Source organism: Streptomyces sp. RGM 3693 (assembly GCF_050471125.1).
Lineage (GTDB): Bacteria > Actinomycetota > Actinomycetes > Streptomycetales > Streptomycetaceae > Streptomyces.
This window is the reverse complement of the sequence record NZ_JBMPPQ010000001.1, coordinates 2405122-2461617: the sequence shown is the minus strand read 5'-3', so window position 1 is coordinate 2461617 and position 56496 is coordinate 2405122. Positions and strand designations below refer to the sequence as shown.

General features: G+C 72.0%; 50 protein-coding genes and 1 pseudogene (1 of these 51 only partly in view). 30 read left to right on the top strand and 21 right to left on the bottom strand.

The annotated features are described in order from the left end of the window. Positions 1–879 carry the 3' portion of an ABC transporter ATP-binding protein gene (locus tag ACO0M4_RS10540; protein WP_430369579.1) on the top strand. 906 nt of this gene lie to the left of the window's left edge, so the window shows 879 of its 1785 coding nt (coding positions 907–1785); its start codon lies beyond the left edge, outside the window; the stop codon is at positions 877–879. Positions 880–974: 95 nt separating this feature from the next. Here the strand turns inward: ACO0M4_RS10540 and ACO0M4_RS10535 are convergent, their stop codons facing one another. Beyond that, positions 975–1766: a metal-dependent hydrolase gene (locus ACO0M4_RS10535; RefSeq protein ID WP_430369578.1), complete on the bottom strand. Its 792-nt coding sequence runs from the start codon at positions 1764–1766 to the stop codon at positions 975–977. Positions 1767–2037: 271 nt separating this feature from the next. Here ACO0M4_RS10535 and ACO0M4_RS10530 point away from each other — a divergent pair, with 271 nt between their 5' ends. The 3 genes from ACO0M4_RS10530 to ACO0M4_RS10520 all read left to right on the top strand — a co-directional run bounded on the left by ACO0M4_RS10530 (position 2038) and on the right by ACO0M4_RS10520 (position 5807). Continuing rightward, positions 2038–4551, top strand: coding sequence for a DEAD/DEAH box helicase (locus tag ACO0M4_RS10530; RefSeq protein ID WP_430369577.1), 2514 nt, complete (start codon positions 2038–2040; stop codon positions 4549–4551). Positions 4552–4603: 52 nt separating this feature from the next. Further along, positions 4604–5467, top strand: a complete 864-nt coding sequence (locus ACO0M4_RS10525) for an acyl-CoA thioesterase (RefSeq protein WP_430369576.1) — start codon at positions 4604–4606, stop codon at positions 5465–5467. Positions 5468–5561: 94 nt separating this feature from the next. Further along, positions 5562–5807: a hypothetical protein gene (locus ACO0M4_RS10520; RefSeq protein ID WP_430369574.1), complete on the top strand. Its 246-nt coding sequence runs from the start codon at positions 5562–5564 to the stop codon at positions 5805–5807. Between the two features lie 69 nt (positions 5808–5876). Here ACO0M4_RS10520 and ACO0M4_RS10515 read toward each other — a convergent pair whose 3' ends face one another. Both ACO0M4_RS10515 and ACO0M4_RS10510 read right to left on the bottom strand, forming a co-directional pair. Then, a complete protein-coding gene (locus tag ACO0M4_RS10515; RefSeq protein WP_430369573.1) occupies positions 5877–6767 on the bottom strand; it encodes a DUF6397 family protein in 891 nt (296 codons plus the stop codon). 82 nt (positions 6768–6849) lie between these two features. After that, positions 6850–7257, bottom strand: coding sequence for a roadblock/LC7 domain-containing protein (locus tag ACO0M4_RS10510; protein WP_430369571.1), 408 nt, complete (start codon positions 7255–7257; stop codon positions 6850–6852). Between the two features lie 165 nt (positions 7258–7422). Between ACO0M4_RS10510 and ACO0M4_RS10505 the strand changes: the two genes are divergently transcribed. Continuing rightward, positions 7423–7851: a PPOX class F420-dependent oxidoreductase gene (locus ACO0M4_RS10505; protein ID WP_430369570.1), complete on the top strand. Its 429-nt coding sequence runs from the start codon at positions 7423–7425 to the stop codon at positions 7849–7851. Positions 7852–7920: 69 nt separating this feature from the next. On the opposite strand, the gene ACO0M4_RS10500 is transcribed toward ACO0M4_RS10505, so the two are convergent. After that, positions 7921–8535, bottom strand: coding sequence for a GTP-binding protein (locus tag ACO0M4_RS10500; protein WP_430369569.1), 615 nt, complete (start codon positions 8533–8535; stop codon positions 7921–7923). A gap of 259 nt (positions 8536–8794) precedes the next feature. Between ACO0M4_RS10500 and ACO0M4_RS10495 the strand changes: the two genes are divergently transcribed. Continuing rightward, positions 8795–10291, top strand: a complete 1497-nt coding sequence (locus tag ACO0M4_RS10495; protein WP_430369568.1) for a purine-cytosine permease family protein — start codon at positions 8795–8797, stop codon at positions 10289–10291. Beyond that, entirely contained in the window at positions 10288–10899 is a 612-nt protein-coding gene (locus tag ACO0M4_RS10490) for a class I SAM-dependent methyltransferase (RefSeq protein ID WP_430369567.1), read from the top strand. Before ACO0M4_RS10495 ends, ACO0M4_RS10490 begins: the two co-directional genes overlap by 4 nt. A gap of 36 nt (positions 10900–10935) precedes the next feature. Here the strand turns inward: ACO0M4_RS10490 and ACO0M4_RS10485 are convergent, their stop codons facing one another. Beyond that, positions 10936–11853, bottom strand: a complete 918-nt coding sequence (locus tag ACO0M4_RS10485) for an oxygenase MpaB family protein (protein WP_430369566.1) — start codon at positions 11851–11853, stop codon at positions 10936–10938. 92 nt (positions 11854–11945) lie between these two features. On the opposite strand from ACO0M4_RS10485, the gene ACO0M4_RS10480 reads away from it, so the two are divergent. Further along, positions 11946–12269: a hypothetical protein gene (locus ACO0M4_RS10480; protein ID WP_430369565.1), complete on the top strand. Its 324-nt coding sequence runs from the start codon at positions 11946–11948 to the stop codon at positions 12267–12269. 132 nt (positions 12270–12401) lie between these two features. Beyond that, on the top strand, positions 12402–13199 hold the full coding sequence (locus ACO0M4_RS10475; RefSeq protein ID WP_430369564.1) for a hypothetical protein: 798 nt from the start codon (positions 12402–12404) through the stop codon (positions 13197–13199). A 58-nt stretch (positions 13200–13257) separates the two neighbouring features. Here ACO0M4_RS10475 and ACO0M4_RS10470 read toward each other — a convergent pair whose 3' ends face one another. Further along, positions 13258–13440 (bottom strand): hypothetical protein, encoded by a 183-nt coding sequence (locus ACO0M4_RS10470; protein WP_430369563.1) that lies wholly within the window; start codon positions 13438–13440, stop codon positions 13258–13260. A gap of 149 nt (positions 13441–13589) precedes the next feature. Between ACO0M4_RS10470 and ACO0M4_RS10465 the strand changes: the two genes are divergently transcribed. From ACO0M4_RS10465 to ACO0M4_RS10435, 7 genes are all read left to right on the top strand, one after another. Next, positions 13590–16706 carry an SNF2-related protein gene (locus ACO0M4_RS10465; RefSeq protein ID WP_430369562.1) on the top strand — a complete coding sequence of 1039 codons (3117 nt, stop codon included), beginning with the start codon at positions 13590–13592 and terminating at the stop codon, positions 16704–16706. 56 nt (positions 16707–16762) lie between these two features. Beyond that, entirely contained in the window at positions 16763–18112 is a 1350-nt protein-coding gene (locus tag ACO0M4_RS10460) for an SWF or SNF family helicase (protein WP_430369561.1), read from the top strand. 222 nt (positions 18113–18334) lie between these two features. Continuing rightward, positions 18335–19216, top strand: a complete 882-nt coding sequence (locus ACO0M4_RS10455) for a YceI family protein (protein ID WP_430369560.1) — start codon at positions 18335–18337, stop codon at positions 19214–19216. Positions 19217–19230: 14 nt separating this feature from the next. Further along, the gene (gene mmuM, locus ACO0M4_RS10450) at positions 19231–20166 is read left to right on the top strand and encodes a homocysteine S-methyltransferase (RefSeq protein WP_430369559.1); all 936 of its coding nucleotides are present in this window, start codon (positions 19231–19233) and stop codon (positions 20164–20166) included. Positions 20167–20431: 265 nt separating this feature from the next. Then, the gene (locus ACO0M4_RS10445) at positions 20432–21211 is read left to right on the top strand and encodes a basic amino acid ABC transporter substrate-binding protein (protein WP_430369558.1); all 780 of its coding nucleotides are present in this window, start codon (positions 20432–20434) and stop codon (positions 21209–21211) included. Next, complete coding sequence (locus tag ACO0M4_RS10440; RefSeq protein WP_430369556.1) at positions 21211–22002, top strand: amino acid ABC transporter permease; 792 nt, start codon at positions 21211–21213, stop codon at positions 22000–22002. The genes ACO0M4_RS10445 and ACO0M4_RS10440 overlap by 1 nt, the downstream gene beginning before the upstream one ends. A 55-nt stretch (positions 22003–22057) precedes the next feature. Continuing rightward, positions 22058–22897 (top strand): amino acid ABC transporter ATP-binding protein, encoded by an 840-nt coding sequence (locus ACO0M4_RS10435; protein ID WP_430369555.1) that lies wholly within the window; start codon positions 22058–22060, stop codon positions 22895–22897. Between the two features lie 66 nt (positions 22898–22963). Here the strand turns inward: ACO0M4_RS10435 and ACO0M4_RS10430 are convergent, their stop codons facing one another. Further along, entirely contained in the window at positions 22964–23824 is an 861-nt protein-coding gene (locus tag ACO0M4_RS10430; RefSeq protein WP_430369554.1) for a hypothetical protein, read from the bottom strand. 190 nt (positions 23825–24014) lie between these two features. Here ACO0M4_RS10430 and ACO0M4_RS10425 point away from each other — a divergent pair, with 190 nt between their 5' ends. From ACO0M4_RS10425 to ACO0M4_RS10400, 6 genes are all read left to right on the top strand, one after another. Beyond that, positions 24015–24983 carry an acetylxylan esterase gene (locus ACO0M4_RS10425; protein WP_430369553.1) on the top strand — a complete coding sequence of 323 codons (969 nt, stop codon included), beginning with the start codon at positions 24015–24017 and terminating at the stop codon, positions 24981–24983. A 153-nt stretch (positions 24984–25136) separates the two neighbouring features. Continuing rightward, on the top strand, positions 25137–26567 hold the full coding sequence (gene xylB, locus ACO0M4_RS10420; protein ID WP_430369551.1) for a xylulokinase: 1431 nt from the start codon (positions 25137–25139) through the stop codon (positions 26565–26567). 208 nt (positions 26568–26775) lie between these two features. Further along, the gene (locus tag ACO0M4_RS10415) at positions 26776–28188 is read left to right on the top strand and encodes a family 2B encapsulin nanocompartment shell protein (protein WP_430369550.1); all 1413 of its coding nucleotides are present in this window, start codon (positions 26776–26778) and stop codon (positions 28186–28188) included. 145 nt (positions 28189–28333) lie between these two features. Beyond that, positions 28334–29749, top strand: a complete 1416-nt coding sequence (locus ACO0M4_RS10410; protein WP_430369549.1) for a family 2B encapsulin nanocompartment shell protein — start codon at positions 28334–28336, stop codon at positions 29747–29749. Positions 29750–30015: 266 nt separating this feature from the next. Further along, positions 30016–30660, top strand: a complete 645-nt coding sequence (locus ACO0M4_RS10405; RefSeq protein ID WP_430369547.1) for an N-acetylmuramoyl-L-alanine amidase — start codon at positions 30016–30018, stop codon at positions 30658–30660. A gap of 170 nt (positions 30661–30830) precedes the next feature. Then, positions 30831–32111, top strand: a complete 1281-nt coding sequence (locus ACO0M4_RS10400) for a phosphodiester glycosidase family protein (RefSeq protein ID WP_430369545.1) — start codon at positions 30831–30833, stop codon at positions 32109–32111. An 83-nt stretch (positions 32112–32194) separates the two neighbouring features. Here the strand turns inward: ACO0M4_RS10400 and ACO0M4_RS10395 are convergent, their stop codons facing one another. Further along, entirely contained in the window at positions 32195–32389 is a 195-nt protein-coding gene (locus tag ACO0M4_RS10395) for a hypothetical protein (RefSeq protein ID WP_430369544.1), read from the bottom strand. Positions 32390–32726: 337 nt separating this feature from the next. Here ACO0M4_RS10395 and ACO0M4_RS10390 point away from each other — a divergent pair, with 337 nt between their 5' ends. Continuing rightward, a complete protein-coding gene (locus ACO0M4_RS10390) occupies positions 32727–33545 on the top strand; it encodes an Ig-like domain-containing protein (protein WP_430369543.1) in 819 nt (272 codons plus the stop codon). A 157-nt stretch (positions 33546–33702) separates the two neighbouring features. Next, positions 33703–37017: a bifunctional lysylphosphatidylglycerol synthetase/lysine--tRNA ligase LysX gene (gene lysX, locus ACO0M4_RS10385; protein ID WP_430369542.1), complete on the top strand. Its 3315-nt coding sequence runs from the start codon at positions 33703–33705 to the stop codon at positions 37015–37017. 116 nt (positions 37018–37133) lie between these two features. Here lysX and ACO0M4_RS10380 read toward each other — a convergent pair whose 3' ends face one another. From ACO0M4_RS10380 to ACO0M4_RS10360, 5 genes are read right to left on the bottom strand one after another with little or no spacing between them, the layout of a single operon-like run. Continuing rightward, positions 37134–38159, bottom strand: coding sequence for a 2-hydroxyacid dehydrogenase (locus ACO0M4_RS10380; protein WP_430369540.1), 1026 nt, complete (start codon positions 38157–38159; stop codon positions 37134–37136). Positions 38160–38215: 56 nt separating this feature from the next. Beyond that, entirely contained in the window at positions 38216–38842 is a 627-nt protein-coding gene (locus ACO0M4_RS10375) for a histidine phosphatase family protein (RefSeq protein WP_430369539.1), read from the bottom strand. Beyond that, positions 38839–40356, bottom strand: a complete 1518-nt coding sequence (locus ACO0M4_RS10370) for an FGGY-family carbohydrate kinase (protein ID WP_430369538.1) — start codon at positions 40354–40356, stop codon at positions 38839–38841. The genes ACO0M4_RS10375 and ACO0M4_RS10370 overlap by 4 nt, the downstream gene beginning before the upstream one ends. After that, positions 40349–41917, bottom strand: coding sequence for an FGGY family carbohydrate kinase (locus tag ACO0M4_RS10365; protein WP_430369536.1), 1569 nt, complete (start codon positions 41915–41917; stop codon positions 40349–40351). The genes ACO0M4_RS10370 and ACO0M4_RS10365 overlap by 8 nt, the downstream gene beginning before the upstream one ends. A gap of 13 nt (positions 41918–41930) precedes the next feature. After that, a complete protein-coding gene (locus ACO0M4_RS10360) occupies positions 41931–43238 on the bottom strand; it encodes an MFS transporter (protein WP_430369535.1) in 1308 nt (435 codons plus the stop codon). Positions 43239–43527: 289 nt separating this feature from the next. Between ACO0M4_RS10360 and ACO0M4_RS10355 the strand changes: the two genes are divergently transcribed. Continuing rightward, complete coding sequence (locus ACO0M4_RS10355; protein WP_430369534.1) at positions 43528–44322, top strand: DeoR/GlpR family DNA-binding transcription regulator; 795 nt, start codon at positions 43528–43530, stop codon at positions 44320–44322. Between the two features lie 131 nt (positions 44323–44453). Here ACO0M4_RS10355 and ACO0M4_RS10350 read toward each other — a convergent pair whose 3' ends face one another. From ACO0M4_RS10350 to ACO0M4_RS10325, 6 genes are all read right to left on the bottom strand, one after another. Next, positions 44454–44921: an acyl-CoA thioesterase gene (locus ACO0M4_RS10350; RefSeq protein ID WP_430369533.1), complete on the bottom strand. Its 468-nt coding sequence runs from the start codon at positions 44919–44921 to the stop codon at positions 44454–44456. A 106-nt stretch (positions 44922–45027) separates the two neighbouring features. Further along, positions 45028–45708, bottom strand: coding sequence for an ABC transporter ATP-binding protein (locus ACO0M4_RS10345; RefSeq protein ID WP_430369532.1), 681 nt, complete (start codon positions 45706–45708; stop codon positions 45028–45030). Further along, on the bottom strand, positions 45692–46828 hold the full coding sequence (locus ACO0M4_RS10340; RefSeq protein ID WP_430371330.1) for an ABC transporter ATP-binding protein: 1137 nt from the start codon (positions 46826–46828) through the stop codon (positions 45692–45694). Before ACO0M4_RS10340 ends, ACO0M4_RS10345 begins: the two co-directional genes overlap by 17 nt. Positions 46829–46911: 83 nt before the next feature. Further along, positions 46912–47790 carry an ABC transporter permease gene (locus ACO0M4_RS10335; RefSeq protein ID WP_430369531.1) on the bottom strand — a complete coding sequence of 293 codons (879 nt, stop codon included), beginning with the start codon at positions 47788–47790 and terminating at the stop codon, positions 46912–46914. Continuing rightward, positions 47783–48739, bottom strand: coding sequence for an ABC transporter permease (locus ACO0M4_RS10330; RefSeq protein ID WP_430371328.1), 957 nt, complete (start codon positions 48737–48739; stop codon positions 47783–47785). The genes ACO0M4_RS10335 and ACO0M4_RS10330 overlap by 8 nt, the downstream gene beginning before the upstream one ends. Before the next feature lie 38 nt (positions 48740–48777). Further along, positions 48778–50373 carry an ABC transporter substrate-binding protein gene (locus ACO0M4_RS10325; RefSeq protein WP_430369530.1) on the bottom strand — a complete coding sequence of 532 codons (1596 nt, stop codon included), beginning with the start codon at positions 50371–50373 and terminating at the stop codon, positions 48778–48780. 499 nt (positions 50374–50872) lie between these two features. Here ACO0M4_RS10325 and ACO0M4_RS10320 point away from each other — a divergent pair, with 499 nt between their 5' ends. Genes ACO0M4_RS10320 through ACO0M4_RS10310 form a run of 3 tightly spaced genes read left to right on the top strand, consistent with a single transcriptional unit; the run spans position 50873 to position 53293 of the window. Continuing rightward, the gene (locus ACO0M4_RS10320; protein ID WP_430369529.1) at positions 50873–51736 is read left to right on the top strand and encodes a TetR/AcrR family transcriptional regulator; all 864 of its coding nucleotides are present in this window, start codon (positions 50873–50875) and stop codon (positions 51734–51736) included. Beyond that, complete coding sequence (locus tag ACO0M4_RS10315; protein ID WP_430369527.1) at positions 51733–52419, top strand: VC0807 family protein; 687 nt, start codon at positions 51733–51735, stop codon at positions 52417–52419. The genes ACO0M4_RS10320 and ACO0M4_RS10315 overlap by 4 nt, the downstream gene beginning before the upstream one ends. Beyond that, the gene (locus ACO0M4_RS10310; protein ID WP_430369526.1) at positions 52412–53293 is read left to right on the top strand and encodes an alpha/beta fold hydrolase; all 882 of its coding nucleotides are present in this window, start codon (positions 52412–52414) and stop codon (positions 53291–53293) included. Before ACO0M4_RS10315 ends, ACO0M4_RS10310 begins: the two co-directional genes overlap by 8 nt. 132 nt (positions 53294–53425) lie before the next feature. On the opposite strand, the gene ACO0M4_RS10305 is transcribed toward ACO0M4_RS10310, so the two are convergent. Further along, positions 53426–54391 carry a helix-turn-helix transcriptional regulator gene (locus ACO0M4_RS10305; RefSeq protein ID WP_430369525.1) on the bottom strand — a complete coding sequence of 322 codons (966 nt, stop codon included), beginning with the start codon at positions 54389–54391 and terminating at the stop codon, positions 53426–53428. Positions 54392–54486: 95 nt separating this feature from the next. On the opposite strand from ACO0M4_RS10305, the gene ACO0M4_RS10300 reads away from it, so the two are divergent. Both ACO0M4_RS10300 and ACO0M4_RS10295 read left to right on the top strand, forming a co-directional pair. Then, positions 54487–54852 carry a VOC family protein gene (locus tag ACO0M4_RS10300; protein ID WP_030981285.1) on the top strand — a complete coding sequence of 122 codons (366 nt, stop codon included), beginning with the start codon at positions 54487–54489 and terminating at the stop codon, positions 54850–54852. 87 nt (positions 54853–54939) lie between these two features. Continuing rightward, positions 54940–55927: pseudogene (locus ACO0M4_RS10295) on the top strand (IS481 family transposase). Here ACO0M4_RS10295 and ACO0M4_RS10290 read toward each other — a convergent pair. Further along, entirely contained in the window at positions 55924–56421 is a 498-nt protein-coding gene (locus ACO0M4_RS10290) for a hypothetical protein (protein ID WP_430369524.1), read from the bottom strand. The pseudogene ACO0M4_RS10295 and the gene ACO0M4_RS10290 overlap by 4 nt on opposite strands. Positions 56422–56496 lie beyond the last annotated feature (75 nt).

The window sequence follows — 56496 nt, the reverse complement described above, 5'->3', positions numbered from 1 at the left end:
ACCGGTGCGCTGCTGGCGCAGATGCTCACCGAACCCGTCAACCTCGTCCTGCGCTGGTACGACGAGCTCCAGGTCGCCCAGGTGTCGATCGCCCGACTCGTCGGCGTCCGCGAAATCGAGCCCGAGGCCGGCGATGCGTCGGTGGTCCCCGGCGGCCGGGACGTACGGGCCGAGGACGTCAGCTTCGGCTACCGCGCCGGTGTCGACGTCCTGCGTGAGGTCTCACTGCGCGTCCGCCCGGGCAGCCGGGTGGCGCTCGTCGGCCCGTCCGGCGCCGGAAAGTCCACCCTGGGCCGACTGCTGGCCGGCATCTACGGACCGCGGTCCGGCTCGGTGTCGCTGGGCGGTGCCGAGCTCTCCGCGATGCCCGCCGAACGCGTCCGGGAGCATGTCGCCCTGGTCAACCAGGAACACCACGTCTTCGTCGGGACGCTGCGGGACAACCTGCTGCTGGCCCGCACGGACGCGGCCGACGCCGCACTCTGGGCGGCCCTGGGCGCGGTGGACGCGGACTCCTGGGCCCGGTCCCTGCCCGGTGGCCTGGACACCGAGGTCGGCTCCGGCGGTACGGCCCTGACACCGGCCCAGGCCCAGCAGATCGCGCTGGCCCGCCTGGTCCTCGCCGACCCGCACACGTTGGTGCTCGACGAGGCGACGTCGCTCCTGGACCCGCGCGCCGCACGTCACTTGGAGCGGTCGCTGGGCAAGGTCCTGGACGGGCGTACGGTCGTCGCCATCGCCCACCGGCTGCACACCGCCCACGACGCCGACGTCATCGCGGTCGTCGAGGACGGCCGGATCAGCGAACTGGGCAGCCACCGGGAACTGGTCACCGCCGGCGGTGCGTACGCGGCACTGTGGCGGTCGTGGCACGGCTGAGCCGCCGCAGACGCACGGTGGCGCCCCGCGGGTCCGCGGGGCGCCACACGAGAGCGGGCACGGACCGGGGCACCGGCCCGGTCCGGTCGAACGGATCAGATGTAGCCCAGCGCCCCCAGCGCGCCGATGCCGCCCAGCAGCATGAACGCCGGCATCAGCACCTTCAGCTCCACCCGGCTGCCGGCCCGGAAGCGCATCGGCTTGGGCGTGCCCAGCGGGTACCAGCGCTTCCGGCCGATCGGGATGGGCCACAGGATCGGGCAGCCCGAGACGGTCAGGGCGTCGCCGATGTCGTGCACCAGCGCACCCAGCATGATCGGCAGGCCGAGCCAGAGGTACTCCTGCCCCGGCTCGGTGAACAGCCAGCTCGCGCCGTTGCCCGGCTGATCCAATATCTGGGCCAGGATCCAGGCCGACGCGGCGCCGAGCAGCCACACCAGCACGTCGCTGGAGACCCGCGCCGCCCGCCACAGCAGCCCCTCGATGGCGAGCACCATGTGCACGAACAGGATGCCGAGCACCGCCCAGCGCCCGCCCTCCATCGCCAGCAGCGACATGCCGCCGCCGACCAGCACCGCCCACAGCCAGGTGTGGGTCAGCGTCCGGTGCCCGCCCGAGCGGTGCGAGTCGCCGCGCATCTTGGTCGCCTTGTAGGCGGCGTGCGAGAGGGTGTCGACCACCTCGCACAGCCACCGCGACAACGGACCGAAGGCGCGCGAGATGGTGGCTGCCTTGTGGTCGAGGTCCGGTGCGAGCGCCGCCCCCGCACAGATCAAAGCGCCGCTGACCAGCACCGGCCAGGGCATCGGATGGCCGGCGCCGTAGGCCGCCGCTCCCACCCCCAGCCAGGCCGCGGCTCCCGACAGCGAGTGCGCCGGTCCCATCATGGTTGTTCCCCACCCCTTGTTCTGCGCTTCTGACGCCCGATCGGCAACTCAGCGTAGCGTCAGATGATCTCCGAACGAGGAGCGGGTCGCAGGCCGGGACCCGAGGACGGGTCGGGTCGGACACACCCCGCACCCGGTCGTGCGCGGGGTGTACCGACACCGCCGCGCAGGGGTGCGGGGCTGACCCCATCGGCCCTCGTTGGTCTCCACTTGATCTCCATCCGGAGCACCGGTTCCCGGATCCGGCCCGAAGGCAGGCAGTATGGGGGGCGTGACCCTCATCGATCATCTGCCGAACAACGCCGACCCCGACGCCCTCTTCGAAGCCTTTTCGGGCTGGGCCGAACAGCAGGGCATCGCGCTCTACCCTGCCCAGGAGGAGGCGCTGATCGAAGTGGTCTCGGGGGCGAACGTCGTCCTGTCCACCCCCACCGGCTCCGGGAAGAGCCTGGTGGCGGCCGGCGCACACTTCACCGCGCTCGCCAATGACCAGGTCACCTTCTACACCGCGCCCATCAAGGCGCTGGTCTCGGAGAAGTTCTTCGACCTGTGCAAGCTGTTCGGCACCGAGAACGTCGGGATGCTCACCGGCGACGCGTCGGTCAACTCCGACGCCCCGGTGATCTGCTGCACCGCCGAGGTGCTCGCCTCCATCGCGCTGCGTGACGGCAAGCACGCCGACATCGGCCAGGTCGTGATGGACGAGTTCCACTTCTACGCCGAGCCGGACCGCGGCTGGGCCTGGCAGATCCCACTGCTGGAGCTGCCGCAGGCGCAGTTCGTCCTGATGTCGGCGACGCTCGGCGACATGTCGCGCTTCGAGGAGGACCTGGTCCGGCGCACCGGCCGGCCCACGGCAGTGGTCCGCTCCACGACCCGGCCCGTGCCGCTGTCGTACGAGTACCGCACCACGGCGATGACGGAGACGCTGACCGAGCTGCTGGAGACCCGCCAGTCGCCGGTCTACATCGTGCACTTCACCCAGGCCGCCGCCGTGGAGCGGGCCCAGGCGCTGATGAGCATCAACATGTGCACCCGCGCCGAGAAGGACGAGATCGCCAAGCTGATCGGGAACTTCCGGTTCACCACGAAGTTCGGGCGGAACCTCTCCCGGTACGTCCGGCACGGCATCGGGGTGCACCACGCGGGCATGCTGCCGAAGTACCGGCGGCTCGTGGAGAAGCTGGCGCAGGCGGGTCTGCTGAAGGTGATCTGCGGTACCGACACCCTCGGCGTGGGCGTCAACGTCCCCATTCGTACGGTGCTGTTCACCGCGCTGACGAAGTACGACGGGACGCGGGTGCGGACGCTGCGGGCGCGGGAGTTCCACCAGATCGCGGGCCGCGCCGGGCGGGCCGGCTTCGACACCGCCGGCTTCGTGGTCGCGCAGGCCCCCGAGCACGTCGTGGAGAACGAGAAGGCGCTGGCGAAGGCGGGCGACGATCCGAAGAAGCGCCGCAAGGTGGTCCGCAAGAAGGCGCCGGAGGGCTTCGTCAACTGGAACGAGAACACCTTCGAGAAGCTCATCGCCTCCGATCCCGAGCCGCTGACCTCCCGTTTCCGCGTCACGCACGCGATGCTGCTGTCGGTCATCGCCCGGCCGGGCAATGCCTTCGAGGCGATGCGGCGGCTGTTGGAGGACAACCACGAGCCGCGCCGGAACCAGCTGCGGCACATCCGGCGGGCGATCGCGATCTACCGCTCCCTCGTGGACGGCGGGATCGTCGAGCGGCTCCCGGAGCCGGACGCGGAGGGCCGGATCGTCCGGCTCACCGTGGACCTCCAGCAGGACTTCGCCCTGAACCAGCCGCTGTCCACTTTCGCGCTGGCCGCGTTCGACCTGCTCGACCCCGAGTCGCCGTCGTACGCGCTGGACATGGTGTCGGTGGTGGAGTCGACGCTGGACGACCCGCGACAGATCCTGGCCGCCCAGCAGAACAAGGCGCGCGGCGAGGCGGTCGCGCAGATGAAGGCCGACGGCGTCGAGTACGAGGAGCGCATGGAGCGCCTCATGGACGTCGAGTACCCCAAGCCGCTGGACGAGCTGCTGTCGCACGCCTACGGCCTCTACCGCAAGAGCCACCCGTGGGTCGGCGACCACCCGCTGTCGCCGAAGTCGGTCATCCGCGACATGTACGAACGCGCCATGACCTTCACGGAGTTCACCTCCTTCTACGAGCTGGCGCGCACCGAGGGCATCGTGCTGCGCTACCTGGCGAGCGCCTTCAAGGCGCTGGACCACACCGTGCCGGCCGACCTGAAGTCGGAGGACTTCCAGGACATCATCGCCTGGCTCGGCGAGATGGTCCGGCAGGTCGACTCCAGCCTGCTGGACGAGTGGGAGCAGCTGGCCAACCCGGAGGTGGAGACGGCGGACCAGGCGGCCGAGCGCGCCGATCAGGTGCGGCCGGTCACCGCCAACGCACGGGCCTTCCGGGTGCTGGTCCGCAATGCGATGTTCCGGCGGGTGGAACTGGCGGCGCTGGACAAGGTCGAGGAGCTCGGCGAGATGGACGCCGAGTCCGGCTGGGACGCCGACGCCTGGGGCGAGGCGATGGACGCCTACTGGGACGAGTACGACGAGCTGGGCACCGGCCCGGACGCCCGCGGCCCGAAGCTCCTCCAGATCGAGGAGGACGACGCGCACGGACTGTGGAAGGTGCGGCAGACTTTCGCCGACCCGAACGGCGACCACGACTGGGGCATCTCGGCCGAGGTGGACCTGGCCGCCTCCGACGAGGAGGGGCGCGCGGTGGTCCGGGTCACCGAGGTGGGGCAGCTGTGAGACGACGGCTTCGACCGAGGCCGTCGAAGGAGACGACGGAGGGCCACCGGTCATGACGAATCCTGCCGAGAAGCTGGTCGATCTGCTGGACCTGGAGCAGATCGAGGTGAACATCTTCCGCGGCCGCAGCCCGCAGGAGAGCCTCCAGCGGGTCTTCGGCGGGCAGGTCGCCGGGCAGGCGCTGGTGGCCGCCGGGCGGACCACGGACGGGGACCGCCCGGTCCACTCACTGCACGCGTACTTCCTCCGGCCGGGCCGGCCGGGGGTGCCGATCGTGTACCAGGTCGAGCGGGTCCGCGACGGGCGGTCCTTCACCACCCGTCGGGTCGTCGCCGTCCAGCAGGGACGCACGATCTTCAATCTGACCGCCTCCTTCCACAAGCCGGAACCCGGCTTCGAACACCAACTGCCGATGCGCCGGGCCGTTCCCGACCCGGAAGAGCTGCCGAACGTCGCGGAAGAGGTCCGCACACACCTGGGCGGTCTGCCCGAGGCGCTGGAGCGGATGGCCCGCCGGCAGCCGTTCGACATCCGGTACGTCGACCGGCTGCGCTGGACGCCGGACGAGATCGAGGGCGCGGAACCGCGCAGCGCGGTCTGGATGCGCGCCGTCGGACCGCTCGGCGACGACCCGCTGGTGCACACCTGCGCGTTGACCTACGCCAGCGATATGACGCTGCTGGACGCGGTCCGCATTCCGATCGAGCCCCTGTGGGGCCCGCGTGGCTTCGACATGGCCTCCCTCGATCATGCGATGTGGTTCCACCGCCCCTTCCGCGCGGACGAGTGGTTCCTCTACGACCAGGAGTCCCCGATCGCCACCGGCGGCCGGGGCCTGGCCCGCGGCCGCATCTACGACCGCGCCGGGCGCCTTCTGGTCTCCGTCGTGCAGGAGGGGCTCTTCCGCCCTGTCTGAGGACGGGCAAGACCATCCCGAGAAGGACTCCTCCGCAAGCTCGGCGACTGAGGGTGCGTGGGCGACGGCCGCCGCACCGCCCTACGCTCACCTCATGGACTTCACCCTCACCTCGGCGGAGGAGGCCGTCGTCCGCCATGTCGCCAGCCGCCTCCGGGCCGGCACACCTCCTACGGACGACGACGTGGCGGACGCACTGGGCGACGAGGTCTGCCCGCTGCTGCAGTCCCTGCTGGACAAGGGCTGGCTCGTCGTCGACGAGGAGCGGATCCTGACCCTCTCGACGATCGCCCGGGCCGTACTCTCGGACCGCGGGGACACCGGGGAAGCTCAGTGGTGACCGCGGTCGGCACCCACCGTCGCGCCCACCTCGCCCCCGACCGCCCCGGCCCGCTGCGTGTGGCCGGGACTACGCGTGCACGGAGAGACTTCTGGGCCGCGGCGTCCAGGAGGGGCCGTTTCGCAGGCCCGCGGGTTGGCCAGCTCGGGCCGCGGCCGGTGGGCGGACCCGGCCGGGGTCTTCACGGCGGGCGGATTCCAGGGCGCGGGAGAGATTGACGCGGTACCAGAGGACCTCGTCGAACTCCTCGGCCGTCAGGGCCCGTTCAAAGGACTCCCGGGCCGCGGGGGTCGCCGTGATCACGGAAGCGAGGGTGGGTCGGAGGCGGCGCAGCAGGGCGCGCTCCAACGGGTCCTCGGCCACCGAGGCCACTTCTTCCGGTGGGAGAACGGCGGCGATCACGGCGGCCGACTCCCACGGATCGTCGGTCCGGCCCATCAGCTGGGCGACCCGGCGGCTGCGCCACTGGCGACCCCGCCAGTCCTGCCCACTGGTGAGCATCACCCGCATCGCAGCGGGGGTGTTGCCCTGCAACAGCTCCGGCTCGCGGTCGGCGAACTCGGTGATCTCCGAGGCGAGATAGAGCCAGACCACCGCGCCGAAGCGGTTCACGTAAAAGCGGACGGGGCCCACGCAGCCGGCCCGGGTGAGCCGCAGGGCCCGGCCGGGGCCGACGCCCATGAGGGCGGCGGCCTCATTCGTGGTGACCGTGCGGAGCCGGGCGCGGAGCCCCTCGGGGAAGTCCGGCTCGGCCTGGAGCCGGGCGATCTCCTCCGCTGGTACCCGGCGCCGGGCGGGCGGCCCGGCGCTGCCCGGCCGACCGGCGGGCCCGGCCGGGACCGTCCGTACTTCTCCGAGCTGGGTGGCGAGTTCGCACTCGCCGGTCCGCAGCTCCAGTTCCTGCGCGGCTCGCGCCGTCGAGAGCGTCTGCCGCCCGTCGCACATCACTGTCGTCGTCATGGTGCTTCCCCCTGCGACTCGGTCGTCGATCACTGATGGTTACGACCATGCCGCGGGCGGTGACAGTGCGTCAACGCTCGCCTCAGACCTGTGGATAACTCTCCGGCCGGCGGACCGCGACGCCCAGGTGTTCCCCGACGCGGTTGACCAACAACGTCATCTCGTAAGCGATCTGGCCCATGTCGGAGTCGGCACCGGCCAGCACGCACAGGCAGCTGCCGTCCCCGGCCGCCGTCACGAACAACACCCCGTCGTCGAACTCGACCATGGTCTGACGCACCCGCCCGACCCGGAAGTGGAGCCCCGACCCCTTCGCGAGGCTGTGCAGTCCGGAGGCGACCGCCGCGAGATGTTCGGCGTCCTCCCGCTCCAGCCCCTGGCTCGCGCCGGTGACCAGTCCGTCGTTGGACAGCACCAAGGCGTGCCGTACCTGCTCCACCCGCTTGGTCAGGTCGTCCAGCAGCCAGTCGAGTCCGCTGCTCAGTGCCATGCCCTTTCCTCCCCGTATCCCCGTCCGCAGGTGTGCCCGGACGGTAGTTCGCAGCCCGTCGGCGAGCCGCCGTGCCAGCCTGTCCCACCTCCGCCGTCTCGGCAAGCGGCTCCGCACCCCGGCGAGCCATACCTCCGGTGTGTGCCGGCGGCGAGGATGGGCGACATGGCACACACAATGACGAAGGACGAGTGGTCGGCGTTCCTTTCCGACGGCACCCGAACCGGAAAATTGTCGACCGTGCGGGCCGACGGCAGCCCGCACATCGCCCCGGTGTGGTTCCTAATGGACGGCGACGAGCTGGTGTTCAACACCGGCAGGGACACGGTCAAGGGCCGCAATCTGGCCCGCGACGGCAGGGTGGCACTGTGCGTCGACGACGAGCGGCCGCCGTTCTCGTTCGTGGTCGTACAGGGCACGGCGCAACTCAGCGAGGAGCTGTCGGACGTCCGGCACTGGGCTACCAGGATCTCGGCCCGCTACATGGGCGAGGACCGTGCGGAGGAGTACGGCGCCCGCAACGGCGTGCCCGGCGAGCTGCTGGTGCGGGTCCGCATCGACAAGGCGGTCGCGGTCGCCGCGCTCGCGGACTGAGGGGCGGGCGGCGCGGCCCCTTCGGCGTTCCGTGCCGAAGGACGTCGGGCGCCCGCCCCCACGGGCCGGTCAGCCCACCGAGTCCAGCTGCCGGGTGGAGTGCCTCCGCCCGGCGTGCTCGACCAGCCGGACCAGCACCTGCTTGCCCGAGTCGCGGTCCCGGGCGTCACAGAGCACTACGGGCGTGCCGCGGTCCAGGTCCAGGGCGCGGGAGACCTCGTCGGCCCCGTAGGACCCGGCCCCCGGGAAGCAGTTGACCGCCACCACGAACGGGAGGGCGCGGCGCTCGAAGTAGTCGATGGCCGGAAAGCAGTCCGGCAGCCGTCGGGTGTCGGCCAGCACCACGGCGCCCAGTGCGCCCTCCGAGAGGTCGTCCCACAGGAACCAGAAGCGGTCCTGGCCCGGGGTGCCGAAGAGGTACAGGGAGAGTCCCGACCGGATGGTGATGCGGCCGAAGTCCATCGCCACCGTGGTGGTGGTCTTCTCCGCCACCTTCCCGGTGTCGTCGACCGCATGGCCCACCTCACTGAGCCGCTCCTCGGTGCGCAGCGGGCGGATCTCGCTGACCGCGCCCACCAGGGTCGTCTTGCCCACCCCGAAACCACCCGAGACTAAGATCTTCAGGGCCACATCGGGGGCAGGGCCGGGGACTCGGTCCTCCGGGGTCCCTTGTACGGCGTTCATGGGCCGTCTCCTCCAGGGTGCGAGGTCCCGCGTGGCGCGGGTGTGCGGATCCAGGGCACAACGATGGGGCCGGCGGCGGCACCGGGTGCCGTCCGGAAATCCATGGCGAGGACCGTACCGTCCGCTGATCGGGATTTCCTCGAATTGGGAAAAGCCGCCACGGCATCGGGACATGAGGTGCTTTCCGGCCACGTCCGGCCGCCGATTCTGTCCCCTGGGGGCTTCCCCGAGTGCGCCGGCCATGGGGGATCATGTGCGCATGACGCAGCAGCAGGCAGCGCAGTCACCGGAGCGGCGCACCGCGTCCGCTGCGGCGTCCCCCTCGGCCACGGCCGTGGAGCGCAACGGCATCGATCCGGTGCCGGACGTCGAGCGGCACGGCACGCCCCGCTCCCTGTTCTGGCCGTGGGCCGGCTCCGGGCTGTCACTGCTGTGCCTCGCCTACGGGATCTACGTCATGGGTCTCGGCCTCAATGCCTGGCAGGCGGTGGTCACCGGGACGATCGGCTACGTGTTGTCGTTCGTGCTGGTCGGCCTGGTGTCGGTGGCCGGGGCGCGGACCGGGGCACCCACGATGGCCATCGGGCGGGCCGCGTTCGGGCGGCAGGGCAACAAGCTGCCCACCGTGTTCAGTTACGTCTCCAACGTCGGCTGGGAGACCGTGCTGGTCGCGCTCTCCTCCCTGGGCGGCGCCGCGATCCTGGCGCGCGTCGCGCCGGCGGCCTTCGCCCGGGCCGACGGGCGGACGCCGACCACCGGGGCGCAGGCCCTGTGCTTCGCGGTGACCGCCGTGTCGGTGGTGGTCGTGGGCGTCTACGGGCACGCGCTGATCATGAAGGTGCAGAAGTACCTGACCGCCGCCATCACGGTGATGACCGCGGCCTACCTGGTGTTGGTGGCCGGCCAGATCCATCCCTCCGCCCTCGTGGCAGGCCGGCCGGGCGGTCTGGGGACGGCCATCGCGGGCGTGGTGTTCGCGATGACCCTCCTGGGGCTGGGGTGGGTCAACTGCGCGGCGGACTACAGTCGTTACCTGCCCCGCAACAGCAGCGGCCGGGCGATCACCGGTTGGACGACGCTGGGCGGGGTGCTGGCCCCCGTGGTGCTGCTGGTCTTCGGGGTGCTGCTGAACGCCGGCGACCCGAAGTTGGCCGCCATGGCCGCCGCCGACCCCGTGGGCGCGCTGGCGGCGGCGCTGCCGACCTGGTTCCTGGTGCCGTATCTGCTCACCGCCATCGGGGGGTTCGCCGCCGGGGCGATCATGGACATCTACAGCTCGGGGATGGCGCTGCTGGCCCTCGGCATGCCCGTCCGCCGGCACCTCGCGGTGCTGGTCGACGGGGTGCTGATGGCCGTCGGCGGCTGGTACGTGCTGTTCGTCTCGCCCAGTTTCTTCGCCACGTTCCAGGCGTTCCTGTCGGTCGTCGGAGTGGCGATGGCCGGGTGGACCGCGGTCTTCCTGGTGGCGCGGTGGCGCGACCGCCGTTCCGGTGCCGGGCCGTCCGTGGTGCCCGCCGTCAGGTGGCCCGCGGTCCTCTCGCTCACCGTGGCCACCGCCGTCGGGCTCGGCCTGATCACATCCGCCGACCCCAACCTCGCCCGGGTCGTGGGCTTCCTGCTCACCGACGCCGCCGCGCACGGCACGCTGGGCACCATGAACCTCGGGGTGGTGGCCGCCCTGCTCGTCGCGGGCGTCCTGTATGCCGTCACCGCCTCGCTCGACCGCCGTCCCACCACACCTGAAGGAGACCGATGAGCGGCCCCCAGACCAGCCGTCCGCACGAGGTCCGCGCGTTCTTCGGCGCCCGCGCCGCCGGCTGGGACGCCAAGTTCCCCGACGACGGGCCCGCCTACGCCGCCGGCGTGGCCGCGCTGGGCCTGCGGGAGGGCCAGTGGGTACTGGACGCCGGCTGCGGCACCGGCCGTGCCCTCCCGGCCCTCAGAACGGCCGTGGGAGCGCGCGGGACGGTGCTGGGTGCCGACCTCACCCCGGAGATGCTGGCGGCCGCCGTACGGGCCGGACGCGACGCCTGCGCGGGCCTGCTGCTCGCCGACGTGACCCGGCTCCCGCTCCCGTCCGCCGCGCTGGACGCCGTGTTCGCCGCCGGGCTCGTTTCCCACTTGGCCGACTCCGCGGCCGGGCTGGCCGAACTCGCCAGGGTGGTGCGCCCCGGCGGCCGGCTCGCGCTCTTCCACCCCGTGGGGCGGGCGGCCCTCGCCGCGCGCAAGGGGCATCCGCTCACCCCTGGCGACCTCCGGGCCGAACCCAACCTGCGTCCCCTCCTGGCCGGCAGCGGCTGGGAGCTCATCCGGTACGTCGACGAGGACACCCGCTACCTGGCGCTGGCGGTCCGCCAGGGGTGAGGCGCCCTCGGCGTCCCCCCGGCGGACCGCCCCGCGTCAAGAGGCCGCCGGGTCCTCCTGGGGCGGAGCGTCGCTGCCCACCGCCTGCACGGGGCAGCTGCCCAGTCGCCGGGACGTGGGGAAGGTCCCGAGCTCGGCGACCTGGTAGCCGCCGGGGTAGCCCTTGATCTCCGGGTTCTGCCGGGCGTAGTGGGGAGCACGGCGCGGCGGGAGCAGCCGCACGGCCTTGGCGCGCAGCTTCAGGGCGGTGTGCACCGCCGTCCGCACGGCGGGCCGGGGCCGGTCGTAGCGGAAGGCGTCCAGCAGTGCGTCGTCCAGGAGGGCCAGGCTCGCGCCGCGCACCACCGGGGCGAGCGGGCCGTACCAGCCCGCCATCAGGTCCAGGGAGGCGTCGGCCACCCGCCGGGCGCCGGGGTCCCAGCCGAAGTGCTCCTCCTCGTAGGCGTCCAGGCAGCGGGTGAACTCCTGGTGGGTCCGCGGGAGGTCGCTGATCCCCAGGTGGCGGCCCAGGGTGCGGTAGTACGCGGCGATGGCGCGCTTCTCGTGTTCGCTCAGCCGCCGCCAGCCGTACCGTTCGATCCAGCGGATCGGCAGCACCACGAACGTGCACAGGACGTAGCGCATGTCGTCGTTGCTGATGTCGTAGCTGCGGTGCATGTGGTTGATGCGGCGGATCGCGGTCCGCCCTTCGGCGCCGTCGAAGCCGTGCTCCAGGACGGTGTCCAGGAGGAGGGCGGTGTCGTCGTAGCGCTTCTGCGTACGATCCGTCAGCTCGGCGGTCTCGGCGAGCAGCCGTCCGATGCTCGGCACGGCGTAGGTGCGGTAGAGCGCCAGTTCCAGTGCCCTGGTGATGTCCCAGGGGAATTCGTGGGCGTAGGTGATGCGGTAGATCCGTATGAAGTCGCGCTCCGGATCGAGCCGCCGGATCTCCTTCAACCAGTCATAGCGCCGCACCTGTTGTCCGTCCCTTCGTTCGCCGAAGTTCCCACACTACGGGCTGCGGGCACACTCCTACGAGGGTGACGGACGAGGGGCCGGAGGTCGGAATGACCGGATTCATACGCGACCTGGCCGGGGTGCTCCACCCCGGCAGACGCACCGGGGCCGCACGTCGCACGGTGCTCCACCGTGGCGGACGCCCGGCGGCGGAGCGTCCGCACAATCTCTTCGAGGCGGCGGCCTGCTACGTGGCGGCGGACGCCGAGGGCGACGAGGAGCGGGGCGCGCAGGCGGCGGAGTGGGTGTCGCCCGAGGCGCTGGCCTTCGGCATCCATGAACTCGCCTGCCGGGCGGTGCTCGCACTGGCGCGGGAGCGCGAGCAGTCGCCTCGGGAGGTCGCCCACGACCTCCTCGGGCTGCCGCTGCCCTGACGGGCCGCGGCCCGGCGAGCCGCCACCGCCCCGCGCAATCGCATCACCGCAGCGTACGGCTGGTGACAAGGTCGCACCTGGCCAATTAGGGTGCGCGGCGAAAGTGCGGACCGCAATGCAAGGAGGCCCGGCGTGCCGACGACCGAGAGCGCCGACCATGACCAGTTGGGCGATCAGCTGTTCGTGTTGACGGCGGTGCTGCTGACGCCCGCGCAGTTCCCGAGCGTGCTCGGCGACGATTACCCCGAGGTGTGCGCGGGACTCGGCCTCGAACCGTATGCGGAGGGCTACGGGCTGGTCCTCGGCCAGGACGGCACCGGCGCGCGCTGGACCGTGGTCACCGAGGACGTGTCGCTAGTGGCCTGTGCGATCGCGGCCTGGGACTGCGGCATGGAGTACGACCTGTCGCCCGGTGAGGACAGCATCGTCGTGGCGCTGCCCGGGTGGCCGCTGGCCCTCGCGGTGTCGGCTCCCGGGGTGCCGCAGCCGCACGACCCGGAGCCGCAGGAGGGCGACCGCGCGCCGTTGGCGCCGCCGGACGCCGGGGACTGGGGGCCGGCCCAGCGGCGGCTGGGCGCGGACGAGATAGCGCTCCAGTGGGCGTCGTGGCGGGCCCAGGTGGAGGACGAGGAGGTCACCTTCGCGGAGCCCGGGGAGGAGCGGCACCAGGGCGTACGGCGGGTGTTGGCGGAGGCCCGCGGCTATGTCGTCGATCCGCCGCCGCCCGGCCGGGTGCGGTCGTCGTTCGCCGCGGGCGAGGCCCGTACACTGCGGGTCGACGGGCCCGGGTGGAGCATGGTGGCCCGCACCGACGACATCGCGTTCGTCCTGCTGGACGACGAGCCTGGGCAGGTGCACCCGGTGGGACGGGGGCCCGAACTCCCGGGGCTGCTGGCGTCGTTGGACGGACTGGCGGCCCGCCCCGTCTGACGGCCGCGGCCGGCCGGGCCGCTCCTGAGGGGCGAGGCAACCGGCCGGGTCCGCCGGCTCAGCGGCCGAGCTCCTTGCGGCCGGCCCGGCGCAGCCGGCGCCGCTGGGAGGGGTCGAGCGTCAGATACGCGACGGCCGGGATCCCGACCATGACCAAGACGGCCGCCCAGAAGGGCAGCAGCCACAGCAGGAGCACTCCCACCGCGACGCCGCCGATCGCGACCTTCGCCTGTGTGGACATCCTTCACGCCCTTTCCGCGGCGCGCGCCGCGCTCTGTCGTATTCCATTGAACGCCGGTTCGGCTCCGGAGGTTCCCTGACGGGGCGGATCGTGCTGTACCCTCGGGCGCTCCACGCTCCAGTAGTCAAATTTGAGGAGTACGCGACCCAGTGGCTTCCCTCCCCGCGGTCACGCCCGTTCCGCTCGCCGACCCGTCCCGCTGCGCGGCGCTCTTCGTGCCGTCGGATCCGCCCCGGTTCGGGCGGATCGCCTTCTGGCGCCCGGACGGCCAACCCGTCCTGGACACCGCCGTCCACGGCACGCCGGCACTGGAGCAACTGACCGTCGCCGTCCCCACCGGACCGGAGGACGACGACGCGGCGGACGGTGGCGACGGCATCGCCGTGTGTGCCGTGCCGGCCCTGGTCCTGCCGGTCGCCGCCGCGCTCCCCGTCCTCACCCGGCTACGCGCCGGCCGGCACGCCCATCCGGCGGCGGCCTTCTGGGGCGCGGCCGCTCTCCTGGCACTCCAGGTCGCGGCCCGCGGCCGACTGCTGCCCGGCCTCAGCCCCACCGACCACGACGCCTGGCGGGCCGGCCCGCTCGACCCGGACGACATGGCGCGGCTGCGGGACCTGGCCGCCGCGATGCCGCCGTACGCCCACGCCACCCCGCTGCCCGGCACCGCCCCGGTGCGGCTGCCGGACCCCGAGCGCCAGGTACGGGCGTTCCTGGACGCGGTCGCCGACGGGCTGCCGCGTACGCCCGCGGCTGAACTGGCGGCCGGCGGACCGGCCTTCGCCGCGTCCGCCCCGCAGCACGTCCCGGAGCAGCGTGCCTGGGCCGCGGAGGTCGCCGCCGGACACGACGCGGGGGTGCGGATCTCACTGCGGGTGGAGGTGCACGGGGCGGACCTGGCGCCAACGGCGGCGCCGGACGCGCGGCCACCACGACCGGAAGCGGCGGAGCCGGATCCGGAACGGCCGACGGGCCCTGAACGGCCGACGGGCCCGGAGCGGCCGGGAAGCGCACGGACGGGCCGGCGGCGGCCGGCCGTGGCCGGTGCGGACCCGGGACCCGCCACTTCCCCGGCCGTCACGTTCACCGCCGTCGTCCAGGTCCACAGTGCGACCGACCCCACGGTCGTCGCGGACGCCGGCGAGGTGTGGGCGGGTACGGCACCGGCGGGGCAGACGTTCGGGCCGCGGGCGCGGACCGAGGCCCTGTTGACGCTGCGCCGGGCGGCCGCCGCCTGGGCGCCGCTGACGCCGCTGCTGTCCGCGGCGGTGCCCGACGCACTGGAGTTGGCGGACGAGGAGGTCGCCGAGCTGCTGGGCCCGGCGTCCGCTGCCCTGGCCGTCGCCGGGGTCCGGGTCCACTGGCCGCAGGAGTTGGCCCGGACGCTGACCATGCGCGCCGTGGTGGGCCCGCCGGGCGGGCCGGACGCCGCCGCGTTCGGGAGCGGGCCCGGGTCCGGCGGGATGCCGTCGTTGGTCTCCGCGGACGCGCTGCTCTCGTTCAGCTGGCGGTTCGCCCTCGGCGACCAGGAGATCGACCGGGCGGAGCTGGACCGGCTCGCCGAGGCCCGGCGCCCGCTGGTGCGGCTGCACGGCCGATGGGTCCTGGTGGACCCGGAGGCGGTGCGCGCCGCCCGGGACCGCAAGGACCGCACGGTCACCCCGCTCGACGCACTGGGCGCCGCGCTGACCGGCAGCACCGAGGACGAGGACGGCCACCGGGTGGCGGTCCAGGCGTCCGGCTGGCTCGCCCACCTGCGCGACCGGCTGGCGGACCCGGAACGCGCGAAGGGCCCGGCCGTCGGGCAGCCCCCCGGGCTCGCCGCCACCCTGCGCGACTACCAAGTGCGCGGCCTGGGATGGCTCCACCAGATGACCTCACTCGGTCTCGGCGGCTGTCTGGCCGACGACATGGGCCTGGGCAAGACCATCACCCTGATCGCCCTGCACCTGCACCGGCAGGCCGATCCGGAGTCGGCCGGGCCCACGCTCGTCGTCTGCCCCACCTCCCTCATGGGCAACTGGCAGCGGGAGATCGAGAAGTTCGCACCGGGGACGCCGGTGCGCCGCTTCCACGCCGGGCGGCGCAGCCTGACGGACCTCGCCGACGGGGAATTCGTCCTCACCACCTACGGGACGATGCGGCTGGACACCGGCAGACTGGCGGAGGCCGGCTGGGGGCTGGTCGTGGCCGACGAGGCGCAGCACGTCAAGAATCCCTTCTCGGCCACCGCCCGGGCGCTGCGCACCCTCCCGGCCAAGGCCCGGGTGGCGCTGACCGGGACGCCCGTGGAGAACAACCTGTCCGAGCTGTGGGCGATCCTGGACTGGACGACGCCGGGGCTGTTGGGACCGCTGGGCCGGTTCCGCCGGCGGCACGCACAGGCCATCGAGGGCGACGCTGCGGGGTCCCCCGAGGCGGCCGCGGCGGCGCAGCGACTGGCCCGGTTGGTGCGGCCGTTCCTGCTGCGCCGGCGCAAGTCCGACCCGGGGATCGCGCCCGAGCTGCCGCCCAAGACGGAGACCGACCGGGCGGTGGCGCTCACCGCGGAACAGGTCGGGCTGTACGAGGCGGTGGTACGCGAGGGGCTCGGCGAGATCGCCGGGGCGGACGGGCTCGCGCGGCGGGGCCTGGTGGTCAAGCTGCTGACCTCGCTCAAGCAGATCTGCAACCACCCCGCGCACTACCTCAAGGAGCCGCCCGGCGGGCCGGACACCGGGACCGCGCGGTTCGCCGGCCGGTCGGGGAAGGCCGAACTGCTCGACGAACTACTGGACACCATCCTCACCGAGGGTGCGAGCGTCCTGGTGTTCACCCAGTACGTGCAGATGGCGCGGCTGCTGGCGGAGCACCTGGCGGCGCGCGGGGTGTCGGCCCAACTGCTGCACGGCGGGACGTCGGTGGCTCAACGGGAGGAGATGGTGCGGCGCTTCCAGGACGGGGCGGTGCCGGTGTTCCTGCTGTCCTTGAAGGCGGCGGGCACCGGCCTGAACCTCACCAGGGCGGCACATGTCGTGCACTTCGACCGTTGGTGGAACCCGGCGGTCGAGGCCCAGGCCACCGACCGGGCCTACCGCATCGGGCAGACCCAGCCGGTGCAGGTCCACCGGATGGTCACGGAGGGCACGGTCGAGGATCGGATCGCCGCGCTGCTCTCCCGTAAGCAGCAGTTGGCGGACGCGGTGCTGGGTTCCGGTGAGGCGGCGCTGACCGAACTCACCGACGCCGAGCTGGCGGACCTGGTCGCGCTGCGCGGGAGCGAGCGGTGAGCAGGACGGGCGGGCGGACGGACGGCCCGGTATACGGGGACAGGACGGACGAGGGCATGGCAGGCGGGGATATGGCGGACGAGGGCATGGCGGGCGGGGACGCGGTGTACGGGCGCGGGACCGGTGGGGCGGGGCCGGAGCGGACGTTCGCCGCGCTGCCGGTGGCGCACGGCCGGGGGTTCGCGCAGACCTGGTGGGGACAGGCGTGGCTCAAGGCGCTGGAGGACACCGCGTTGGACGGGGCGCAGGTGAAGTCGGGCCGTCGGCACGCCCGCGCCGGGGCGGTCGGTGCGGTCTCCGTGCGCCCCGGCCGGATCACCGCCGTCGTTCAGGATCGCGACCGCACCCGGCACCGTTCGGACGTCCTGCTCCAGCAGTTGACCGCGGCGGACTGGGACCGGTTGCTGGACGTCATCGCGGACCGGGCCGGGCACCTCGCGGCCCTGTTGGACCGCGACATGCCGCCGGTCCTGGTGGAGGACGCGGCGGCGGCCGGCGTCGAACTCCTGCCGGGCATCGGGGACCTGGAACCGGAGTGCGCCTGCGAGGCGTGGGACCACTGCGCGCATTCGGCGGCGCTGTGCTACCAGGTGGCGCGGCTGCTGGACCAGGACCCGTTCGTACTGCTGCTGTTGCGCGGGCGGGGCGAGGAGGAGCTGCTGGACGAGCTCCAGCGGCGCAGCGCGTCCCGTGCCGAGGCGGCGGGCCCGGCCGGTTCAGCGGACCGGGACGCGGCGGGTGTCCCGGCGGCCGAGGCGTACGCGGCGCGGGACATCCTGCCGCCGCTGCCACCGTCACCGCCGCCGGTCGCCACCCCCGGCCCGGCGCCGGCGCTCGGCGGTGGTGCCCCGCCGGCTCCCGGAGTGGCGGCGGACGCACTGGAGTTCCTGGTCCAGGACGCGGCGGCGCGCGCTCAGCGGTTGCTGACGGAGGCGCTCTCCCCGGGGCACGCCGACCGTCCGCCGGCGCCCGCGCTGACGCCCTCCCAGGACGCGGTGCGGCTGGCGACCGCCGGGCCCGGGGCGGCCGTCGCGGCGCGGCTGGCGGACGGTTCGGGGCGTGATGCGCGGGGCCTGGCGCTGGCCGTGCGGGCCTGGCAGGTGGGCGGTGCGGCCGGGCTGGCGGCTCTGGAGGAGGAGTGGACGCCGGCGCCCGAGGTGCTGTCCCGTGTGCGGGACCGGCTGGCGGCCGCCTGGGAGGACGAGGCGTCCCGGCCGCGGTTCCGGGCCGCCGGCAATCGCTGGACGGTCGTCGGCGGGGACATCCAGCTGCGCTTCGGGCGCGACGGCCGCTGGTGGCCGTTCAGCAAGGAGGGCGGCCGGTGGGCGCCGGCCGGCCCGGCCGCGGAGGATCCCGCGGCGGCGCTGGCCGGCCTCGCGGCGGACGTATCGGAGGGGTGCTTCTAGGGGGAATCCCCCCGTGGTGCGAGAAACATCACCTTTGGTCAGACCTTGACAGTGATGGCCGTTTCGGGTCGCCACCAATGACAGGATGGAACCGAATCCGCACCCTTTTCGTGCGATTCATTCCGCGGCGCCGTCCGCTTGCGCCTGCCCGCGACAGCCTGCGTCCCCGCACGCCGGCTGCCCGCTGTTCGACCGATCCGACCGATGGGGCCCCGTCCTGCCATGCCGCTCGCCTTCCTCCACCGCCTGCGCGACCGCACGCCGCACCACACCCAGCCGTTCCTCCCCCGCGGGGCGGGTGCGCTGGACCTGTGCGTCAACGATCCCGTCGGACTCCCGATGGCCGGGGTGGGGATCTCGGTCAGGGACTCCGCCGGCCGGGAGGCGACGGCCGGCCGGACCGACCCCAACGGCCGGCTGACCGTGACGCTGCCGCCCGGCGGTTACCGGCTCGCGGTGACCTCCGACGGCTTCCGGCCGGCCCGCTTCGAGGCTGAGGTGGTGGCGGGCGAGCGGACCGCGCCCCGCCCGGTCACCCTGGAACTGGCGCCGGCGCTGCCGCTGCCCGACGCCGGCCAGTGGCAGCTCGACGCCGACCACAGCGCCATCCGCTTCACCGCCCGACACATCGGACTGGCCGAGATCCACGGCCGGTTCAACCGCTTCGAGGGCGGGCTGTGGATCGGCGAACGGATGGAGGACTCCCGGGTCGAGGTCACCATCGACGCGGCGAGCATCGACACCGGCGTACGGATGCGGGACGACCATCTGCGGTCGGCGGAATTCCTGGACGTGGCCCGCTTCCCCCACCTCCAGTTCGCCGGCGAACGGTTCGTCCACAAGGGGGGCGGCCGATGGGCGGTGCAGGGCGTGCTCCACCTGCACGGCGTCAGCCGCACCATCCAACTGGACACCCGCTACCTGGGCATCGGCACCGGTATCGCGGGCGAGACCCGCACCGCGTGCCAGGCCGTCACCGAACTGCACCGCGAGGACTTCACCTTGGACTGGCGCAAGATGCTGGCCAGGGGGATCGCCGCGATCGGCGCTACCATCCGGGTCGAGCTGGACATCCAGGCGGTCCGGCCCGAAGACCGACCCTGAGAAAGGTTGTCCCCATGACCGGCCCATCGCCCCAGCCACCGTCGCCGCCGCTCGCGGAGGCGCTCGCTGCGGGACCGGTCGTCCTCGACGGCGGGCTGTCCAACCAACTGGAGGCCGACGGCCACGACCTGAGCGACGCACTGTGGTCGGCCCGGCTGCTCGCCGAGGAACCCGACGCCGTACTGCGGGCCCACCTGGCGTACTACGAAGCCGGCGCCCAGGTTGCCCTCACCGCCAGCTACCAGGCCACGTTCGAGGGCTTCGCGCGGCGCGGCACCGGCCCGGAGGAGGCCGCCGGGCTGCTGCGCCGCAGCGTCGCACTGGCCCGCGAGGCCGCCGCGCGGGCCCAGGCGGGCGGGGTCACCGGGCCGCTCTACGTCGCCGCGTCGGTGGGGCCCTACGGGGCGATGCTGGCGGACGGCTCCGAATACCGCGGCCGGTACGGCCTGTCCGTCGACGCACTGGAGCGCTTCCACCGGCCGCGCCTGGAGGCGCTGGCCGCCGCCCGACCCGACGTGCTGGCCCTGGAGACGGTGCCCGACGCGGACGAGGCGCAGGCGCTGCTGCGGGCGGTCCGCGGCCTCGGCGTCCCGGCCTACCTGTCGTACAGCGTCGCCGGCGACCGGACCCGCGCCGGGCAGCCGCTGGCCGAGGCGTTCGCCGGGGCGGCGGACGCGGACGAGGTGATCGCGGTCGGGGTGAACTGCTGCGCACCGGACGACGCCGACCGGGCGGTGGAGATCGCGGCCCGGGTCACCGGCAAACCGGTGGTGGTCTATCCCAACAGCGGGGAGAGCTGGGACGCCACGGCCCGGGCCTGGCGCGGCAGTCCGGCGTTCCGCGCGGACCGGGTGGCCGGCTGGGTCGCGGCCGGCGCCCGACTGATCGGCGGCTGCTGCCGGGTGGGCCCGGACGCCATCGCCGAGCTGGCGGCGACGCTGGGCCGCTGACCGGGTCGCGGAAAAACGGTCGGCGGGCGGCCGGCGCCCCTGGACAGCCTCGCTGCCCGGAGTTTGGGCCTCACTCCGCTCGGCTGGCTCTGGGCCCTGCGCTGAGCCGACCGCCGTCCTCCGGGACCGCCCGGCAACACAGCGGGCCGACGTTACCCAGCCGCAACGGACGCACCGGCGACAGAACCCTCGGCCGATGGCAGGATGCAGGCCAACTCACGGCACCCCCGGCCCGGTTGACCGTCACGGCACTCCTGGAGGCCCTGTGACCGCTCGCTCCGCGTTGCCCCCTCTGGCCGCCGTCGTCGCGGCCACCGCCCTCCTGGCGGGATGCACCAGCACCGCGCCCGCCGGCCCGGGCCAGGGCCCGGAACTGGTCCGCCCCGGAGCGCTCCTGACCTGCACCCACCTCCCCTACGCCCCCTTCCAGGTGACGCGCGACGGCAAGGTCGTCGGGTTCGACGTGGACCTGGTGGACCTGGTGGCCAAGGACCTCGGCGTCACCCAGCAGATCATCAACACCCCCTTCGAAGGCATCGAGACCGGGCAGGACTTCGCCATCCGCACCTGCGATGTGGCCGCGGCGGGCATGACCATCACGCCGGCCCGGGCCAAGGTCATGGACTTCTCCGACCCGTATTTCAACGCCACCCAGGCGCTGCTGGTGAAGCGCGGCACCCCGGTCAAGAAGATCGAGGACCTACGGGGCAAGAAGCTCGGCTACCAGAAGGCCACGACCGGCGCGCTCTACGCCAAGGCGCACGGAAAGGGCGTCGAACTGGTCGAGTTCGAGGACGTCGGACTGCTGCTGACGGCCGTGAGGTCCGGCCAGGTCGACGCCGGGATCAACGACAACGGGGTGCTCTTCGACTACGTGAAGCACAACCAGGACACCCGGGTGGCGGCCGAGTTCGACACCGGCGAGCACTACGGATTCGGCGTCCGGAAGGGGAACGACGCGCTGCGGGAACGCATCAATAAGGTCATCGCGCGGGCCAAGAAGGACGGCAGTTACGACCGGATCCACCGGAAGTGGTTCGGCTGATGCCCCGGCACCCGTCGAGGCGACGCCGGGCACGGCTGGTCCGCGGGGCGCAGTACGGCGTGCTGGTCGCCGCGGTGGGGGTCCTCGCCCTGGCCGCGGACTGGCGCCGGCTGGGGTCGGCGTTCTTCGACGTCTCCGTCGCGCGGGCGCTGTTCCCCGACATCGTCACCACCGCGCTCGTCAACACGGTGCGGTACACCCTGCTCGGATTCGGCTTCGGGCTCGCGCTCGGGCTGGTGCTCGCGCTGATGCGGCTGTCGTCGGTGCCGCCGTACCGCTGGATCGCGGTGACCTACATCGAGTTCTTCCGCGGGATCCCCGCCCTGCTGGTGTTCATCGCGCTCGGCTTCGGGGTGCCGCTGGCGTTCCAGGTCGCGCTGGACCAGGGCGTCACGGTGATGCTGTCGTTGGGACTGGTGGGCGCGGCCTACATGGCGGAGACCGTCCGGGCCGGCATCCAGGCGGTGCCCAAGGGACAGACGGAGGCGGCGCGTTCACTGGGCATGTCACAGGGCCGGGCGATGGTCTCGATCGTCATTCCGCAGGCGTTCCGGATCGTCCTGCCACCGCTCACCAATGAACTGATCCTGCTGACGAAGGACTCCTCGCTGGTGTACCTGCTGGGGCTCTCGCTCTCCCAGTTCGAGCTGGCCAACTTCGGGCGGGACGCGCTGAACGAACACAAGAGCCTCACCCCGGTGCTGGTCGCGGGGCTGCTGTACCTGGTGATCACCCTTCCGCTGGGCCAGGTGGTCCGGCGGCTGGAGGCCCGTACGGCGAGGGCCCGGTGAGGGGCCGCGCGGGCGGGTGGCGGAACGACCGGGTGAGCGACGGGCAGGGGGCGGGATGACTGACGGCGGGGACGACAACGCCATCGAGGTGCGTGGGCTGCACAAGGCGTTCGGTGCGCTGGAGGTGCTGCGCGGGATCGACTTCTCGGTGGCGCGCGGCGAGGTGGTGTGCGTGATCGGGCCGTCGGGTTCCGGGAAGTCGACGCTGCTGCGCTGTGTGAACCTGCTGGAGGAGCCGACCGCCGGCCGGATCACGGTCGCCGGCACCGAGGTCACCGACCCGGACGTGGACATCGACCGGGTGCGGCGCCGGATCGGCATGGTGTTCCAGTCCTTCAACCTCTTCCCCCACCTGACCGCACTGGAGAATCTGACGATCGCTCAGCGCCGGGTGCTGCGCCGCGACCGGGCAGTGGCCGAGCGGATCGCCCGCGACCAGCTGGCCCGGGTCGGCCTGGGCGACAAGGCGGCCGCCTTTCCGGCGCAGCTGTCGGGCGGGCAGCAGCAACGGGTGGCCATCGCCCGCGCACTGGCGATGGATCCGCAGCTGATGCTCTTCGACGAACCGACCTCCGCACTCGACCCGGAACTGGTCGGCGATGTACTGGCGGTCATGCGGTCGCTGGCGCGGGACGGGATGACCATGTTGGTCGTCACACACGAGATGGGCTTCGCCAGGGAGGTCGCCGACCGGGTGGTCTTCATGGACGGCGGGCTGATCGTCGAGGAGGGCGCCCCGGATCAGGTGGTGGGCGCTCCCCGACACGAGCGGACCCGGGCGTTCCTGTCGCGCGTGCTGGACCCTGCGGCGACCGAGGTGGACGGGGCGGGCGGGACCGACGGGACGGGCGGGACCGACGGCACCGGGCCGGCCGCCGAGCCGCCGAGCCGCTGACCTGACCTGACATGACATGACCCACACCGTCCCGCCCCTACACCGCTGCCTGGTGGCCGGTCCGGCTCAGAGCAGCGGCTTGGTGAGCTTCTTGGTACCGCTGCGGTTGCCGGTCAGGCTGCACACCGCTGACTTGATGCCCATCTTGTAGCCGCTGGCGCTGGGGAACTGCACGTAGGTGCCCTCGGCCGTCCCGGCGGGCTGCTTGGACGCCTTGTACTGGAGTTCGGAGGCGCACAGTGCGGCCGCCCGGTCCTTGATCTCGGCCTCGGAGGCCAGGCTGGGCGGCAGGGTGTAGACGAAGACGACCTCGGCGTCGTGCGGGCCGGTGCAGGAGGCCGACGTGTTGTTGCCGCCGTTCCCGCCCGGCGGGATGTCGTAGCAGTCACCGGTCTTCAGCGTGTAGAAGGCGACGGTACGGCCGGTGGACGAGGACGCGGTGCTCTCCGGGCCGGTGGGGGTCGCGGCGGGCGAGCCGGACGGGGACGGCGGGCCGGAGTCGGAGGCCGCCGGCGTGGGGCTGACCGTGGTGCCGGCGGGCGGTCGGGCCTGGTTGCCGCCGCCGTCACCGCTGTTGGCCCATATGACGCAGCCGATGACGAGCGCCACGGCCAGCACGCCGGCGCCGATGATCAGCGCGATGGTGGTGCCGTTGCCGCCGCCGGAGGGCGGGGTGGGCGGCGGCTGCCAACCGCCGGGCGGGCCGCCCGGACCGCCGGGCCCGGGCGGCCCGAAGCCGCCGGCGGACGGACCGTACGGCCCGGCGGGCGACTGCCCGGCCGGTGGCGCCGACGGCCCGTAGCCGCCCGGCCCCGGCTGCGGCCCGCCGGGCCCGTAACCGCCGCCCGGCGGGCCGAAGCCGCCCGGCGTACCCGGGGGCGGCTGGTGCGGCGGTTGGTTGGACGGCGGGGGCGGGGGAAAGCTCATGGCGGAAATATCGCTTCTTTGGTGGGAGTCGAGGACGCGGTGACCGATCCGGACCGATCCGGGGCGAGACCTTCAGCCCCGGTGGGCACCGTTGGCGACCCGCGGCACCGGACGGACGGCTCCCGGTCCTGATCGCCCGGACAGACCCTAACGTGCCCGACGTGTACGCCTCACTGCCCGGAGGTGCGCCATGTTCACCGACCTTCCCCTGGACGAACTCCGCCGCTACCGCCCTCCCCTGCCCGAGCCGCCCGGCTTCGACGCCTTCTGGCGCCGGACCCTCGACGAGGCCCGGACCCACGCCCTCACTCCCCGCTTCACCGCGGCCGACACCGGTCTGACCCAACTGCACACCGCCGACGTGGAGTTCGCCGGTTTCGGCGGGCACCGGATCCGCGGCTGGTTCCTGCGCCCGCGGACGGCCTCCGCCCCCCTGCCGTGCGTGGTGCAGTACCTCGGGTACGGCGGCGGCCGGATGCTGCCGCACGACTGGCTGCTGTGGCCGTCCGCCGGCTACGCCACGCTGGTCATGGACACCCGCGGTCAGAGCGGCCCCAACCGGCCCGGCGACACCCCCGACCCCGAGGGCGTCGCACACCCGGGCGTACCGGGCAAGCTGACCCAGGGCCTGCTCGACCCCGACACCTACTACTACCGGCGGCTGATCACCGACGCCGTACGGGCCGTCGAAGTCGCCCACGGACACCCCGCGGTGGACGCCGAACGGATCGTGGTCGCCGGCGGCAGCCAGGGCGGCGCCCTCGCACTGGCCGTGGCGGGCCTGGTCCCCGGCCTGGCGGGCGCACTGATCGACGTGCCGTTCCTGACTCACATCCGGCGCGCCCTGGACGTCACCGACCAGGGACCGTACGGCGAACTCGCCCGCTACTTCGCGGGCCAGCGCGACCACATCGACACCGCGCTGCACACCCTCGACCACTTCGACGGTCTGAACTTCGCGGTCCGCGCCACGGCCCCGGCGCTCTTCGGCACCGCCCTGCGCGACGAGATCGTCCCGCCGTCCACCGGGTTCGCCGCCTACCACCACTACGCGGGCGACAAGCAGCTGGAGGTGTGGCGGTTCAACGCCCATGAGAGCGGCGGGGGCGCGCAGCGGACCGCGGAGATCCGGTTCCTCCGCAAGCTGTTCGACGGCTGACCGCTCCGGCCGGCGCGCGCCGCGCGTGTCGTCCACAGGCCGCCCGGGCCCCGCGGCGCGCGGATTACTATGCGGCAGCGCACCGGGGCCCTGAGCGGCCGGGAGCCCCGGGGTCAGGGCCTGGACGAACCGGCCGCCGAGGGAGAGTGCTCGATGGGCGCACAGTCGGCCGGACCCCTGGTCGTCGGAGTGGACAGCTCGACGCAGTCCACCAAGACGCTGGTCGTGGACGCCGAGACCGGCGAGGTGCTGGCCCGTGGTCAGGCACCGCACACGGTCAGCGGCGGGGCGGGCAAGGAGAGCGATCCCCGGCAGTGGTGGCAGGCGCTGGGCGAGGCACTGGCCCAGTGCGGGCCGGCCGCCCGGCAGGCGTCCGCGGTCTCCGTCGCCGGGCAGCAGCACGGCCTGGTGACCCTGGACGCGGCCGGTGAGCCGGTCCGTCCGGCGCTGCTGTGGAACGACGTCCGGCCGGCCCGGGAGAGCGCGCGGCTGATCGCGGAGGGCGGCGGCCCAAAGGTGTGGGCGGAGCGGATCGGAAGCGTGCCGGGCCCGGCGTTCACGGTCGCCAAGTGGGCCTGGCTGCGTACCCACGAGCCGGCCGCGGCGGCCGCCACCACCGCCGTCCGGCTGCCGCACGACTACCTCGTCCAGCGCTTGACCGGCCAGGCGGTGACCGACCGCGGCGACGCCTCGGGCACCGGCTGGTGGGCGACGGCCACCGGCGCCTACGACACGCAAGTCCTGGACCGGGTCGGACTCGCCCCGACGATGCTGCCGCGGGTGGCGCTCCCCGGCGAGGCGGCGGGCACCGTGCGGACCGATGAACTCCCTCTCCCCCACGGCGCGTTGGTGGCCGCCGGGACGGGCGACAACATGGCGGCGGCGCTCGGGCTCGGCCTGCGCCCCGGGCAGCCGGTGCTGAGCCTGGGCACCTCCGGCACGGCGTACGCGGTGACCACCCGTCGGCCCGCCGACCCGACCGGCACCGTCGCCGGCTTCGCCGACGCCCGCGGCGACTGGCTGCCGCTGGCCTGCACGCTCAACTGCACGCTCGCGGTGGACCGGGTGGCGGCGCTGCTCGGCCGCGACCGGGAGGCCGTCGAACCGGGCGGCAGCGCCGTACTACTGCCGTTCCTGGACGGCGAGCGGACGCCGAACCTCCCGCACGCCACGGGCCTGCTGCACGGGCTGCGTCACGACACCACCGCCGGCCAGCTACTCCAGGCCGCCTACGACGGCGCGGTGTTCGCGCTGCTGCGGGCGCTGGACCACCTGCCGGGGGTGGACACCGCGCCCGGCGCGCCGCTGCTGCTGATCGGCGGCGGGGCCCGGGGCCACGCCTGGCGGGAGACCGTGCGGCGCCTGTCGGGGCGCCCGGTGGTGGTGCCCGAGGCGGACGAACTGGTCGCGCTCGGGGCGGCGGCACAAGCGGCCGGGCTGCTGCTGGGCGAGGATCCGGCGGCGGTGGCGCGCCGTTGGGGGACGGCCCGCGGCGCGGAGTACCCGGCGCGGGAGCGGGACGGCGACGCCTGGGACCGTCTGGCGGCGACGCTGACCGACGGAGCAGCGCTGTTGGGCGACTGACCTCCCGTCCGTGATCATCACCCCGGCACACTTTTCCCAGTACCGAAAAACCTAAACTCTTTCCATGGAAAGATAATTCCATGCCACCCAATCGAGCGATTGTGTGCATAAAAAGAGCGCCACTATCTTCGAGGCGGCGGCGAGCTGCCGGGGCCCTCGTCGAGTCCTGCCCGGCGTTCCACGCCGCAGCCTCCACGAGATAGGTGACATGGTGACGATTGCCGGCGAAACGCTGACCGGAAACGCCGAAGAGAGCCAGAATTCCAGCCTGAGTACCTCCGCTGCGCGGAATCTGGCGACGACCACCAAGACCGCGCCGCAGATGCAGGGCATCACGTCCCGCTGGCTGCTGCGGCTGCTGCCCTGGGTACAGGTCTCGGCCGGTACGTACCGTGTCAACCGGCGGCTGGCGTACACCGTCGGCGACGGGCGGATCGACTTCGACATCGACGGCACCTCGGTCGCGATCATCCCCGAAGAGCTGCGCGAACTCCCCGCGCTGTGGGAGTTCACCGACGTCGACGTGCTCACCGCACTCGGCGAAAGGTTTACTCAACACGAGTACGCGCCCGGCGAGTTGATCGCCCAGGTCGGCGCCCCGCACGACCGGGTGGTACTGATCGCACACGGCCGGGTCGACCGGATCGGCACCGGCAAATACGGCGACGAGACCGTCCTCGAAGCGCTCGCCGGCGGCGACCACCTCGGCGACGCCGTACTGAACAGCGCCGACGGACAGTGGGAGTTCAGCTACCGGGCGGTGACCCGGGTGACGGTGATGGCCCTGGCGCGCCAGGACGCCCAGGAGGTCATCGGCCGCTCGCCGGCCCTGCGCGACCACCTCTCGTCCGACGGCCACCACTCCGCACGGCCGACCAACGCCAGCGGCGAATCCGCGATCGCCCTCGCCTCCGGCCACCACGGCGAACCGGCCCTGGCCAGCACGTTCGTCGACTACGAGCGGACGCCGCGGGAGTACGAACTCAGCGTCGCGCAGACCGTCCTGCGCACCCACACCCGGGTCGGCGACCTCTACAGCGACCCGATGAACCAGGTCGAGGAACAGCTGAAGCTCACGGTGCAGGCGCTGCGCGAGCGCCAGGAGCACGAGATGGTCAACAACCGCGAGTTCGGCCTGCTGCACAACGCCGACCTCAAGCAGCGCATCCACACCCGCAACGGCCCGCCCACCCCCGACGACCTGGACGACCTCCTCGCGACGGTGTGGAAGGACCCGGGCTTCCTGCTGGCCCACCCCAAGGCGATCGCCGCGATCGGCCGGGAGTGCAGCGCCCGCGGGCTCTACCCGGACGCGGTGGACTTCATGGGCCACTCACTGCCGTCCTGGCGCGGGGTGCCGATCTTCCCGTGCAACAAGATCCCGGTGACGAAGGAGGGCACCAGCTCGGTGCTGTTGCTGCGCACCGGCGAGGACAAGCAGGGCGTGGTGGGGCTGCACCGCAGCGGAATTCCCGACGAATACGAGCCGAGCCTTTCGGTGCGTTTCATGGGAATCGACGACAAGGCCGTCATGAACTACCTCGTCAGCGCCTACTATTCGGCGGCTGTTCTCGTCCCCGATGCCCTGGGAATCCTGGAAGACGTGGAAATCGGACACTGAGCGGAAAGCCTCCGGACAGCGACTGCCGCGCCGCGCGGACCGGCAGCGTGCCCGCTCCACCCGCTTCTCGGCTGATTTCCCGCGCCTTTCCCCGCGATTTACCTACGAAGCTTCACGCACCGATCGGAACAGGTGACCCCCCGCCATGACCACATCCGTGGATCCCACGTCCGGCCCGCAGACCGACGGCTCCGAGCAGCACCGGTCCAGCCTGGACACCGCGGCCGCTCGCAATCTGGCGACCACGACCAAGACCCCGCCGCAGATGCAGGGCATCTCCTCGCGGTGGCTGCTGCGGGTCCTGCCCTGGACGCAGGTCTCCGGCGGCACCTACCGCGTCAACCGGCGCCTGACCCACACCCTGGGTGACGGCCAGGTGGAGTTCGTCACCGAGGGCGCCGAGGTCCGGGTCATCCCGCAGGAGCTGCGCGAACTGGCGCCGCTGCGCGGCTTCGCCGACGACCCCACCCTCCAGGAGCTGGCCGGGCGGTTCGCCCAGCGGGACGTCGTCCCCGGTGACGTCCTCGCCGAGAAGGGCACGCCCACCGACCAGGTCATCCTGATCGCACACGGCAAGGTCGAACGGGTCGGCACCGGCAAGTACGGCGACGAGACGGTGACCGCGGTGCTCGCCGGCGGCGACGCGGCCGGCGACGCGGCGCTGCTGGCCCCGGACGCCCTGTGGGAGTTCACCCTCCGGGCGGCCACCCGTGGCACCGTCCTCACCCTCTCCCGCGGCGACTACGAAGAGGTGCTGGGCCGTTCGGCGACGCTGCGCGAGCACATCGAGAGCTTCCGCACGGCGCTGGTCCCGGCGCAGAACAAGCACGGCGAGGCGGCCATCGAACTGGCCGCGGGGCACGTCGGCGAGCCGGCGCTGCCCGGCACCTTCGTGGACTATCAGCGGGCGCCGCGGGAGTACGAACTGAGCGTCGCGCAGACCGTGTTGAAGATCCACTCGCGGGTCGCGGACCTCTACAACGACCCGATGAACCAGCTGGACCAGCAGCTGCGGCTCACGGTGGAGGCGCTGCGCGAGCGCCAGGAGCACGAGATGGTCAACAACCGCGAGTTCGGCCTGCTGCACAACGCCGACCTCAAGCAGCGCATCCACACCCACAGCGGCCCGCCCACCCCCGACGACCTGGACGAACTGATCTCCCGGCGCCGCAAGACGCAGTTCCTGCTGGCGCATCCGCGGACCATCGCCGCCATCGGGCGGGAGTGGAACGCCCGAGGGATCTACCCGGCGACCGCTCAGATCGAGGGAACGCCGGTGCGCGCCTGGCGCGGCATCCCGCTGCTGCCCTGCAACAAGATCCCGATCAACCCCGACCAGACCAGCTCGATCCTCGCCCTGCGGGTCGGCGAGGAGAACCAGGGCGTGGTCGGGCTCCACCAGACCGGCATCCCGGACGAGTACCGGCCGGGCCTGTCGGTGCGGTTCATGGGCATCAACGACCAGGCCGTCATCAAATACCTGGTCAGCGCCTACTACTCGGCGGCGGTGCTGGTGCCCGACGCGCTGGGTGTCCTGGAGGACGTCGAGATCGGGCACTGAGCGACCGACCGGACGCACCGTCACCCGGGTGCCGTCGCGGTGCCGACCGTCCGTCAGGGTCCTGGCGCGGCGCGGCACCCGGGTGACGTTCGTACCGGCCGATCAGGGGGCGTTGAGCGCTTTTGACCCGCGGTGGGCCGTCTTTGGTCAAGCCATTGACACTACGGCCATTCCCTTGGCAGGGCGCGCGCTGTTGCGCATGATGAACACACCGGCATGTGCGTGACATGTACGCGACCACCCCTCGGTCCTTGTCAGGAGTTCACATGGAACCCGACCAGCACTTCCCGGCCCGCCGTCGACTGCTCACCGGCGCCGCCGCACTCGCCGCGGCCACCGTCCTCACCCCCCTCACCACGGCCAGCGCCACGACACCGCGCAAGCGGTCCGCGTGGACCGACGGCTACCCGCCCGTCCACTGGCACCCGGCCGACTCCGCCAACTTCACGGCCGCCAAACGCCCGACGCAGTACCCGATCGACACCGTCGTGATCCACGTGACGCAGGAGACCTTCCCGGACACCCTGCGGCTCTTCCAGGACCCCGCGCACAAGGCCGCCGCGCACTACGTCGTCCGGTCCTCGGACGGCTACACCGCCCAGTGCGTCCGCGAACGCGACGTCGCCTGGCACGCCGGCAACTGGAGCTACAACAGCCGCAGCATCGGCATCGAGCACGAGGGCTGGATCGACGACCCGAAGTGGTTCACGGAGACGCTCTACACCCACTCCGCCATGCTGACCGCCGCCATCTGCGAGCGCTACGGCATCCCCAAGGACCGCGAGCACATCATCGGGCACGTGGAGGTGCCGGGCACCGACCACACCGACCCCGGGCAGTACTGGGACTGGGCCCACTACATGGAACTGGTCAACGGGGTGGCCTTCTGGGAGAGCCTGACCGACCTGTGACGGCGCGGCCCGCGGTGTTCCACCGGCCCGGGGCCTGACGCCCCGGGCCACCACGCCGCCCCACCGGGCGACACGGCACCGTTCCGCGGATGTTCGGAATCCCGCCATCCGCGGGCCATAGTGAGCGCTGCCACCACCTGAAACAGTTGACGTAACGTCAGGGGGCTTTCGTGAAGCAGCGGTTGGGCTGGAAGCGGACGGTGGCGGCGGGCGTGGTCGCCTGGGGCGTCCTGGTCGGCGGCACGGCGGCGGGCGCGGCACGGGCAGCCGCCGTCGAAGGCCGTGCCACGGTCGACGGCGGCGTCATGCGGGGCGACGGCTTCACCCGCACGTCCCCGGTGCGGCTGGCGCCCGGAGTGATCTACGCCGAATTCCGGCTGCACCTGCCGCGCGGCATCGTCCACGGTCATCTGCTGACCGTGGACCTCTCCCGCCCCGCGGTCTCGGTGGACCTGCTCCATCCGGCGGCGGTCGCCGCCCGGGCCCCGGTGTCCGAACTGGCCGAGGACCGGGACGCGGTCGGGGCGGTCAACGGCGACTTCTTCAACATCAGCGAGGCACAGCACCCCGGGGTGGAAGTCACCGGCTCCTCGGTCGGCCCCGCCGTGTCATCGGGGCGGGAACTGAAGGGTGCGGTGCCGGACGGCCAGCGCTTCGGCCCGACCCTGCCGCCCGGCGCGACCACCCAGGACGTGCTCGGCATCGGGTACAACCACCGGGCGCGGCTGGACCGACTGGCCCTCCGCGGCGCCGTCCGCAGCGCCTCGGGCTCCTGGCCGCTGCGCGGGCTGAACCAGTACGCCCTGCCGCAGGACGGCATCGGCGCGTACACCGCCCGATGGGGCCGGACGTCCCGCGAGCGGGCGGTGTGCGGCACCGACACCGACCGCGGGGCGGGCTGTGACACCGACACCGCCGAGGTCACGATCCGCAACGGCCGGGTGGTGGAGACCGCCGAGCGCCCGGGCGCCGGCGTGATCGCACGCGGGTCGGTGGTGCTGGTCGGCCGCGAGGCGGGCGCACGGCGGCTGCGCGCACTGCACCTCGGCGAGCGGGTCCGGATCAGCCACCGCCTCGTCGGGCGACTCCCGGGCCGCCTGCGCTGCGCGGTCGGCGGCTTCCCGGTACTGCGCCACGGGCACCCCACGGCCGGCCTGGACACCGTCGCCGTCACCATGCGGACCTCCGCCGGAATCGCGCACCGCGGCCGCACCCTGCTCCTGATGGCCCTGGACGGCGAGAAGGGCCACCACCAGACCGGCCTCACGGTCCGGGAGCTGGCCGGAGTGATGGCGCGACTGGGAGCACACGAGGCGATCGACCTGGACGGCGGCGGCTCCACGACGTTCGTCACCCAGAACCGCTACGGCGAAACGCAGGTACGCAACCACCCCACGGGCGGCAAGGAGCGACCGGTGGCCAATGCGGTGGGGGTCTTCTCCGACGAGTGATGCGGGGCCCCGGGCCCGTGGGCCGGGTCGGGTGCAGCCCTAATTGCCCCGGGGGTGATTACTCAACGTGAGGGCGGGCCGGGTCAGGGGCGGACGCTGCTGACGACCTCGGCGGCGCTGGCGAGGCCGTGGTGGATGTCCGGGGCGAGGCTGCTGCCCGCCAGATAGAAGCCGAGCAGTCCGCACACGACGGCGTGCGAGATCTTCAGTTTTCCGCTGCGCAGAAAGATCACGACGAGGATCACCAGCAAGAGGACGACCGAGATAGAGACAGCCATGGACACCACACCTCCTCGATGACCGCCCGAACGGACGGCGAGCGGTGGCCAGTTTGGCGCATTTCGGGGTATATCCGGTTCGCGGCAGGGTGCTCCGAACGGGTGATCACTGCGGGTCACGGAGTGGCTACCGAAGGGGGCGGCGGGGCGCGGAGACGGGGGCGCGGGCGCCCCGCTCGCCCTCAACTCACCCACGGGGGCGACACATTCGAGGGGAGTTCCACCCGTCGGTAAAGAAGTGGCATGGATCACCTCACCCCCCGCAACGGAGTGTTGCGATTGACCGTCTTAGCGGCCGACGTTGCCGCCGCTCCCACTACCGACGGAAAGTCCGCCCATGAGCCTGAGCCCCGCCCGGCCGTTCCGGCCCTCCCGGTCGCTGTGTGTCGCCCTCGCGCTGATGCCGGTGCTCGGCGTCGGTACGCTCGCGGCCTGCGACGCGGCCCGGGCGTCGGCGACCCCGGAGCAGCCGGTGAAGGTGGGGCTGGGGTCGGCCGGTGGGCACCCGACGGTGCAGGCCGGCGACCAGCTGCGGGTGAGTGCGGACGGCGGGGTGCTGACCGAGGTGACGGTGACCGATCCCCGGGGCCGGCAGCTGGTCGGCGGGTTCAGCCACGGCGGGACGGTGTGGACGTCGCGGGCCAAGGCCGCCCCGGACACCAAGTACTCGGTGCTCGCCCGGACCAAGAACCCCCAGGGCGCCGCCGACGAGGCCAAGGAGTCGCTGACCACCGGGAAGGTGGCCAAGCGGAACCGGCTGACGTTCAGTCCCCGGCCGCACGGCGAGGTGGTCGGCGTCAGTGATCCGATCAGCCTGACCTTCGCTTTTCCGGTGCGTGACCGGGTGACGGTGGAGCGACGACTGACCGTGACCACCGACAACCGGACGGTGGGTGCGTGGACCTGGGAGTCGGCCCACGGCAAGGACCGGATCGTCTGGCGACCGGAGCAGCAGTGGAAGCCGGGCACCAAGGTGACTCTCCGGGCTGAGCTGAACGGCGTGGACTCCGGTGGCGGGCGGTTCTTCACCAAGGACTACGGGCTGCGGTTCACCGTGGGTCGGAGTGCGGCCGTCCGGGCGGACCTCGATTCTGACGCGTACATCACACCCGGACTCGGACTTACGCCGGCTTTATGGCAAGGTCCAGGTGGGTGACCCGTGGCGGTCACCGAACCCTCCCTGCGAGGGACAGACAACAGAAGGGGCGGGGCCGGAGACTGGATGGTCGGCCGGTCGCAGCGGCAGTGGGCCGGAGGCGGAGCGCACGCCTCGTGTCGGACTGCCAACCCCTTTCAGAGCCTAATGTGACGGAATGAGCACCGTGCAGGACCAGGATCAACTCACGGGGTGGCTGCGCTTCCGGCGCCGCGTCCCCAATGGCTTCGCCATCATCTTCAGCTTGCTGGGGCTTTTCTGTGCCCTGACGGCGCTGATCGGGCCCCTTCGGCGCACTCTCCACTCGGTGATCTACTGGCTGGACACGCTCACGATCCCGGTGGCGCCGAACTTCGCCTACGCCGCGTTCCTCTTCCTCCTGGCCGCGGCGATGACCACGCGCAAACGCGTGGCCCTGTGGTTCGTGGCCGCGTACATGGTGCTGAACGGCCTCGCCGATGCGCTGTTCCTGGCCGCCGGGTACTGGGAATTCAGTTTCTCCCTGGTGCTGTGCGTCGGGGCGCTGGTGCTGCTGCTCGTCTCGCACCGTGAGTTCTACGCGATCACCCGACGCGGCGCGTTCCTGCGGGCCGCTCTGGTGCTCGCCGGTGGGCTCGTGGTCGCGGTGCTGATCGGCTGGGGCCTGGTGTCGCTGGCGCCCGGTTCGCTGGAGGCCGGTGGCGGCAACCGGCTGCTGTGGGCGGCCAACCGCGTCTGCGGTGGGCTGGTCGGCGGCCGGATCGTGGAGGGGCACCCGGCGCACTGGATCGGCACCCTGCTCGGGCTGCTGGGCGCGCTGGCGCTGCTCAACGCCGCCGCCGCGCTGTTCCGTTCGCAGCGGATGGAAGCCGCGCTGCACGGTGACGAGGAGGACCGCATCCGGGCGCTGCTGTCGAAGTACGGCAGCCAGGACTCGCTCGGATACTTCGCCACCCGCCGGGACAAGGCCGTGGTCTTCTCCCCCAGCGGCAAGGCCGCCGTCACCTACCGCGTGGAGACCGGCGTCTGTCTGGCCAGTGGTGACCCGGTCGGTGACCGGGAGGCGTGGGGTCCGGCGATCGACGCGTGGCTGGACGTCGCCCGTCGGTACGGCTGGCAGCCGGCCGTCATGGGGGCGAGCGAGGACGGTGCCAAGGCGTTCGCCCGCGCCGGGCTGGGTGCGCTGCAGCTCGGTGACGAGGCGATCCTCAACATCGCGGACTTCGATCTCGACGGCCGGGACATGCGGGGCACCCGCCAGGCCGTCAACCGCGTCGCGCGGACCGGGGCGACCTTCCGGGTCCGGCGGCACGCCGAGTTGACCGATGCGGAGATGGAAGAGGTCATCCACCGCGCGGACGCGTGGCGGGACACCGAGACCGAGCGTGGCTTCTCGATGGCGCTGGACCGGCTCGGCGATCGGCAGGACGGCGACTGTCTGCTGGCCGAGGCGTTCGACGGCGACGGGAAGATGATCGCGCTGCTGTCGTTCGTGCCCTGGGGCAAGGACGGCATCTCGCTGGACGTGATGCGGCGCGACCGCAGTGCGCCGAACGGCGTGATGGAGTTCATGGTCGCGCAGCTGTGCGCGCAGGCCGGGGCGCTCGGGGTGCGCCGGGTCTCGTTGAACTTCGCGGTGTTCCGGTCCGCCTTCGAGGAGGGCTCCCGGATCGGCGCCGGTCCGGTGCTGAAGGTGTGGCGACGGCTGCTGCTGTTCTTCTCCCGCTGGTGGCAGCTGGAGGCGCTGTACCGGTCGAACTCGAAGTACCACCCGGAGTGGTACCCGCGGTTCCTGTGCTACGCGGATGCCGGTGCGCTCGCCCGGATCGGCATGGCGTCGGGCATCGCCGAGGGTTTCGTGGCGGTGCCGAGCCTGGGCAAGCTGTGGGGCAAGGGGCACAAGAAGCGGGTGTTGGCGCCGGCGAGCACCGCGGGTCTGCCGTCGTTGGACGAGCTGGGTCTGGTGCAGGCCGAGCCGGCCACCGAGGAGGAGCAGCGGGAGCGGGAGCTGGCCGCGCTGCCCGAGCAGGTGCGGGTGCGGCACCAGAAGCTGGAGCGGCTGCGGGAGGCGGGTACCGATCCGTACCCGGTCGGCGTGCAGCGGACGCACACCCTGGGCCAGGTGCGCGAGGAGCACCGGGAGCTGGCGGCCGGGGAGCGCACCGGCAAGACCGTGACGGTCGCCGGGCGGGTGCTGCTCGTCCGCGATCACGGTGGTGTGCTGTTCGCGGTCCTGCGGGACTGGTCGGGCGATCTGCAGATCGCGTTGACCCGGGATGCGGGTGGCGAGCTGCTGGAGCGCTTCGGTGCGGACGTGGACCTCGGTGACCACGTGGAGGCCGAGGGTGAGGTCGGCAGCAGCGAGCGCGGTGAGTTGACGGTGTTCGTGACGCAGTGGCGGCTGACCGCCAAGTGTCTGCGTCCGTTGCCGGACAAGCGGCGTGGTCTGTCCGATCCGGAGGCCCGGGTCCGGCAGCGGTACGTGGACCTGGTCGTCTCGCCGGGTGCGCGGGAGACGGTGCGGGCCCGTAGTACGGCGGTGCAGGCGCTGCGGCAGGGGCTGATCGACCGGGGTTACCTGGAGGTCGAGACGCCGATGCTCCAGCAGATCCACGGTGGTGCGAACGCCCGTCCGTTCCACACCCACATCAACGCCTACGACCTGGACCTGTACCTGCGGATCGCGCCGGAGCTGTATCTCAAGCGGCTCTGTGTGGGCGGTATGGAGAAGGTCTTCGAGATGGGGCGGACGTTCCGCAACGAGGGCATCTCGTACAAGCACAACCCCGAGTTCACGATGTTGGAGGCGTACCAGGCGTTCGCCGACTACGACGTGATGCTGAACCTGACCCGGGAGCTGATCCAGGGGGCGGCGGTCGCCGCGTTCGGCAGTGCCACGGCGCGCAAGGCGGACAAGAACGGGCGGCTGGTCGAGCACGACATCTCGGGCATCTGGCCGGTCAAGACCGTGTACGGGGCGATCTCCGAGGCGCTGGGCGAGGAGGTCGACGCGGACACCAACCCGGAGGTGCTGCGGCGGCTGTGCAAAGCCTCGTCGGTGCCGGTGAAGCCGGAGATGGGCCGGGGCGACATCGTGTTGGAGATGTACGAGCGGTTGGTGGAGGAGAAGACCACGCTGCCGACGTTCTACAAGGACTTCCCCACCGATGTCTCGCCGTTGACGCGTCAGCACCGGGTCGATCCGCGGCTCGCGGAGCGCTGGGACCTGGTGGCGTTCGGCACCGAGTTGGGTACCGCCTACTCGGAGCTGACCGATCCGGTCGAGCAGCGGCGGCGGCTCACCGCGCAGTCGCTGTTGGCGGCCGGTGGTGACCCGGAGGCGATGGAGCTGGACGAGGACTTCCTCCAGGCGCTGGAGTACGCGATGCCGCCGACCGGTGGTCTGGGCATCGGCGTGGACCGGCTGGTGATGTTCCTGACCGGTCTGTCGATCCGCGAGACGCTGCCGTTCCCGCTGGTGCGGAGGCGCTGACCGCGCCGGGTTGACAGCGTCCGGGGCGCTGTCCCGGACCCCGGCATCCGGTCCTCAAGCGCCGGACGGGCTGGAATCTTCTTCCAGCCCGTCCGGCGCTTTTGTGTGGGTGTGTGCTAGGCGTTGGCCTGGTGGTGGAGGGGTTCGCCGCGGAGGTAGCGGGCGACGTCGGCGGCGACGATGTCCGCGGCCTTGTGGGCGACCTGTTGGCTGCCGCCGGCGATGTGGGGGGTGAGGACGACGCCGGGGGCGGTCAGCAGTCGGGAGTCGGCGGGGACGGGTTCCTCGGGGAAGACGTCGAAGCCGGCGCCGGCGAGCTGGCCGGATTCCAGGGCGTCGCAGACCGCTTCGTAGTCCAGGAGGGCGCCGCGGGCGCAGTTGACCAGGACGGAGCCGGGCGGCATCGCGGCGAGTTGGGCGCGGCCGATCATGCCGGTGGTCTCGGGGGTGACCCGGGCGTGCAGGGAGACGATGCGGGAGCGGGTGAGGAGTTCGTCGAGGGGGACCGGTTCGGCGAGGCCGGCGAGGGCTTCGGGGTGGACGTAGGGGTCGTGGACGAGGACGTGGGCGCCCATGGCGTGCAGGACCTTGGCGACGCGGCTGCCGATGGCGCCGAAGCCGATGAGGCCGATGGTGGTGCCGTCGATCTCGATGCCGCAGTTGTCGTAGTCGTAGTAGTCGCCGCGCCAGACACCGCGGCGCAGGTCGGTGTGGGTGTCGCCGACGCCGCGGGCGGCGGCCAGCAGCAGGGTGAGGGTGTGTTCGGCGGTGGCGGTGGCGTTGCGGCCGGGGGCGTTGCAGACGGCGACGCCGTGGCGGGTGGCGGCTTCGAGGTTGGCGTTGACCGGGCCGCCGCGACTGGTGCAGAACAGCTTGAGGTCGGGGCAGTTGGCGAGGATGCGTTCGGTGAGCGGGCCGTGTTCGGTGACGCAGATCTCGATGCCTTGGAGGGCTTGGATCATCTGGTCTTCGGTGCCGGATGCCTCGTTGACCTCGGCGACCGGGCCGAACGGGGTGTGCGGCCAGCCGAATTGGAGCTCGCGTATCTGGAGTGGGGTGTCCCCGACCGCCTTGCGTACGGCCGCGCTGAACAGGCCGGGGCGGATGAAGTGGTTGCCGGCGGCGAGGACGGTCGTGGTCATGCGGGGTTTCTCTCCTGGGTTGCTGGGGTGGGTGGGGCGGGTGGGGTGGTCGCCGGTCAGTGCAGGGCGGGGGTCGGGGTGAGGGCGGGGGCGTTGAGGCGGAGGAGGGCGGTGCGGCCGTGTTCGAGGCGGATTTCGGTGAGTGCGCCGTTGTGGAGTTGGGGGAAGGTGCGGCGGTATTCGGCGAGGGGGATGCCGAGGAGGTGGCAGAGCAGGACCCGGATGAGGGTGGAGTGGGCGACCACGAGGATCCGGCCGTGGGGCTGGTCGCGGGCGATGTCGGCGAGGCAGGCGGCGGCGCGTTCCGCGGCGTGGCGGGGGTGTTCGCCGCCGGGGAGGTGGTGGTCGGCGGGGTCGGCGAGGAAGGCGGTGACGCCCTGCGGGAAGCGTTGCCGCATTTCGTCGCGGGTCAGGCCCTCGCCTTGGCCGAAGTCGAGTTCGTAGAGGCGTTCGTCGATGTGGGGGGTGAGGCCGCAGGCGTCGGCGGCGGGGGCGGCGGTGAGGCGGGCGCGGGAGAGGGGGGAGGTCCAGATGGCGGTGAGGTCGGCGGTGGCGGCCCAGTGGGCGAGGGCGTGGGCCTGTTCGCGGCCGCGGTCGGTGAGGGGGACGTCGGAGCGGCCGGCGTAGCGGTTCTCCGCGTGCCAGACGGTCTCGCCGTGGCGGACGAGGAGGAAGTCGGTCACTGGGCGGCCCTCCTGAGGGCGTGGTCGGCGACGGTGGGGGCGAGCCAGCCGCGGCGGGTGAGTGCGTCGACGAAGCGGTGGTAGACGGGGAGGTAGCGGGCGGTGCGGTCGGGGGCGGGCCGGATCTCGGTGCCGGGGCGGACCATGGCGGTGGCGGCTTCGGTGAGGGTGGTGCCCGCGGAGGTGGCGGCGAGGACGGCCATACCGAGGGCGCCTTCGGCGTGTTCGGGGACGTGGACGGTGCGGCCGAGGACTTCGGCGCGTAGGCGGCACCAGTAGGTGTTGCGGGCGCCGCCGCCGGTGTAGGTGAGGGGGCCGTCGGTGGCGGCGCCGAGGTGGTCGAGGTAGTCGAAGCAGAGGCGTTCGAGGCAGGCGACGCCGAGGAGGTAGGCGTGGAAGGCGGTGGCGCGGGTGGGGACGTCGCCGAGGATGAAGGGTTCGGCTTCGGGGGCGCGGAAGGGGAAGCGTTCGCCGCCGGTGGAGACCAGGGGGTAGGCGACGGCGTCGGGGTCGAGGGCGGCGGCCTGGTCGGTGAGGACGTCGAGGTTCTCGCCGTGGAAGTACTGGGAGATGACGCCGGCGCCGCTGCTGGAGGCGCCGCCGGGCCACCAGGTGTCGCCGGGTCCGCGGTGGCAGTAGACCACGCCTGCGGGGTCGCGGATCAGGTGGTCGCTGCTGCCTTTGAGGACGAGGGTGGTGCCGAGGACGGCGTTCCAGGCGCCGGGGGTGAGGGCGCCGGCGCCGATCTGTGCCGCGCAGCCGTCGGTCATGCCGGCGACGATGGCGGTGCCGGCAGGGATGCCGGTGGCGTCGGCGGCCGAGGGGGCGACGGTGCCGAGGACCGTGCCGGGGCGGACGACGTCGGGCAGCAGGTCGGTGGGGATGTCGAGGTGGTCCATGACGTCGTGCGGCCAGCGTTCGTCGATGAGGTGGTAGCCGGTTTTGAGGGCGTGGCTGGCGTCGCTGGGGAGTTGTCGGCCGGCCAGTTTCCAGGTGATCAGGTCGACTTGGTGCAGGAGCCGGGAGCCGGTGCGGAGGGCGGGGTCGTGGTCCAGTAGCCAGCGGAGTTTGGGCAGTGCCCAGGAGGGGGGCATGGTGCGGTAGCCGAGTTCCTGCCAGACGGGTCCGCCTGCGGTGTTGACCGTTTCGGCCTGGTCGGTGGCGCGGCCGTCGTCGTACATGAGGCCGGGGGTGCGGGGGGTGCCGTGGGTGTCGGTGAGGAGGAGGGTGCCGGAGGTGCCGTCGATCGCCAGTCCCCGGATCCGGTCGGTGTCGAGTCCGGCGAGCGCTTCGCGGCAGGCGTCGGCGAGTGCGGTCCACCACTCGTGGGGGTCTTGTTCGTGGCGGTTGCCGGTGCGCTGGCTGGTGAGTGGGCGGGCCGCGGTGGCCAGGAGGGTTCCGGTGCCGTCGACGGCGAGGCAGCGGGCGCTCTGGGTGCCGAGGTCGAGGCCGAGCCAGATGTCGTCGGGGCCGGGGCCCGGGCCGGTGAATCCGGGGGCGTGCGGGTCAGACACGGATGCCTCCTGGGGCGGGGGTCTCGGCGGGGTGGTGCGTGGGGTCGCTGCGGCGGGTGGTGGGGGTGGCGGGGTTCGGGCGCCAGGTGGCGGTGGTGCGCCAGCCGGCGTTCCGGGCGAGGCCGCGCCAGGTGAGGAAGTCCTGGTGGAGGGCGGCGTAGAACGCGGCGCGTTCCGGGTCGGGTTGCCAGCGGTGTTGCATGTGGACGTAGGTGTCGGCGGCGCGGTGCATGCTGCTGATGGCGCCGGTGCGGACCAGTCCGGTGAGGAAGGCGCCCTTGGCGCCGATCTCGGTGTCGCCGGAGCGGGCGGTGGGCACGCCGGTGGCGTCGGCGATCAGGGCGCACCAGGCGTCGCTGTTGGCGCCGCCGCCGCACAGTCGTAGTTCGGTGACGTCGGTGCGGGCGGCGGCCAGGGAGTCGCGCAGGACGAGGGAGAGTCCGTCGAAGACGGCGCGGGCCAGGTCGGCGGGGGTGTGTTCGAGGGTCAGGCCCCAGAAGGAGCCGCGAGCGCCGGGGTCGAGGAACGGGGCGCGTTCGCCGGCCGGTGACAGGTAGGGCAGGAACATCAGTCCGCGGGCGCCGGGTTCCGAGGCGAAGGCGAGGCGGGAGAGTTCGGGTGGTCCGGGCACGTGGAGGAGTCGGGCGGCCCAACCGAGCACTTCGGCACCGTTGAGGGTGGGGAAGGCACGGAGGACGCGTTCGCGGCCGCGGTAGGCGATGTTGACGCCGGAGGGTTCGCCGGTGGTGTCGATGCCGGTGCGGACGATTTCGGTGCACAGGGTGGTGCCGAGGATGCTGCATGCCTGGCCGGGGTTGACGACGCCGACGCCGCGGGCGGTGGCGGCGATGTCGTAGGGAGCCATGACGACGGGGAGGCCGGCGGGCAGGCCGAGTTGGTCGGCGGCGGCGGTGGTGAGTTCGGCGATGCGTTGGTCCTCGGCGAGGACGGTGGGCAGCAGTCGGGCGTAGGCGGTGAGGCCGAAGAGTTCGAGGATGGCGGGGTCGTAGGCGCCGGTGGTGTGGTCGAGGAAGGGTGCGGAGGCGTCGGATTCGTCGGTGGCGCGGACGCCGGTGAGGCGGAGGAAGAGCCAGCCGGCGGCGGTGAGCGAGGTGGTGGAGCGGGCGAGTCGGTCCGGGTCGTGGGCGGCGAGCCAGGCGAAGAGGGCGTTGGGCATGCCGGCGCAGGTCAGTGAGCCGTTGCGGCGGAAGGCGGCTTCGAGGAGGCCGTCGCGTTGCCAGGTGGTGAGCAGGTCGCCGGCCCGGCCGTCGGACCACAGGATGGCCGGGCCGGTGGGGCGGCCGTGGTCGTCGATCAGCCAGGCGCCGTCGCCCTGGGCGGTGAAGGAGACCAGCCAGACCGGGTCGGTCAGGTCGGTGAGGACGTCGCGGACGGTGTGGACGACGGCCTGCCAGACGGCGTCCATGTCCTGTTCGGCCCAGCCGGGGTGGGGGCGGAGCACGTCGGTGGCGACGCGGGAGACGGCGATCTCGTTGCCCTGGTCGTCGAAGACGACGGACTTGATGACGGTGGTGCCGGCGTCGATGGTGAGTACGGACATCAGCGGGTTCCTTTCACGCCGAGGCCGGTGTGGTGTGCGGCGTGGCGGCGTCCTGGTCGGCCGCTGCCGGTTCCGACCCGTCCGGGAGTTTCAGGAAGGGGGTGAGGGCGCAGCTCACCGCGTACATCCCCGCGAAGATCCAGACCACCCCTTCGACGCCGAGTGGCCCGACGAAGGCCGCGACGACGGCGGGTCCGACGAAGGTGCTGGCGCCGGCGCCGAGGTTGAGGGCCGCCAGTGCCTGTCCCTTGTGCCGCGGCTCCAGAGAGGGCATCAACGCTGATATCGGTACGTATCCCGCCAGAGTAGCGCCGTAGAACGCGGCGACCAGGAGGGCGAGCGGGAAGTTCGGGCCGGCGGTGGTGGGGAGGTAGTAGAGCAGGAGGGTGCTCAGGGTGCAGCCGGCGCCGCCGAACCAGGCGATGGTGCGGCGCCAGCCGATGCGGTCGCCGACCACGCCGAAGAGCAGGTTGGCGAAGATGTTGGTGGCGAACATCGCGCTGAGCAGGTGCAGCCATTGGGTGAGGGTGAATCCCACCGTCTTGGTGAAGTGCACCGGCAGGATGACGAAGAAGCCGAACTGTGAGGCGGTGTTGATGACCCGGACGAGGGAGCCGGCGCCGACCCGGGGGTTGCGCCACAGGACGGTGATGCTGCCGACGAGGGTGGCCAGTGGCCCCTGTCCCGCGGTCCGGGGCCGTCGGGCGCCGTGCTCGTCGCGGACCAGCAGCAGCGCGATCAGACCGCCGGCGGCGACCAGCGCCAGGGCGGCCCAGAGGGTGGCGTAGGCGCCGATGCGCGGGATCAGGCCACTGGCGACGAGGGAGCCGAGCGTGGGCAGCCCGCCGGTGAAGGCGAACCAGAACCAGCCCATGGCGGTGCCGAGTCGGGCGCGGGGCGCCACGCCGGCGATCCAGACGAGGAAGCCGTAGGCGAAGAGCGGGTAGCCCAGGCCGCGCAGGCCGTAGCCGAGGAGCATCAGGGGGTAGCTGGTGAGGGGGAGGGCCGCGGTGAGGAAGAGCAGTTGGAAGAGGGCCCAGATGGCCAGGCCGGCCCACATCACGCGGCGGGGGCCCCACAGGTCGGAGAGGACGCCGGAGAGCCAGGCGGCGATGCCCGCGGCGATGCCGTAGACGGTGAAGAGCAGGGCGACCCGGGATTCCGGGATGCCGCGGTCGATGAGGTACGGCGAGAGGTATCCGGACTCGACGCCGTCGCCGATCATGAAGAGGAGCAGCCCGAGGTAGCCCCAGGCGAGGGTAGGTGGGATGCCGAGGCGGGCCAGGAGCGCGCGGGGCGCGAGCAGCGGAGGGTTCGTCATCGAAGCTCCCCTTTTTGTGCGGCGGGACGGATGCGGGTGGGTCCGGGCCGGCGGAGGGGGTGGCGGGGTCCGCGGGTCCGGTGGACGACGCGGTGATGCAATCGCTCGCGTAAAAGGGGCGTCAAGGGTGGCCGGAATCTTCCCATCGGGGCGGGGAACTGCCGTGGTGCATCGGGACGGAACCGCATGCGGCGGGCACCTGTGCCGCGTGCGCCGCGTTACCTTCATGTGAACATCACGCGGCGCCTTCACGTGGGTGACCGCGATGCGAACCGGAGGGAACGGGGCGATGGACCGGGTCGAGGCCCAGGAGGAACGGCGGCGGCGGATCCGGGAGACGGTGATCGCCCGGGGGTTCGTACGGACCTCGGAGCTGGCCGCGGAGTTCGAGATCAGCCTGATGACCACCCACCGGGATCTGGACGCGCTCCAGGCACAGGGCTGGCTGCGGAAGGTGCGGGGTGGCGCGACGGGGCTGCCGTCGGCGCAGTTCCACGGCACGGTCGCGGAGCGGATGGCGACGATGGCGGCGACCAAACAGCTGTTGGCGCGGGCCGCGGCGGCACTGCTGGTGCCGGGGCAGACGGTGCTGCTGGACGACAGCACCACCTGTTTGATGCTGGCGCACCAGACGCCCGAGCACGCGCCGCTGACCGTGATCACCAATTCGCTGCCGGCGATCACCACGCTCGCCCAGGAGCCGGGGATCTCACTGATCACGCTGGGCGGGGCGTACTTCCCGGCGTACGACGCCTTCATGGGGCTGCACACCGCGGACGCGGTCCGGGCCTACCGGGCGGACGTGCTGTTCCTGTCGACCACGGCCGTCGCCAAGGGGCGCTGCTACCACACCTCGCCGGAAACGGTGCAGGTCAAGCGGGCGATGATGGAGAGCGCGGCGCGGCGGGTGCTGGTCGCCGACCACACCAAGTTCAGCAAGGACGGGCTGTACGCGCTGGCGCCGCTGACCGACTTCGACCTGCTGATCACCGATGACGGACTGCCGGCGGAGCAGGTCCGGGCGGTACGGGCGGCCGGCACGGAGGTGACGGTCGTGCCGGCCCGCGGGGCGCACGAGGGGTGAGCCGGGGCGGTGGGGTTGGGTGGGGCCGAGTCGGGCGGGGGCTTCCGGAATATCCGCTGCGGCCCCGCGCGTTGTGGCCCCGAGGGGGCGTCCACTCCCCCTAGGGGATCCGTTCGCCCGCCCCCCAAGGGTTACCCCAGCCCCAGCACCCCGGCGTCGCTGGCCAGTTCCCGCAGGGCCGTACGGGGGTCCTTCAGGAGTCGGCGGGCGGTGAGGTCCAGGACCCCGCAGACGGCGCTGATCTCGGCGGCGGGGGTGCCGTCGGTGCGGCGCACGGTCTGCTCGATCACGAACGTCTTCCGCTCGCCCCAGACGAACCGGCAGCTGACCTCGACCTCGTCGCCGGCGCGGAGTTCCCGCAGGTAGCGGATGGTGGTTTCGAGGGTGACCGGGCCGATGCCGCGGGCCAGCAGCGTGCTCTGCGGGATGCCGGCGGCTTGGAGGGCGGACCAGCGGGCGTGCTCGGCGTACTGGAGGTAGACGCTCTGGTTGAGGTGGCCCTGGGTGTCGGTCTCATAGCCGCGGACCGTGAGCGGCACGCTGAAGGGCGCATCCGCATCCGCATCCGTCTCGGCCGTCACATGCGTCACTTCGGGCACGATCGCTCCTGTATCCCCGTACGTCCCGCGCATCCTGTACATCCCTTGCGTCCCGCGCGTCCTCTACGTCCCGTGCGTCACGCCGGACCATCGTAGGGGTGAACGCTCAGGCCGCGTCGGGCATTCCGGTGGTCGCGCCCAGCTCCGCCCAGCTGACGGTGCGGTCGCACCAGCGTGCCAGCAGCGTGCGGTCGTGGCCAACGGCGAGCAGTCCGGCGCCGCTCTCCCGGCGGTAGGACTCGACGACGGCGACGAGTGCGGCGGTGGTGGAGGCGTCCAGCATCGCGGTCATCTCGTCGCAGATCAGCCAGCGGGGGCGGAGCACCAGCGCGCGGGCCAGGCAGGCGCGTTGCAGCTGGCCGTCACTGACCTCGTGCGGGCGGCGGCCGAGCAGGTCGCCACCGAGGCCGACGAGGGGCGCCAACTCCCCCAGCCGGGCGGGGATTTCGCCTTTCCGTCCGGTGGCGCGGAGCGGCTCGGCGATCACGCCGGCGAGCCGCAGGCGGGGGTCGGCGGAGAGGCGGGGCTGTTGGAAGAGAACACCGAAGGCGGTGCGCTGCTCGCGCGGCGCGCGGTGGCGCCAGCCCCGGGCGGGTGCGCCGTCCAGGACCACGGTGCCGGCGTCCGGTCGGTGCAGCAGGGCGGCGACCCGGGCCAGGGTGGACTTGCCGCAGCCGCTGGGGCCGAGCAGCCCGACCGCCTCGCCCGGGGCGATGGTCAGCGACACGTCGCGGACGACGGGGGCGCGGCGGTCGTATCCGGCGGTGATGTCACGCAGTTCGAGCACGGTCGGGCTCCCTCTCCGGCGGCGCGGGGTGGCTGTCGGACTCCGCCTCGGGCGGCGCGGGGTGACGGCCGGTCTCCCCTTCCGTCGGCGCGGGGTGGTGGCAGGCGACGCCGTCGCGGGGCGCGGGGAGCGTCGTGCAGGTCACGGTGGCGTGGTCGCAGCGGACGGCGAAGGCGCAGCCGGCCGGCAGGTCGCCGAGTTCGGGCGGCATCCCGGGGATGGGGGTGAAGGCGCGGTCGGGCAGGGCGTCCAGCAGGCCGCGGGCGTAGGGGTGCCGGGGGCCCGGGGTGCCGAAGAACCGCCGGGCGTCGGCGAGTTCGACGATCCGCCCGGCGTACATCACGGCGACCCGGTCCGCGATCCGCTCGGCCGCCGCCAGGTCGTGGGTGATCATCAGTAGGGCGCGGCCGGTGCCGTTCCTCGCTGGCCCAGGGCCGTTCCCGACGGGCCCAGGGCCGTTCCCGACGGGCCCGGTGCCGTTCCCCGCGAGCCCGGTGTCATTCCCGGCGGGTCCGATGTCATTCCCGGCAGGCCCGGCCGGTGCGGCGGCGAGGTGCCGGCGCAGTTCGTCGACGGTGCGGTCCACGAGGTCGCGGTCGAGGCCGGTGGTCGGTTCGTCGGCGAGCAGCAGCGGGGCGTCGCCGGCCAGGGCGAGGGCGGTGGCGGCGCGCTGGGCCAGGCCGCCGGAGAGCTGGTGCGGGTGGCGGTCGAGGTGGCCGGGCGGGAAGGCGGCGCGTTCGGCGGCCCGTTCAGCGGCGGCCCGCAGCGTGGACCCGCGCGGGATGCCGGTCAACTCCCTTACGGTTTCCTCCAGTTGGGCGCGAACGGTGCGGACGGGGGTGAGGTGGGCGGCCGGGCTCTGCGGGATCAGCCCGATCCGGCGGCCGCGGACGGACCGGGCCAGCTCGGTCTCGGGGGCGGCGAGCAGTTCGGTCTCGCCGTGGGCATCGGCCAGGAGTGCGGCGCCGGTGGCCTCGGCGTTGCCGGGCAGCAGGCCGAGCAGCGCCGAGGCGAGGACGGACTTGCCGCAGCCGCTCTCGCCGACGAGGACCAGGCACTCGCCCGGTGTCAGGTCGAAGGTGACGTCGGTGACCGCGGCGACGGACCGGCCGCCGGGCATCCGGAAGCGGACGGTCAGCCCGCGGACCGCGAGGAGGGGCCGGTCGGCGGTGGCGCCGGTCCCGTCGGGGGTTGCGTGGGCGGTCACAGCGTCAGCTCCGATCGGCGGCGCGGGTTGAGCCGCTCCCGCCAGGCGCCGGCCAGGCCGGCGACGGCGAGGGTGGGAACGATGAGGAACAGCCCCGGGAAGAGGGTGGGCCACCAGTCGCCGGCCAGCAGGGAGCTGCGGGCGGCGTTGGCCATGATGCCCAGGCTCGCCTCGTGGGCGGGCAGCCCGAGGCCGAGGAAGGACAGTGCGGACTCGTGCCAGATGGCGTGCGGCACCATCAGGACGGCGGCGAGTCCGGCCTGCGGCAGGACGGCCGGCAGGAGATGACGGACCGTCACCCGCCAGCGGGAGGCGCCGCCGGTGAGTGCGGCGTCGAGGTAGGGCCGGGAGCGCAGCGAGAGCACCTCGGCGCGGACGATCCGGGCGGTGGACAGCCAGTGCGTCAGCGCCACCGAGACGATCACCGGCCAGACGCCGGGCCGGAACACGGCGACGATGAAGATGCCGAGCAGGAGGTGCGGTACGGAGGAGAAGAGGTCGACCAGGCGCATCACGGTGCGGTCGGCCCAGCCGCCGAGCGCTCCGGCCAGGGCGCCGACGGCGGTGCCGAGGACCGTGGCGGCCAGTGCGGCGACCACCCCGACCAGCAGCGAGACCCGCAGTCCGTAAACGCAGCGGAGGAGCAGGTCGCGGCCGACCTCGTCGGTGCCGAACGGGTGGGCGGCGGACGGTGGTTGGAGCTTGGCGGCGAGGTCCACGGCCTGCCGGTCCAGGGGGACCAGCAGCGGCACGAGCACGACGGCGAGGACGACGAAGGCCAGGACGCCGGCGCAGAGCCGCAGACGCAGGGCCCGCCGCGGACCGCCGCCGCGCCGGATCCGCGGCTTCCCGGTGGACGTGGTGACGCTAGCCATCGAACCCCACCCTCGGATCGGCCAACCCGTAGAGCAGGTCGGACAGCAAGTTGCCGGCGAGGACGGCGGCGGTGGCGAGGGCGGTGAGGGCGGCCAGCAGGGGGAAGTCCACGCTGGTGGCGGCCTGGACGGTGGCGGCGGCGATGCCCGGCCAGCTGAAGACGGTCTCCACCAGCAGGGCGCCGGTGATGAGTTCGGGCACCCGGGAGCCGATCAGGGTCAGTACGGGCAGCAGGCCGGAGCGCAGCGCGTGCTGGAGGAGCACGGTGCGCTCCCGTAGGCCGCGGGCCCGGGCGCCGCGTACGGGGTCCTCCTCCAGGGCGTCGCTGACGCCCTGCCGGACGTACAGCACGAACCACGGGAGTTGGGAGGCGGCGAGGACCAGTGCGGGCAGTGCGAGGTGGCGGGCGATCTGGTCGGCGGTGGCGATGTCGCTGCCGGTGTCGGTGAGGCCGCCGGCCGGCAGCACCCCGAGTTTGAGGGCGCCCAGCCAGACGGCGAGCAGCCCGAGCCAGTACGGCGGGGCGGCTTCCAGGACGTAGGCGGCGGAGGTGACCGCGCGGTCGAAGGCGCCGCCGCGGCGCCGGGCGGCCAGTACGCCGAGGACGGTGCCGGCGGCCACGGCGAGCGCGAAGGCCAGCGCGCACAGCAGCACCGACCAGCCGAGGCGTTCGCCGATGACCTGGGAGACCGGGGCGCGCAGGCTCGCGGAGTCGCCGAGGTCGCCGGTGAGGGCGCTGGTCAGCCAGTCCCACCAGCGGGTCAGCAGTGGCCGGTCGACGCCGAGGTTGTGCCGGAGTTGGTCGAGGTTCTCCTGGGAGGCGGTGAGCCCGGCGGTGCCGGCGTAGGCGCGCACCGGGTCGAAGGGTGAGGCGGCGGCGATCGCGAACACCCCGAGGGTGACGGCGAGCAGCACCGGCACGGCGGTCAGGGCCCGCCGTGCCGTCATCCGCGCCATCGGCCCCCAGGGCAGCGAGGTCAGCGCGGTCACTTCGTGGGCTGCCAGTCCTCAACGTTCCACCAGGGGCCGGAGGCCAGCCCGTGGTCGTGCGGTTCGATCTGGGTGGTCAGGTCCCGCCAGCGGTCGTCGATCACGTAGAGGTGGTCGACGTGGGTGAGGAAGAGGTAGGCGGGGTCCTTGGCCAGTTCGCGCTGGATGGTGTCGTAGGCGGCCTTGCGGGCCTGGTGGTCGTCGGTGCGGCGGGCCGTGACGAGTTGGTCGTCGACGGTCTTGTTGGCGTACCGGGACATGTTGTTGAAGCCGTCGCCGGCGAGCGAGGAGTGCAGCAGCAGGTACTGGTCGAAGTCGGGGTCGGCGGGGCTGCCGCCGCCGGCGAGGACCGCGTCCTGCTTCATGTTGGGCTCGATGGCTTCCCAGGTGCCGGACTCGACCTTGGCCTCGATGCCGGCCTTCTTGGCGTCCGAGGCGAAGGCCAGTGCGTGTTCCTGGCGGAGCTTGTCGCCGGAGAGGTACCAGAGGGTGAAGGAGGCGCGCCGACCGTCCTTGGTGCGGACGCCGTCGGGGCCCTTCTTCCAGCCGGCTTCGTCGAGGAGGTGCTGGGCCTTGGCGAGGTCGTGCGGGCGCTCGGTGCCCTTGGCGAACCAGGGGCTGTCGGTCGGCACCGGTCCGTAGGCGGGTTTGCCGGCGCCGCTGAGGATGCCCTTGACCATGGCCTGGCGGTCGACGGCGAGGTCCAGTGCCTGTCGTACGGACCGGTCGCCGGTGACCGGGTTGGCGCTGGGCAGGGTGACGTTGCGGTAGTCGAAGGTGCGGGCGGCGACGGTCTTGCGGCCCTTGTCGGTCTTGAAGGTGGCGGCGAGTTCGGGCGGCAGGATGGCGCCGTCGAGGTCGCCGGAGCGCAGGCGGGTGGCGCGGATGTCGTCGTCCTTGATGACGGCCATGGTGAGGTGCTTGACCTTCGGTGCGCCGCCCCAGTAGCGGGGGTTGGCGGTGAAGGTGAGCTTCTCGCCCTTGGACCACTTGGTGAGGACGTACGGGCCGGTGCCGACGGGGTGGGTGGTGAACGCCCCGGTGTTGACGTCCTGTTTGCCCGCGAGGTGTGCGGGGGCGATGGGCAGGACGGTGCGCTCGGCGAACGGCGCGTAGGGGTACTTCAGGTGGAAGACGACGGTCCGGTCGTCCTTCTTCTCGACCGTGTCGACGGCGTCCAGCTCGGCCTTGGAGGCGTTGTTGGTCTTCTCGTCGAGGATGGTCTCGTAGGTGAAGACCACGTCGGCGGCGGTGAAGGGCTTGCCGTCGCTGAACTTCACGCCCGGGCGGAGGGTGAAGGTGTAGGTCTTCCCGCCGTCGGTGACCTTGGGCAGGGCGGCGGCCAGTGCGGGCTTCAGGCGCATGTCGGCGTCGTGGGTGAGCAGCCCGTCGAAGATCTTGGAGTTGCCGTCCTTGCCGTAGCCCAGCAGGGGGCTGAGCGTCTCCGGCTCGTAGGCGATCCCGACGACCGCGGTGTCGGTGGGCTTTCCGCTGCCCCGGCCCTCGTTCGGCGCGGCGCAGGCCGCTGCGGTGAGCGCCATCGTGGCTGCCAGCGCGGTGGCGGCCACGCGCCGTATGGACCCGGACGTCATGCCCACACCCCTTTTGAAGATCGACTGCTGTTGCGAATGGCTCGCATTTGTGCGGTTGCCATTAAACAGTACGGAAAATCTTCGCAATGCAGCCACCTGTGTGAACGGGCAGAATGACCGCTTTCATGGCTACTTTGAGGGCTACGTTCGCCGCCGGGCTTGCTTCATGGCTGCGTAGCCGTGGCTTCACCCTCACGGCACCTTCCGGCAGCGGGGTCCCGACCGTCAGGGATGGCCGGGGCGGTGAAGTCGAACGGTACTCCGAGGCGGCGCGCCATGGCTCGTCCAGCCTTGTCGGCAACGGTCTCTGACGGAGGCCCGTCAGAGCGACGGTAGATGGTCGCCAGGTGGCCTTCTCCGGATGGATCCTCCAGGGCTACGACCAGGAGGACGAACCAGCTGCGGACGGTGTCGCCGTCCCAGAGAGCCGCGACTGCGGCCACCCGGCCCAGAAGGGCAGCCGCGCGCCGCAAGCGAGCAGCCTGCGGTGTCTGGTGCCGTGCGGCTCGACATCTGGCCTGAGAGCCGACGCGGAGCGCAAGGCGGAGGACTGCGCTCGACCTGGATGCCTGTGGCGGCCACCGCGGCCTCCTGCACACCCCCGGACGTCGGCGCCCGGATCGCCGTCCGCACGACACGACATCACCGCGTTTCCGCGACTTTGCTTCCGGCAGGTTTGAGCGTTACTCGGCTGAGCAATGAATTACTCATGCAAGTAACAGACGGAGAAAACGAACCGGGCCCCTCTTCCGCCGGCACCCCCGATCGGTCGCTTGCCGCGAGCGCGCGACGGGCGCAGATCGTGGAGGCGGCCATCGAGACTCTGGCCGAGAGCGGTTACGGGCAGACGACGTTCGCACGGATCAGACAACGGGCGGGAATCTCCAGCACCCGGTTGATCTCCTACCACTTCGGCACCAAGGGGGAGTTGATGGACGCCGTTCTGGAAGAAGTTGGGCTGCGCGCCCACCGTGTGATCTCGCAACGCGTCGCGGGCGAGACAACGGCGGTCGGTGCGCTCACCACTCGGATCGAGGCACAGGTGGAGTGGGCCGCTCACAACCCCTCCTCAGTACGGGCGATGTACGAAATCTGCAGGAACGAAAGGGACGCGGAGGGCGCGTTGCGCTACGGCGTGGAGACCACGGCGCGGGCGAACGTCGAAGCGCTGGAGCCGATCTTGCGTGCGGGGCAAGAGAGCGGAGAATTCCGCCAGTTCGACACGGGGCTGATGGCACTCACCCTGAAGTCCGCGATCGACGCGGCGATCGTACGCATGAAACATCCGCCACGCCTGTCCCTGACGCAGTGCGTCCGCGAACTGACCACACTGGCCCGCCTCGCCACCAGGCAGGAGCCGTGACCGCCGACGACGAGCACCCCGGCAACCGCCGCCTGCTGCTCCAACTGGTGTGGGACGTGGGCGCGCCCATCGTGCTCTTCTATGCGCTGCGCGCGCTGGGCACGAGTACGTTCGCCGCGCTGTTGGCCGGCGCGGTGCTGCCCGTGGTGACCGCGGGGGTGTACTGGCTGCGGGACCGCCGGCTGGAGGGGATGGCGGCTTTCATGGCGGGGGTGATGCTGCTGGGGATGGTGATTTCGCTGATCAGCGGGGGCACACGGTTCATGCTGGCCAGGGATGGTTGGGTGACGGCCGTGGCCGGTCTGTGTTTCCTGGGGTCGGTGCGGGCGAGGCGGCCCCTGGCCTATCTGGGGGCGCGACCGCTGCTGGAGGGACGGTTCCGTTCCGATGGGACGTCATGGGAGACCCTGTGGGGAAACGAACCGGTCTTCCGGCGCATCTGGCGGGTCTCCACAGTCATTTGGGGCCTCGCCCTACTCATCGACGCTGCGGCGCGCGTCGTGATGTCCTACACGCTGCCGGTCAACGTCGTGCCCGGACTGGGCGGTTTGCTCTGGCCGGTCACGATGGTGCTGTTGCAACTGGTCAACGGTGTCTACTACCGGGTGGCGGGCCTGTGGCGGCTGACCGCGGGAAGCGGCCGACGCGAGGGGAGCAGGTCAGATGCTGCTGCACGTGCATGACCATGGAGGCGACGGCCCGCCGCTTGTTCTGCTGCACGGGGCGGGGCGGTCGCTCGCCGACTGGGACGCCTCGGCTGCGGCACTCACCGCGGGGCACCGTGTCCTCGCCATGGACCTTCCCGGGCACGGCCGTTCCCCCGATATCGCCCCGTGGACGATCTCCACCGTGGTGCGGCACGTCGCGGACACACTGGACGCCCACGGCCTGGCGGAGACTGCTGTCGTGGTGGGCCACTCCCTCGGCGGGCTGGTTGCGGTCGAGTACGCGCGGGCGTACGAGGGCAGTACCCGTGCCGCCGTGAATCTGGACGGTTTTTGGTGGGGACGGCCCGGCGAGTACCCCGGTGCCGAGCGGGTGGGGAAGTTGCTCCGGTCCTCGGCCGGAGCCGTCGTGCCACCCGGGTACATCGAGGGGCAAGTCGTCCACGCCGCTCGGTACGGGATTCCCCCTGACCGTGCGAAGGCGGCAGCCCTCGCGGCCGTACGCCCGATACCCGGCGGGGGATGGCAGACACTGCCGGAACGGACGGCGGCGCTGGAGATGTACGACGAGCTCGACCGACTCGGCGCGCTCGGTGTTACCGCCTGGCTGGAGGGGGTGAAGTCTCCGCTCTTGCTGGTACAGGCCGGCCGGCCGGAACCGCCGAGGCGCTCGATGGAATGGTTCGACGACCTCTCCGCCCGGTTCGCACGGGGGCTCTGTGCAGAACTGGCCGAGCTCTCCCGCAACCGGCCGACGATCACAGTCGCCCAGATCGACGCCGGCCACCCCATGACCCTAGAAGCCCCGGAAGCAGTGGCGACGCTCATCGCCGGGTTCGTCCGAGGTCTGTCGGGCTGGACGACAGCGGCCAGGTCAGCCCCACCCTCGTAGGTACCACCGGCGTCGAGTCGCCCTCGCCGCCCCCCTCGCCGCGCAGAGAAGCAGGCTTGCCCTGGCCATGGCGCGGCCCCTAGATGTACTGACCGGAGACGTTGATTGAGGGCAGGACGTTCCGCTCGGCGCTCACGAAGCTGGGGTTGAGTGCCTTTCAGCCAGGTCTCTGGCGAGCTGTCTGATGCGTTCGCGGGCTGTCCCTGGGGTGAGTATCTCGATGTGGTCGCCGAACTGGAGGAGCTGACGCACTGACTCGATGTCGGGGTAGCGGACGACGACGGTGCACCAGCCGTTTTCCGCGTCGGAGACGTCGTGGATGCGGCTGCCGAGGATGCGCCGCGCCAGGTCGAGTCCATTTTCTGGCAGGCGGACGGTCACGCTCACGCGACCTTGCCCCTCGGTGCGTTCCTTCAACGCGGCCCATCTGGTGCGGAGGGTTTCGCTTGGTCGGAGAGCAGCTGGCGCGTCGAGTTGTTCGTAGGACGAGAGTCGTTCCAGAGCGAACAGCCGACCGTTCCCCTGGTCATCGGCGATGAGATACCAGCGACCGGATTTCGCGACGATCCCGTACGGGTCGACCACCCGCGTTGAGGCTTGATTCTCGGCGCTGCGCCGGTATTGGATTCGCAGCCGGCGGCGGTGTCGCAGTGCCGAGGCTAGATCCGATACGTCGACCGCTGCCTCTGAGTCAGCAAACCACGCGGTGCTGTCTACCAGCACCAGGTCCGCCAGTTGCAGCAGGCTCGGCGATCCAGGTACTGCAGTCTGCCGGGCGGCGATCTTGCGCGCGGCCGACTCCCACACCGCAGACAGGCCCATACGCTCAAGTTGCGCGCTGTCCAAACCGGCTACGGAGAGTGCCTCCAGCTCTGGTGGTTCCAGATGGGATGCGTTGAGCCGTGCACTGGGGAGCAAGACGATCCCGCCGTTCCGCCCGCGTTCGGCATAGACAGGCACACCTGCTGTCGAGAGCGCCTCGACATCCCGCAGCACGGTCCGCCGAGACACTTCCAGATGCTCGGCGAGATCGGTGGTGGTGATGCGCTGACGGGTCTGCAGGAGCAGCAAGAGGTGCAACAGCCTCGAAGCCTTCATGCTGACTAATGTTCGCAGAAAAGGTGACAGGTTCTGTCGCGATGCGGCGGTCAACTGGAGCGGTACCGAGACTTCAACGATCTGAGGAGCGCTCTATGCCCGCACCCAACCTGTTCCTGATCGGCGTCCGCGACGCCGAGGCCGCTACCGCCTTCTACAGCGACCTGTTCGAGATCGAACCGACCTTCATCAGTCCCCACTACGTAGCTTTCGAGGTTGCCCCCGGTGTCCTGTTCGCGCTGTGGACGGGCTACAGCGAGCAAGCGGTCCCGAGCACCCCTCGCACAAGCGAAGTCGGGCTGATGGTCTCCGGAGCAGCGACTGCGATTGACGAGATCTTCACGAGTTGGGTCTCGAAGGGAGTCCATGTCGTGGAGGAGCCGCACGACGCTGTCTTCGGCCGCACGTTTGTGATCACCGACCCCGACGGCAACCTCATCCGAGTCTCCCCGGTGGACTGATCTGCACGCCCCCTACCCACACGTCTAGTTGTCGAAGGGCCGGCCACACACGATGGTCGGCCCTTCAGTCTGTCCAGGAGCTCAGAAATGTCACATCCGAACGCTGCCCTCACCCCGCGCCACCGTCTGAAAGTCGCGCGACTCGTCGTTGACGACGGCTGGCCCATCAGCGAAGTCGCGGCCCGATTCCAGGTGTCCTGGCCAACCGTAAAGCGCTGGGTCGACCGCTACCTTGCAGGTGAGTCCATGCAGGACCGATCCTCACGACCCCGGATATCGCCGAGCAAGACAACCATCACCGTGACGAAGAGGTGCGTCAACCTGCGACTGCGTCTGCGAGAAGGGCCGGTCCAGCTCGCCGCGAGACTCGACATCGCCCCGTCGACAGTGCACCGAATCCTGCGATCAGCCCGACTGAACCGACTTGCCTACGTCGATCGCGCGACTGGTGAACCCGTCCGGCGGTATGAGCACGACCACCCGGGATCGCTGGTGCACGTGGACGTGAAGAAGCTCGGGAACATTCCCGATGGCGGCGGCTGGCGCTACGTCGGCCGCCGCCAAGGCGAGAAGCACCGCGTCGCGACTCCGGGCAAGTCACGCAACGCCTACGGCGGCCCGAAGCTCGGATACGCGTTTGTGCACACCGTCATCGACGACCACTCTCGCGTCGCCTACACCGAGGTCCACAATGACGAGACGGCCATGAACCGCAGTCAGCGTGCTGCATCGCGCGGTGGAGTGGTTCGCCGAGCGCGGCGTCACCATCGAGAGGGTGCTCTCGGACAACGGCGGCGCCTACCGGTCCTACTTGTGGCGCGACACGTGCGACGCCCTCTCGATCACGCCGAAGTTCACGCGCCCTTACCGTCCGCAGACCAACGGCAAGGTCGAGCGCTTCCACCGCACCATGGCCGACGGCTGGGCCTACGCCCGCTGCTACACCAGCGAGCAACAACGCCGAGACGCTCTGCCACCGTGGCTGCACCAGTACAACCAGCACCGTCCGCACACCGCTTGCGGCAACCAGCCCCCGTTCTCACGATTGATCAACGTCCCCGACCAGTACACCTAGACGCGGATGGCGGCCCAGGTCACGTAGCCCCCATCGAAGCCCTCATGTTGGCCGACGTCGTCGGCGACTCGGTGCACCAGGTACAGACCAGGCTCATCCTCCGGCGGGGGCAACGCGACCCCCATCTCCCCCACCGACACTGTGACGTCAACGCCGTCGAAGGCAACGCGGCTGATCACGTCGGCACTGGCTCGATAGCGAGCAGTGATGTCGACGAGTTCAGTGAGCACGGCCAAGACGTCTTGCCTGACCGCGTCTGTGTTTGAGGCGCTTCCAATGAGCACGGGCAGCGTTCGACGCGCAAATGCCGTGCCGCGTGCCATGGCTTGGGCCGGCGCAGCGTCCGGGCCAACGGAGAAGGTGATGTTGCTATCCAACGCCAAGTGCCGCCACGGAGCCGACGGCGCGTTCTGCAGGCCGTGTTCAGTGGAGGAGAGCATCACGTCTAACCGTCCCGTTACTTGAGCACCAATTTCAAACATCAGTTCGATCACCCTACTGTCACAGAAACGGACTAATCAGCCATCCCCCGCAAGGCTGCCGCACACCGGAAACATGGGGATCAACCT

Excerpts from the sequence above, each read along its gene's own strand:
- ACO0M4_RS10360 (WP_430369535.1), bottom strand. The coding sequence starts at position 43,238 with ATGACGAACCCTCCGCTGCTCGCGCCCCGCGCGCTCCTGGCCCGCCTC.
- xylB (WP_430369551.1), top strand. The coding sequence starts at position 25,137 with ATGGGCGCACAGTCGGCCGGACCCCTGGTCGTCGGAGTGGACAGCTCG.
- ACO0M4_RS10365 (WP_430369536.1), bottom strand. The coding sequence starts at position 41,917 with ATGTCCGTACTCACCATCGACGCCGGCACCACCGTCATCAAGTCCGTC.
- ACO0M4_RS10405 (WP_430369547.1), top strand. The coding sequence starts at position 30,016 with ATGGAACCCGACCAGCACTTCCCGGCCCGCCGTCGACTGCTCACCGGC.
- lysX (WP_430369542.1), top strand. The coding sequence starts at position 33,703 with ATGAGCACCGTGCAGGACCAGGATCAACTCACGGGGTGGCTGCGCTTC.
- ACO0M4_RS10480 (WP_430369565.1), top strand. The coding sequence starts at position 11,946 with ATGACCGGATTCATACGCGACCTGGCCGGGGTGCTCCACCCCGGCAGA.
- ACO0M4_RS10490 (WP_430369567.1), top strand. The coding sequence starts at position 10,288 with ATGAGCGGCCCCCAGACCAGCCGTCCGCACGAGGTCCGCGCGTTCTTC.
- ACO0M4_RS10430 (WP_430369554.1), bottom strand. The coding sequence starts at position 23,824 with ATGAGCTTTCCCCCGCCCCCGCCGTCCAACCAACCGCCGCACCAGCCG.
- ACO0M4_RS10330 (WP_430371328.1), bottom strand. The coding sequence starts at position 48,739 with ATGACGGCACGGCGGGCCCTGACCGCCGTGCCGGTGCTGCTCGCCGTC.
- ACO0M4_RS10410 (WP_430369549.1), top strand. The coding sequence starts at position 28,334 with ATGACCACATCCGTGGATCCCACGTCCGGCCCGCAGACCGACGGCTCC.
- ACO0M4_RS10470 (WP_430369563.1), bottom strand. The coding sequence starts at position 13,440 with ATGTCCACACAGGCGAAGGTCGCGATCGGCGGCGTCGCGGTGGGAGTG.
- ACO0M4_RS10355 (WP_430369534.1), top strand. The coding sequence starts at position 43,528 with ATGGACCGGGTCGAGGCCCAGGAGGAACGGCGGCGGCGGATCCGGGAG.
- ACO0M4_RS10440 (WP_430369556.1), top strand. The coding sequence starts at position 21,211 with ATGCCCCGGCACCCGTCGAGGCGACGCCGGGCACGGCTGGTCCGCGGG.
- ACO0M4_RS10535 (WP_430369578.1), bottom strand. The coding sequence starts at position 1,766 with ATGATGGGACCGGCGCACTCGCTGTCGGGAGCCGCGGCCTGGCTGGGG.
- ACO0M4_RS10495 (WP_430369568.1), top strand. The coding sequence starts at position 8,795 with ATGACGCAGCAGCAGGCAGCGCAGTCACCGGAGCGGCGCACCGCGTCC.
- ACO0M4_RS10390 (WP_430369543.1), top strand. The coding sequence starts at position 32,727 with ATGAGCCTGAGCCCCGCCCGGCCGTTCCGGCCCTCCCGGTCGCTGTGT.
- ACO0M4_RS10395 (WP_430369544.1), bottom strand. The coding sequence starts at position 32,389 with ATGGCTGTCTCTATCTCGGTCGTCCTCTTGCTGGTGATCCTCGTCGTG.
- ACO0M4_RS10500 (WP_430369569.1), bottom strand. The coding sequence starts at position 8,535 with ATGAACGCCGTACAAGGGACCCCGGAGGACCGAGTCCCCGGCCCTGCC.
- ACO0M4_RS10300 (WP_030981285.1), top strand. The coding sequence starts at position 54,487 with ATGCCCGCACCCAACCTGTTCCTGATCGGCGTCCGCGACGCCGAGGCC.
- ACO0M4_RS10460 (WP_430369561.1), top strand. The coding sequence starts at position 16,763 with ATGGCAGGCGGGGATATGGCGGACGAGGGCATGGCGGGCGGGGACGCG.
- ACO0M4_RS10305 (WP_430369525.1), bottom strand. The coding sequence starts at position 54,391 with ATGAAGGCTTCGAGGCTGTTGCACCTCTTGCTGCTCCTGCAGACCCGT.
- ACO0M4_RS10505 (WP_430369570.1), top strand. The coding sequence starts at position 7,423 with ATGGCACACACAATGACGAAGGACGAGTGGTCGGCGTTCCTTTCCGAC.
- ACO0M4_RS10520 (WP_430369574.1), top strand. The coding sequence starts at position 5,562 with ATGGACTTCACCCTCACCTCGGCGGAGGAGGCCGTCGTCCGCCATGTC.
- ACO0M4_RS10380 (WP_430369540.1), bottom strand. The coding sequence starts at position 38,159 with ATGACCACGACCGTCCTCGCCGCCGGCAACCACTTCATCCGCCCCGGC.
- mmuM (WP_430369559.1), top strand. The coding sequence starts at position 19,231 with ATGACCGGCCCATCGCCCCAGCCACCGTCGCCGCCGCTCGCGGAGGCG.
- ACO0M4_RS10340 (WP_430371330.1), bottom strand. The coding sequence starts at position 46,828 with ATGCCCGGCGGCCGGTCCGTCGCCGCGGTCACCGACGTCACCTTCGAC.
- ACO0M4_RS10425 (WP_430369553.1), top strand. The coding sequence starts at position 24,015 with ATGTTCACCGACCTTCCCCTGGACGAACTCCGCCGCTACCGCCCTCCC.
- ACO0M4_RS10435 (WP_430369555.1), top strand. The coding sequence starts at position 22,058 with ATGACTGACGGCGGGGACGACAACGCCATCGAGGTGCGTGGGCTGCAC.
- ACO0M4_RS10510 (WP_430369571.1), bottom strand. The coding sequence starts at position 7,257 with ATGGCACTGAGCAGCGGACTCGACTGGCTGCTGGACGACCTGACCAAG.
- ACO0M4_RS10515 (WP_430369573.1), bottom strand. The coding sequence starts at position 6,767 with ATGACGACGACAGTGATGTGCGACGGGCGGCAGACGCTCTCGACGGCG.
- ACO0M4_RS10325 (WP_430369530.1), bottom strand. The coding sequence starts at position 50,373 with ATGACGTCCGGGTCCATACGGCGCGTGGCCGCCACCGCGCTGGCAGCC.
- ACO0M4_RS10415 (WP_430369550.1), top strand. The coding sequence starts at position 26,776 with ATGGTGACGATTGCCGGCGAAACGCTGACCGGAAACGCCGAAGAGAGC.
- ACO0M4_RS10335 (WP_430369531.1), bottom strand. The coding sequence starts at position 47,790 with ATGGCTAGCGTCACCACGTCCACCGGGAAGCCGCGGATCCGGCGCGGC.
- ACO0M4_RS10455 (WP_430369560.1), top strand. The coding sequence starts at position 18,335 with ATGCCGCTCGCCTTCCTCCACCGCCTGCGCGACCGCACGCCGCACCAC.
- ACO0M4_RS10525 (WP_430369576.1), top strand. The coding sequence starts at position 4,604 with ATGACGAATCCTGCCGAGAAGCTGGTCGATCTGCTGGACCTGGAGCAG.